56 protein-coding genes and 2 tRNA genes (2 of these 58 cut by a window edge) are annotated in these 57,671 nt (G+C 33.4%); 29 read left to right on the top strand and 29 right to left on the bottom strand.

Annotated elements, in window-relative coordinates; all coding sequences use genetic code 11:
- The 4 genes from O9307_RS00710 to O9307_RS00695 form a co-directional block, all read left to right on the top strand.
- Window positions 1-763, top strand: partial view of a DUF808 domain-containing protein gene (locus tag O9307_RS00710; protein ID WP_298294209.1) — the 3' portion only. Its footprint begins 110 nt before the window's first position; 763 of the gene's 873 nt are visible here — the last part of the coding sequence; its start codon lies off the left edge, out of view; its stop codon occupies window positions 761-763.
- Between the two features lie 93 nt (window positions 764-856).
- Window positions 857-1,276, top strand: a complete 420-nt coding sequence (locus tag O9307_RS00705) for a DUF1801 domain-containing protein (RefSeq protein WP_298294206.1) — start codon at window positions 857-859, stop codon at window positions 1,274-1,276.
- 25 nt (window positions 1,277-1,301) lie between these two features.
- Window positions 1,302-1,670 (top strand): glyoxalase, encoded by a 369-nt coding sequence (locus tag O9307_RS00700; protein WP_298294203.1) that lies wholly within the window; start codon window positions 1,302-1,304, stop codon window positions 1,668-1,670.
- A 129-nt stretch (window positions 1,671-1,799) separates the two neighbouring features.
- Complete coding sequence (locus O9307_RS00695) at window positions 1,800-2,687, top strand: carbon-nitrogen hydrolase (protein WP_298294200.1); 888 nt, start codon at window positions 1,800-1,802, stop codon at window positions 2,685-2,687.
- Window positions 2,688-2,779: 92 nt separating this feature from the next.
- On the opposite strand, the gene O9307_RS00690 is transcribed toward O9307_RS00695, so the two are convergent.
- The gene (locus O9307_RS00690; RefSeq protein WP_298294197.1) at window positions 2,780-4,306 is read right to left on the bottom strand and encodes a choice-of-anchor I family protein; all 1,527 of its coding nucleotides are present in this window, start codon (window positions 4,304-4,306) and stop codon (window positions 2,780-2,782) included.
- A 185-nt stretch (window positions 4,307-4,491) separates the two neighbouring features.
- Here O9307_RS00690 and O9307_RS00685 point away from each other — a divergent pair, with 185 nt between their 5' ends.
- Entirely contained in the window at window positions 4,492-5,532 is a 1,041-nt protein-coding gene (locus O9307_RS00685) for an agmatine deiminase family protein (RefSeq protein ID WP_298294194.1), read from the top strand.
- Window positions 5,533-5,814: 282 nt separating this feature from the next.
- Here the strand turns inward: O9307_RS00685 and O9307_RS00680 are convergent, their stop codons facing one another.
- Complete coding sequence (locus O9307_RS00680; RefSeq protein ID WP_298294191.1) at window positions 5,815-8,076, bottom strand: M1 family metallopeptidase; 2,262 nt, start codon at window positions 8,074-8,076, stop codon at window positions 5,815-5,817.
- 161 nt (window positions 8,077-8,237) lie between these two features.
- Between O9307_RS00680 and O9307_RS00675 the strand changes: the two genes are divergently transcribed.
- The 5 genes from O9307_RS00675 (at window position 8,238) to O9307_RS00655 (ending at window position 13,101) form a co-directional block, all read left to right on the top strand.
- The gene (locus tag O9307_RS00675) at window positions 8,238-9,092 is read left to right on the top strand and encodes an aldose 1-epimerase family protein (protein WP_298294188.1); all 855 of its coding nucleotides are present in this window, start codon (window positions 8,238-8,240) and stop codon (window positions 9,090-9,092) included.
- 10 nt (window positions 9,093-9,102) lie between these two features.
- Window positions 9,103-9,654 (top strand): GNAT family N-acetyltransferase, encoded by a 552-nt coding sequence (locus tag O9307_RS00670; RefSeq protein WP_298294185.1) that lies wholly within the window; start codon window positions 9,103-9,105, stop codon window positions 9,652-9,654.
- A 93-nt stretch (window positions 9,655-9,747) separates the two neighbouring features.
- A complete protein-coding gene (locus tag O9307_RS00665; protein ID WP_298294182.1) occupies window positions 9,748-10,176 on the top strand; it encodes a hypothetical protein in 429 nt (142 codons plus the stop codon).
- Between the two features lie 46 nt (window positions 10,177-10,222).
- Window positions 10,223-12,421, top strand: coding sequence for a TonB-dependent receptor (locus O9307_RS00660; protein ID WP_298294178.1), 2,199 nt, complete (start codon window positions 10,223-10,225; stop codon window positions 12,419-12,421).
- A 122-nt stretch (window positions 12,422-12,543) separates the two neighbouring features.
- On the top strand, window positions 12,544-13,101 hold the full coding sequence (locus O9307_RS00655) for a DUF3575 domain-containing protein (RefSeq protein ID WP_298294175.1): 558 nt from the start codon (window positions 12,544-12,546) through the stop codon (window positions 13,099-13,101).
- Here O9307_RS00655 and O9307_RS00650 read toward each other — a convergent pair.
- Window positions 13,098-13,322, bottom strand: a complete 225-nt coding sequence (locus O9307_RS00650) for a VF530 family protein (RefSeq protein ID WP_298294170.1) — start codon at window positions 13,320-13,322, stop codon at window positions 13,098-13,100. The two genes, O9307_RS00655 and O9307_RS00650, sit on opposite strands and share 4 nt — an antisense overlap.
- 70 nt (window positions 13,323-13,392) lie before the next feature.
- Here O9307_RS00650 and smpB point away from each other — a divergent pair, with 70 nt between their 5' ends.
- Both smpB and O9307_RS00640 read left to right on the top strand, forming a co-directional pair.
- Entirely contained in the window at window positions 13,393-13,845 is a 453-nt protein-coding gene (smpB, locus tag O9307_RS00645) for an SsrA-binding protein SmpB (protein ID WP_298294167.1), read from the top strand.
- Window positions 13,846-13,925: 80 nt separating this feature from the next.
- The gene (locus tag O9307_RS00640; protein ID WP_298294164.1) at window positions 13,926-14,564 is read left to right on the top strand and encodes a hypothetical protein; all 639 of its coding nucleotides are present in this window, start codon (window positions 13,926-13,928) and stop codon (window positions 14,562-14,564) included.
- A gap of 51 nt (window positions 14,565-14,615) precedes the next feature.
- Here O9307_RS00640 and O9307_RS00635 read toward each other — a convergent pair whose 3' ends face one another.
- Complete coding sequence (locus O9307_RS00635; protein ID WP_298294161.1) at window positions 14,616-15,257, bottom strand: protein-L-isoaspartate(D-aspartate) O-methyltransferase; 642 nt, start codon at window positions 15,255-15,257, stop codon at window positions 14,616-14,618.
- A gap of 167 nt (window positions 15,258-15,424) precedes the next feature.
- Between O9307_RS00635 and O9307_RS00630 the strand changes: the two genes are divergently transcribed.
- Together O9307_RS00630 and O9307_RS00625 are read left to right on the top strand one after the other, a co-directional pair.
- Window positions 15,425-16,390, top strand: a complete 966-nt coding sequence (locus O9307_RS00630; RefSeq protein ID WP_298294158.1) for a Gfo/Idh/MocA family oxidoreductase — start codon at window positions 15,425-15,427, stop codon at window positions 16,388-16,390.
- Between the two features lie 79 nt (window positions 16,391-16,469).
- The gene (locus O9307_RS00625) at window positions 16,470-17,357 is read left to right on the top strand and encodes a 3-hydroxybutyryl-CoA dehydrogenase (protein WP_298294155.1); all 888 of its coding nucleotides are present in this window, start codon (window positions 16,470-16,472) and stop codon (window positions 17,355-17,357) included.
- A gap of 73 nt (window positions 17,358-17,430) precedes the next feature.
- Here O9307_RS00625 and gpmI read toward each other — a convergent pair whose 3' ends face one another.
- From gpmI to O9307_RS00610, 3 genes are all read right to left on the bottom strand, one after another.
- Window positions 17,431-18,948 carry a 2,3-bisphosphoglycerate-independent phosphoglycerate mutase gene (gene gpmI, locus O9307_RS00620; RefSeq protein ID WP_298294152.1) on the bottom strand — a complete coding sequence of 506 codons (1,518 nt, stop codon included), beginning with the start codon at window positions 18,946-18,948 and terminating at the stop codon, window positions 17,431-17,433.
- A gap of 120 nt (window positions 18,949-19,068) precedes the next feature.
- Window positions 19,069-21,495 carry a DUF5916 domain-containing protein gene (locus O9307_RS00615; RefSeq protein WP_298294147.1) on the bottom strand — a complete coding sequence of 809 codons (2,427 nt, stop codon included), beginning with the start codon at window positions 21,493-21,495 and terminating at the stop codon, window positions 19,069-19,071.
- Window positions 21,496-21,670: 175 nt separating this feature from the next.
- Window positions 21,671-24,064 (bottom strand): DUF5916 domain-containing protein, encoded by a 2,394-nt coding sequence (locus O9307_RS00610; RefSeq protein ID WP_298294145.1) that lies wholly within the window; start codon window positions 24,062-24,064, stop codon window positions 21,671-21,673.
- A 199-nt stretch (window positions 24,065-24,263) separates the two neighbouring features.
- Between O9307_RS00610 and O9307_RS00605 the strand changes: the two genes are divergently transcribed.
- Complete coding sequence (locus O9307_RS00605) at window positions 24,264-24,995, top strand: murein L,D-transpeptidase catalytic domain family protein (protein ID WP_298294142.1); 732 nt, start codon at window positions 24,264-24,266, stop codon at window positions 24,993-24,995.
- Here the strand turns inward: O9307_RS00605 and O9307_RS00600 are convergent.
- On the bottom strand, window positions 24,984-26,570 hold the full coding sequence (locus O9307_RS00600) for a L,D-transpeptidase family protein (protein ID WP_298294139.1): 1,587 nt from the start codon (window positions 26,568-26,570) through the stop codon (window positions 24,984-24,986). The genes O9307_RS00605 and O9307_RS00600 overlap by 12 nt on opposite strands.
- A 1-nt stretch (window position 26,571) precedes the next feature.
- Entirely contained in the window at window positions 26,572-27,009 is a 438-nt protein-coding gene (locus tag O9307_RS00595; RefSeq protein WP_298294136.1) for a GNAT family N-acetyltransferase, read from the bottom strand.
- A 137-nt stretch (window positions 27,010-27,146) separates the two neighbouring features.
- Between O9307_RS00595 and O9307_RS00590 the strand changes: the two genes are divergently transcribed.
- Both O9307_RS00590 and O9307_RS00585 read left to right on the top strand, forming a co-directional pair.
- Window positions 27,147-27,219 (top strand) — tRNA-Gly (locus tag O9307_RS00590).
- A gap of 95 nt (window positions 27,220-27,314) precedes the next feature.
- Window positions 27,315-27,387, top strand: a tRNA-Gly gene (locus O9307_RS00585).
- A gap of 35 nt (window positions 27,388-27,422) precedes the next feature.
- Here the strand turns inward: O9307_RS00585 and pepE are convergent.
- Complete coding sequence (pepE, locus tag O9307_RS00580) at window positions 27,423-28,130, bottom strand: dipeptidase PepE (protein WP_298294469.1); 708 nt, start codon at window positions 28,128-28,130, stop codon at window positions 27,423-27,425.
- A gap of 137 nt (window positions 28,131-28,267) precedes the next feature.
- Here pepE and O9307_RS00575 point away from each other — a divergent pair, with 137 nt between their 5' ends.
- From O9307_RS00575 to O9307_RS00535, 9 genes are all read left to right on the top strand, one after another.
- Window positions 28,268-29,014 (top strand): carboxypeptidase-like regulatory domain-containing protein, encoded by a 747-nt coding sequence (locus tag O9307_RS00575; RefSeq protein WP_298294133.1) that lies wholly within the window; start codon window positions 28,268-28,270, stop codon window positions 29,012-29,014.
- Window positions 29,015-29,024: 10 nt separating this feature from the next.
- Entirely contained in the window at window positions 29,025-29,729 is a 705-nt protein-coding gene (locus O9307_RS00570) for a hypothetical protein (RefSeq protein ID WP_298294130.1), read from the top strand.
- Window positions 29,716-30,444 carry a hypothetical protein gene (locus tag O9307_RS00565; protein WP_298294127.1) on the top strand — a complete coding sequence of 243 codons (729 nt, stop codon included), beginning with the start codon at window positions 29,716-29,718 and terminating at the stop codon, window positions 30,442-30,444. Before O9307_RS00570 ends, O9307_RS00565 begins: the two co-directional genes overlap by 14 nt.
- A 256-nt stretch (window positions 30,445-30,700) precedes the next feature.
- Window positions 30,701-31,204, top strand: coding sequence for a DUF6702 family protein (locus O9307_RS00560; protein ID WP_298294125.1), 504 nt, complete (start codon window positions 30,701-30,703; stop codon window positions 31,202-31,204).
- A 61-nt stretch (window positions 31,205-31,265) separates the two neighbouring features.
- Entirely contained in the window at window positions 31,266-33,509 is a 2,244-nt protein-coding gene (locus tag O9307_RS00555) for a M1 family metallopeptidase (RefSeq protein ID WP_298294122.1), read from the top strand.
- A gap of 232 nt (window positions 33,510-33,741) precedes the next feature.
- Window positions 33,742-34,401: a YggS family pyridoxal phosphate-dependent enzyme gene (locus O9307_RS00550; protein ID WP_298294119.1), complete on the top strand. Its 660-nt coding sequence runs from the start codon at window positions 33,742-33,744 to the stop codon at window positions 34,399-34,401.
- 73 nt (window positions 34,402-34,474) lie between these two features.
- Window positions 34,475-35,836 carry an exonuclease domain-containing protein gene (locus tag O9307_RS00545; protein ID WP_298294116.1) on the top strand — a complete coding sequence of 454 codons (1,362 nt, stop codon included), beginning with the start codon at window positions 34,475-34,477 and terminating at the stop codon, window positions 35,834-35,836.
- Between the two features lie 151 nt (window positions 35,837-35,987).
- Complete coding sequence (gene miaA / locus O9307_RS00540) at window positions 35,988-36,908, top strand: tRNA (adenosine(37)-N6)-dimethylallyltransferase MiaA (protein ID WP_298294113.1); 921 nt, start codon at window positions 35,988-35,990, stop codon at window positions 36,906-36,908.
- A gap of 177 nt (window positions 36,909-37,085) precedes the next feature.
- Window positions 37,086-37,826, top strand: coding sequence for an acyl-ACP thioesterase domain-containing protein (locus O9307_RS00535; protein ID WP_298294110.1), 741 nt, complete (start codon window positions 37,086-37,088; stop codon window positions 37,824-37,826).
- A 36-nt stretch (window positions 37,827-37,862) separates the two neighbouring features.
- On the opposite strand, the gene O9307_RS00530 is transcribed toward O9307_RS00535, so the two are convergent.
- The 13 genes from O9307_RS00530 to O9307_RS00470 form a co-directional block, all read right to left on the bottom strand.
- Window positions 37,863-38,579: a response regulator transcription factor gene (locus O9307_RS00530; protein ID WP_298294107.1), complete on the bottom strand. Its 717-nt coding sequence runs from the start codon at window positions 38,577-38,579 to the stop codon at window positions 37,863-37,865.
- Between the two features lie 3 nt (window positions 38,580-38,582).
- The gene (locus O9307_RS00525; protein ID WP_298294104.1) at window positions 38,583-40,166 is read right to left on the bottom strand and encodes a HAMP domain-containing sensor histidine kinase; all 1,584 of its coding nucleotides are present in this window, start codon (window positions 40,164-40,166) and stop codon (window positions 38,583-38,585) included.
- 79 nt (window positions 40,167-40,245) lie between these two features.
- Window positions 40,246-40,821: a dephospho-CoA kinase gene (gene coaE / locus O9307_RS00520; protein WP_298294101.1), complete on the bottom strand. Its 576-nt coding sequence runs from the start codon at window positions 40,819-40,821 to the stop codon at window positions 40,246-40,248.
- Window positions 40,821-41,825, bottom strand: a complete 1,005-nt coding sequence (locus tag O9307_RS00515) for a glycosyltransferase (protein WP_298294098.1) — start codon at window positions 41,823-41,825, stop codon at window positions 40,821-40,823. Before O9307_RS00515 ends, coaE begins: the two co-directional genes overlap by 1 nt.
- Before the next feature lie 58 nt (window positions 41,826-41,883).
- A complete protein-coding gene (locus O9307_RS00510) occupies window positions 41,884-42,690 on the bottom strand; it encodes an SDR family oxidoreductase (RefSeq protein WP_298294095.1) in 807 nt (268 codons plus the stop codon).
- Between the two features lie 88 nt (window positions 42,691-42,778).
- The gene (fabV, locus tag O9307_RS00505; RefSeq protein ID WP_298294091.1) at window positions 42,779-43,969 is read right to left on the bottom strand and encodes an enoyl-ACP reductase FabV; all 1,191 of its coding nucleotides are present in this window, start codon (window positions 43,967-43,969) and stop codon (window positions 42,779-42,781) included.
- A 98-nt stretch (window positions 43,970-44,067) separates the two neighbouring features.
- Window positions 44,068-45,720, bottom strand: coding sequence for a DNA repair protein RecN (gene recN, locus O9307_RS00500; RefSeq protein WP_298294088.1), 1,653 nt, complete (start codon window positions 45,718-45,720; stop codon window positions 44,068-44,070).
- Between the two features lie 65 nt (window positions 45,721-45,785).
- Window positions 45,786-46,676: a DUF4835 family protein gene (locus O9307_RS00495; protein ID WP_298294085.1), complete on the bottom strand. Its 891-nt coding sequence runs from the start codon at window positions 46,674-46,676 to the stop codon at window positions 45,786-45,788.
- Between the two features lie 71 nt (window positions 46,677-46,747).
- Complete coding sequence (gene coaBC / locus O9307_RS00490; protein WP_298294082.1) at window positions 46,748-47,983, bottom strand: bifunctional phosphopantothenoylcysteine decarboxylase/phosphopantothenate--cysteine ligase CoaBC; 1,236 nt, start codon at window positions 47,981-47,983, stop codon at window positions 46,748-46,750.
- A gap of 8 nt (window positions 47,984-47,991) precedes the next feature.
- Window positions 47,992-48,309 carry a DNA-directed RNA polymerase subunit omega gene (locus O9307_RS00485; RefSeq protein ID WP_026709525.1) on the bottom strand — a complete coding sequence of 106 codons (318 nt, stop codon included), beginning with the start codon at window positions 48,307-48,309 and terminating at the stop codon, window positions 47,992-47,994.
- A gap of 8 nt (window positions 48,310-48,317) precedes the next feature.
- A complete protein-coding gene (gene bamD, locus O9307_RS00480) occupies window positions 48,318-49,112 on the bottom strand; it encodes an outer membrane protein assembly factor BamD (RefSeq protein ID WP_298294079.1) in 795 nt (264 codons plus the stop codon).
- Window positions 49,113-49,254: 142 nt separating this feature from the next.
- On the bottom strand, window positions 49,255-50,130 hold the full coding sequence (gene dapA / locus O9307_RS00475; protein WP_298294077.1) for a 4-hydroxy-tetrahydrodipicolinate synthase: 876 nt from the start codon (window positions 50,128-50,130) through the stop codon (window positions 49,255-49,257).
- 7 nt (window positions 50,131-50,137) lie between these two features.
- Window positions 50,138-50,656, bottom strand: a complete 519-nt coding sequence (locus O9307_RS00470) for a hypothetical protein (protein WP_298294074.1) — start codon at window positions 50,654-50,656, stop codon at window positions 50,138-50,140.
- A 47-nt stretch (window positions 50,657-50,703) separates the two neighbouring features.
- Between O9307_RS00470 and O9307_RS00465 the strand changes: the two genes are divergently transcribed.
- Both O9307_RS00465 and O9307_RS00460 read left to right on the top strand, forming a co-directional pair.
- On the top strand, window positions 50,704-51,483 hold the full coding sequence (locus tag O9307_RS00465; protein ID WP_298294071.1) for a 5'-nucleotidase: 780 nt from the start codon (window positions 50,704-50,706) through the stop codon (window positions 51,481-51,483).
- Window positions 51,484-51,540: 57 nt separating this feature from the next.
- The gene (locus O9307_RS00460) at window positions 51,541-52,458 is read left to right on the top strand and encodes a metallophosphatase (RefSeq protein ID WP_298294068.1); all 918 of its coding nucleotides are present in this window, start codon (window positions 51,541-51,543) and stop codon (window positions 52,456-52,458) included.
- A 199-nt stretch (window positions 52,459-52,657) separates the two neighbouring features.
- Here the strand turns inward: O9307_RS00460 and ligA are convergent, their stop codons facing one another.
- The 5 genes from ligA to rpsF all read right to left on the bottom strand — a co-directional run bounded on the left by ligA (window position 52,658) and on the right by rpsF (window position 56,458).
- Window positions 52,658-54,658 carry an NAD-dependent DNA ligase LigA gene (gene ligA, locus O9307_RS00455; protein ID WP_298294066.1) on the bottom strand — a complete coding sequence of 667 codons (2,001 nt, stop codon included), beginning with the start codon at window positions 54,656-54,658 and terminating at the stop codon, window positions 52,658-52,660.
- A gap of 72 nt (window positions 54,659-54,730) precedes the next feature.
- Complete coding sequence (locus O9307_RS00450; protein WP_298294063.1) at window positions 54,731-55,204, bottom strand: DUF6495 family protein; 474 nt, start codon at window positions 55,202-55,204, stop codon at window positions 54,731-54,733.
- 101 nt (window positions 55,205-55,305) lie between these two features.
- Complete coding sequence (rplI, locus tag O9307_RS00445; protein WP_298294060.1) at window positions 55,306-55,749, bottom strand: 50S ribosomal protein L9; 444 nt, start codon at window positions 55,747-55,749, stop codon at window positions 55,306-55,308.
- Between the two features lie 65 nt (window positions 55,750-55,814).
- Entirely contained in the window at window positions 55,815-56,111 is a 297-nt protein-coding gene (gene rpsR / locus O9307_RS00440; RefSeq protein WP_024982097.1) for a 30S ribosomal protein S18, read from the bottom strand.
- A 5-nt stretch (window positions 56,112-56,116) separates the two neighbouring features.
- The gene (gene rpsF / locus O9307_RS00435; protein WP_024982098.1) at window positions 56,117-56,458 is read right to left on the bottom strand and encodes a 30S ribosomal protein S6; all 342 of its coding nucleotides are present in this window, start codon (window positions 56,456-56,458) and stop codon (window positions 56,117-56,119) included.
- 168 nt (window positions 56,459-56,626) lie between these two features.
- Between rpsF and O9307_RS00430 the strand changes: the two genes are divergently transcribed.
- Window positions 56,627-57,322, top strand: coding sequence for a LytTR family DNA-binding domain-containing protein (locus O9307_RS00430; RefSeq protein WP_298294051.1), 696 nt, complete (start codon window positions 56,627-56,629; stop codon window positions 57,320-57,322).
- Window positions 57,323-57,332: 10 nt separating this feature from the next.
- Here O9307_RS00430 and priA read toward each other — a convergent pair whose 3' ends face one another.
- Window positions 57,333-57,671, bottom strand: the final stretch of a protein-coding gene (priA, locus tag O9307_RS00425; RefSeq protein WP_298294048.1) for a primosomal protein N'. Its footprint extends 2,112 nt past the window's final position; the window shows 339 of its 2,451 coding nt (coding positions 2,113-2,451); the start codon falls outside the window, past its right edge; its stop codon occupies window positions 57,333-57,335.

The following is a 57,671-nucleotide window of genomic DNA, read 5'->3' as shown; positions in this document are numbered from 1 at the left end:
CCTAGCTGTTAATGCCGAAAAAGCTTCAGGATTTGTTTCTTCAAGAGAACTTCCAGTATTGTGGGCCATCACTAAAGGTTCTTTTTTGAACAAACTAATCATTCTTCCAATAGCTTTTGTACTTAGTGCTTTTTCTCCTATAGCCATTAAAGTAATTTTAGTTTTGGGAGGGCTTTATTTAGCTTATGAAGGTGCTGAAAAAATTTATGAATATTTCTTTCCGCATCATCATCACGAAGCTGAGATTTCATTAACCCAATCTTTTACCGAAGAAGAGATTCTTGCACAGGAAAAAGGAAAAATAAAAGCCGCTATTGTTACAGATTTTATCCTCTCTGTTGAGATTGTAATCATTGCCTTAGGAACCGTTTTAGAGAAATCAGTCCCCACTCAAATTGCCGTAGTTTCTATAGTTGCCATTATTGCTACTATTGGTGTATACGGTATTGTAGCTTTAATTGTTCGTATGGATGATATGGGATTCAAACTAATGCAACTAAGCAGTAAAGAAAATGGTTTTTTAACCAAAATTGGAAACTTTTTGGTTAACGCTTTACCTAAAGTCATTAAAAGTTTAGCCGTAATCGGAACTATTGCTTTAATTATGGTAGCTGGTGGAATTTTTGCCCACCAAATCGACTATTTACATCACGTGCTACCACGAGTTCCTAGCTTCATCAAAGAGCCTTTATTTGGCTTAGTGTTTGGTGGAATTACACTACTTATCGTAACCATCATAAAGAAAATTTTGGGTAAAAAATAAATAACACTCCTATTTTCAATTAATTACAAGTTAGCTTTTGTTTAATTTACAAAATAAAAGCTAACTTTATTTTTTATATTAATTTTAAAGAAGATGGCACAAAAAACTACCGAAACAGATCAAAATGTAGCTGATTTTATTGAAAAATTTGCCGATTCAGAACAAAAGAAAAAAGACAGCCAAAAATTAGTTAAAATTATGCAGGCTGTTTCTGGTTGCGAAGCTACAATGTGGAGAGCATCAATTATTGGCTTTGGCAAATATCACTACAAATACGAAAGTGGACACGAGAGAACTGCGCCTCTGTTGGGTTTTTCTCCAAGAAAATCTGCAATTTCGCTGTATGTTTTTACTGGACTCGAAGAGCACGAACCCCTTTTAACAAGTTTAGGTAAATTCAAAAGAGGTAAAGCTTGTTTGTATGTTAATAAACTCAACGATATTGATTTGGATCAATTACAAGTAATTATGAAAGCCAATATTGAATATTTACAAAAAAGATTTAATTCTTAACGATCAATTCATTACACCCAAACAAATGCAATTCCAAACCAAATCCATCCGTCCCTTTATAGGCTCAAAAAACTACACAGAATCGAGACAATTTTATAAAGAGCTAGGTTTTAATGAAAGTATTCTTTCTACCAATATGAGTTATTTCAGTACTGCTAATTTTGGCTTCTATCTACAAGATGCTTATGTAAAAGACTGGATTGAGAATACAATGGTTTTTATGGAAGTTGAAGATGTAGAAGAATTATGGGAATCATTGAAAGCTTTGCGTTTAAATGAAAAGTATCCTTCTGTAAAATTAGTTCCTATTCGCTATCTCGATTGGGGAAAGGAATGTTTTTTACACGATCCTTCTGGTATTCTTTGGCATTTTGGAGCATTTAATCCTCAATAAAAAAAGAATTCTATTTACAATTGAACTTCAACAACACCAATCATAGCTTGATTACAAACCAAACTTTCATTTTACCTCATTAGAACTCTTTAGAAAAAATAACTACTTTTGCACTCTAAATTTTAAGTTATGCCTAATAAAAAATACAAAATAGCGGTTATTCAATTAAACCTCAACGATGTTGCTGAAAACAACTTAAAAAAATGTTTACACTGGGTTCGAGAGGCAGCAAAACAAGGCGCAGAAGTCATTTCGTTACCAGAATTATATAGCAGTCATTATTTTTGTCAAAGTGAAGACGTGGATAATTTTGCCTTAGCAGAACCATTGTACAGTACTTCATTTACTGCTTTTTCGGCATTAGCCAAAGAATTAGGCGTGGTAATCATTGTTCCTTTCTTCGAAAAGAGAATGGCAGGAATTTACCACAACAGTGCTTACATCATTGATACCGATGGAACCGAAGCTGGACTGTATCGCAAAATGCACATTCCAGACGATCCTCATTTCTATGAAAAATTCTACTTTACGCCTGGCGACATTGGTTTCAAAGCTTTCCCAACTCAAAAAGGAAAAATTGGAACCTTAATTTGCTGGGATCAATGGTATCCAGAAGGCGCACGACTAACTGCTTTGCAAGGAGCTGAAGTGTTGTTTTACCCAACCGCAATTGGATGGCATCCTTTAGAAAAAGAACAATATGGTGAAAACCAACACGGCGCTTGGATGAATGTGATGAAAGGTCACGCGGTAGCCAATGGCGTGTATGTAGCCGCAGCCAACCGTATTGGTTTGGAACAATACATCGAAGGAACAGCTGGAATTGAATTCTGGGGTTCGTCATTTATTGCAGGACCACAAGGCGAAATTTTAGCACAAGCTTCACACGATAAAGAAGAAATACTAATCGCTGAAGTTGATTTGGATTTACAAGAAAACGTACGTCAGAATTGGCCGTTTTTTAGAGACAGACGAATCGATGCTTTTGGGGACATTACCAAAAGAGCAATAGACTAACTTCAAAAAAGTCGCTAAAAAATTAAGCGTCTGAAATTCTAAGAATATTTTAAACTTAGAATCTCAGACGCTTTTCTATTGAAAACCTTGAGTTAATTCAATTCAGGCTGGAAAATCTTAACACTTCCATCCCCTTCACTACTTACGATAACCATACTTTTCTTGTTTGGACTTTTAGTTGCTGGAATAAAAGTAAGTCCTTCAGGTGCATCACCCGTTTTGATGGCTTGTAAAAACTTGGGAGCGGTTGGAGAAGTTACATCATAAATCATCAAAGCATCGGCTCTTTCTAGACCCACAAAAAGAATTTGCTTATTTCCCATTTTGGTTACATAAACCGCCTCCGGTTCTACTCCTTTATCATCACTTCTATTATCATCATAAAGTCCCAATTCGTGTGCTTTTTTATCCAATTCATTTTTACTATCAAAAACTAAAGCACCTGTGTTGCCATTCCAAATCGAAAATGAACGAGCACCAAAACTTACCAATTCATCAAAATCGCCATCACCATCAGTATCTCCCATTTTAGAATTGATATTCAAACGTCCCAAAACACCATCCGCTTTCATAGCAGCAGCCGTTGGAAAAACCGTTGGATCCAAAACCACAGAAGAATGATTGATTCTACGAACATCTACAAAAGCACTGTATTCACGAGCGTCCCCTTCATTGGCTGTAACCAAATAAGGAATGGAATTACTCTCAAAATTGGCAATCGCATCTGGTTGAAACATCCCTTTCACCTTCCAAGTGGCAAAAGCAATAGCGCCATCTTTATCGCTTACATCTATAGCATTATCTGCCAAAGAATAGTCTTTATATCCTAATGGAAAAAGTTGCACATTCTTTTTACCTACCAAATCAATTTTAGCGATTCCATTATTTTCTTGCAAAGTAACCCAAGCCGTTTTTGAATCCGAAGAAATCGTAACATATTCTGGTTCAATATCGTTAGCAAAATTATTGGAAACACTTGCTATACGAAATCCTTTGGTTTTTAAATCAGATAATTGTGTGCTGAATTGAGCAAAATTTAAAGTAGTCACAGCATAATTCGCAGCAACATCAATAATCGAAACAGAACCTTCTGGATCCAATGAATACGTATCATTAGGTTCTCCTTCATTAGCAGTAACAATAAAATTTCCGTCTGGCGAAAAAGTAATCATATCCGGCAAAGCTCCTACTGTGATTTCTTTAATCAAAGCATAAGTCGAAGTATTAAAAACAACCACTTTTCCTGCCTCTTGTTTATTTGATTTAGATTCTAAAGCTACAGCTAGTTTTCCCCCATAAACCGCAACGCTATTAGCAGCACCATTGTAGGTAGCCATATCAATACTTGTTAGGACAACAGGTTTTGTAGGATCGCTTAAATCAATTACATCAATTTTGTTGGTTGAACTGTTGTTTACCGTAAATAGCCTTTTGGTAGTTTCATCATAAGCGCTAATTTCTGCAGCGCCAGTTCCACCAATTGTTATAGTACCTACTTCTTTAAACGAAGCTGGGTTTTCATTATATCCTAATTCTGAGCTAGGATTTTCGTCATTGTCATTTTCACAACCCACTAATAAAAATAAGGCTGCAAATACTGCTAGAGTTTTCTTAATCATTGTTTTAAATTTAGTTTTTTCAAAAATAGCGCGACCTAAAGGCTCAAGTATTACCTAAATATTATATAATCTTTAACATAAAAAACAAACACTGCAAACCAAGCTTTATAAAATGTATGAACTTCAATTCTATTTTAATTCTTGGGAATGTTTATCTTTGCCCGAAGTAAAATTGGCATCTATTTATGACTACAACCTCAAGAAGATTTCCCGCAGAATGGGAAAAACAACAAGGAATCCTATTATGTTTTCCGCATAACGGAAAAGACTGGCCTGGAAAATACGAAGCGGTACAATGGGCTTTCGTAGAATTCATCAAAAAAGTAGCCACCTACGAAACTGTTTTTTTGGTAGTTGCCGATGAAAAACAACAAGAGAAAGTCACTGAATTGCTAACAATGGCTACAGTAAATTTAGACCAGATATCCTTCATCATTCATAAAACCAATAGAAGTTGGATGCGTGATTCTGGTCCAATCATTGTGAAGAATGGTAATCAAAGTGAAGCCTTGAATTTCAATTTTAACGGTTGGGCAAAATACAAAAACATCAATTTAGACAAACACGTACCGAGTAAAGTTGCTGAACATTTACAACTTCCCTTAACTCAAGTTACCTACAAAGGAAAACCAGTAATTGTAGAAGGTGGTGCAATTGATGTTAACGGACGTGGTACCTTGTTAACTTCAGAAGAATGCTTAATGCATCCTACGATTCAGGTGCGTAATGAAGGCTTTACAAAAGAAGATTATGAAGCCGTTTTTAAAGAGTACTTAGGCATTACCAATGTCATTTGGCTTGGAGATGGTATCGAAGGTGATGATACTCACGGACACATAGATGATTTATGCCGATTTGTAAACGAGGACACTATTGTCACCATTATAGAGACTAATCCAGAAGACAGCAATTACAAACCTTTGCAAGACAACTTAAAACGTTTGCAAAATGCGAAACTAGAAAACGGTCAAGCACCTGTAATTGTTACTTTACCTATGCCTAAACGCATTGATTTTGATGGATTACGTTTGCCAGCGAGTTATGCTAATTTTTTAATTTTAAATAACTGTGTTTTGGTACCTACTTTCAATGATGCAAATGACAGAGTAGCTTTGAATATTCTTTCAGAATGTTTCCCTGATAGAGAAATTATTGGCATTAGTGCTATTGATTTTATCTGGGGATTAGGGACTTTGCATTGTTTGAGTCAACAAATTCCAGAGTAAATACAAATCAAAAAACACCCGTTGGGTGAAATTCAAATAAAATAAAAACTTAACCACATAGAGCCATAGATTAATAGCAACTCTACATAGAAAAAATAGAAATAGCACTATTTCTCACAATAGATGACCTATATGGATAGTAAAACGTCTATTCGTTTCTTTTAAAAACTATAAACTCTATGATTCTATGTGGTAAAAAATAATTTCACCCAACGGGTTAAAAAACATAAAAAAACGACTGTTAGATTGCTCTAACAGTCGTTTTCATTTAATGGTAATTGATTATTTTTCTTTCGTAAAAGGAATCACTTGTCCATTTCCTGTAATCACCATATCAAATCCTGTTTTTGCATCATTGAACTTGAATTTTAATCCAGCCACAGGAGCTTCAAACGTATTGGCTTCACCAGTTACCGGAGTCGCTGTAAAAGAAGGATACCCTGATATTTCAACATTCAAAGCACTATTCTTTTCTGTCAAAGTTATTTTCAAAGGAGCATTGGCTGTAGCATAAACCCCTAAATAATCGTCAAGAATCACATCTTTTTCTAATTTACCAGTAGCAGCAGTCCAAGTATTATTAGCAGTATTTGAATCTGGGAAAACGTGATCTGGATCAATTACAACACTGTCTATTTCTTCGGTAGAATTGTGTTTGAATGACCAATCCTTGTTACGTTGCCAAATTTCAACTGGTAATTTCACTCGGCTTACTTTACCACTTTTGGTTTTAATATCAACAACTATCGGCATCGCCATTTTTTCGAAATTCTCAATAGAAATAATGATTCCTTTTTTAGGATCATTTTTCACATATTTTACTGAATTTACACCTTGATCAAAACGCCAGTTGTATTGGAACCAACCTCTCCAAAACCAACTCAAATCTTCGCCAGCAACATTCTCCATTGTTCTAAAAAAATCATCAGGAGTAGGATGTTTGAAAGCCCATCTTTCCACATAGGTTTTAAAAGCCGTATCAAAACGCTCTGGCCCTAAAACTTGCTCTCTCAAAATCACTAAACCATTACTTGGTTTAAAATAACATAACACCCCAATATTTTTCTCTTTCATATTGTCTGGAGAACTCATAATGGTCTCTAGTTTAGGGCTAGTCAACATTTCGCTAATTTGGTGCAAATCTGATGGCCCATCTTTGTATTCTCCTTTGTTAAAATCAACACCACTTAAGGAATTGATAAAAGTATTAAAACCTTCGTCCATCCAAGCGAATAAACGTTCATTAGACCCAACAATCATTGGAAACCAAATATGTCCAAACTCGTGGTCTGTCACTCCCCATAAATCTTTTCCTTTGGACTCCCATCCACAAAAAACAATCCCTGGATATTCCATTCCACCTTCATTTCCTGCAACATTGGTCGCTACTGGATAAGGATATTCTAACCAACGTTTAGAATAATTTTCGATAGAACCTTTTACGTATTCGGTAGAACGTCCCCAAGCCTCGTTGCCTGCAGATTCTACTGGATAAGCAGATAACGCCAATGCTTTTTTTCCACTAGGCAAATTCATTCTCGCACCATCTAAGATAAACGCAGGAGAAGAAGCCCAAGAAACATCGCGGGAATTTTTAATTTGATAATGCCAAGTTTTAGTAGCTGATGCATTGTTTTTTGCGGTTGCATTTACTTCATCCGCAGAACGAATCACAACAGTTTTATCGCTAACCAAAGCTGCTTTATATTGTTTGAATTGCTCAGCAGTATACACTTCAGCTGGATTCAACAACTCACCTGAACACACCACCATATGATTGGCTGGCGCAGTAATTTTTATATCAAAATTACCATACTCCAAGTAAAATTCTGAAGCCCCTAAATAAGGATTCGTATTCCATCCGCGTACATCATCATAAACACACATACGAGGATACCATTGTGCCATTGTGAAGATTTTTCCGTTTTTGGTTTCCAAAACGCCCATACGGTCAGAACCTTCGTTAGGTGCAATAAAAGAAAACTCGATTTTCAATTTCACACTTCCTCCTTTGGCGGCAATAGCTTCAGGAAGGAAAACTTGCATACGAGTATCCGTAACTACAAATTTTACATCAGTTGCTATTTTGGCTTTTCCTGAAATAGCTTTAACCGATTGGATTTTAAATCCCGCATCAAAAATTTGTCCTTGACCTCCATTTCTACTTCCTGTCAAAGGAACTAAAGCCGTTCCTCTAGAATCTTGTTTGAACAAATTCTGCTCTAAATTCAACCAAAGAAAGCTTAATTTATCTGGGCTGTTATTAGTATAAGTGATTTCATCTGTACCTATAACTTCATTAGTGGCATCATTTAATTTAGCCGTTAACTGATAATCCGCACGGTTTTGCCAGTAAGCAGGTCCAGGTTCACCACTTGCTGAACGTGTAGAAGTTCCATTTTTGGTATAAAAATGCGGTGCAAACGCATCGTGATAATCGTACTTAGAAACTAGTTCTTTTTTTTCAGCTGGAGCAGGTTGCTGACCAAAAACGGAGAGTGCTCCGAAAAAAATGCCCAAGCAAGAAAGCCACTTTGTTTTCATAATATCTATAATTTGTGTTAGTGTAAGCACAAATTAAATGAAAAAATAATTATTTATAACATTAACCATAAACAAATTAAGATAATTCCTAAGGTTTATCCGTTTTAACTTCCTTGTTTTAGGGAATATCAATATATTTACGACTCATTAAAATAAATATCATGACGACAATTACCATAAAAAATGATCAAATAACGGCACAATTTAAAACACTTGGAGCCGAATTATTTTCTTTAAGAGACATAAACAACAAGGAATTCATTTGGGAAGGCAATCCTAACTTTTGGGGAAAACATTCCCCTATTTTGTTCCCCATAGTAGGTGCTTTAAAAAACAATACTTTTGAATACAATGGAACCGCATATACGCTACCGCGTCATGGTTTTGCACGTGAAATGATTTTTGAAGTAATTGATAAAAAAGAAGACAGTGTTACGTTTTCGTTACAATCCAACGAAGAAACCTTACAAAAATATCCTTTCTCGTTTGAACTTCAATTGAGTTACACTCTAATTGATACAACACTGCAACTAGGCTACAAAGTCCTTAACATGTCCGAAACTATACTTCCATTCTCGATTGGAGGACATCCAGCTTTTGCTATGCCAAAAGCATTCGATAATTACCAATTACAATTTGATGGATTAGAATCCTTAACCATTAACTTATTAGAAGATGACATGATTTCAGATACAACCAAAACTATCGAAATTCCTAATCAAAAATTGAATTTGGAGTATAAATTATTTGAAAATGATGCTTTGGTGTTTAAAAAAATACCTTCAAAATTGGTAACAATTTTAGAAGAAAACCAACCCATACTCAAAGTAGATTATACAGATTTTCCAGATCTTGGTGTTTGGACACTTGTAAATGCACCTTTTATATGTATTGAACCTTGGTTTGGTTATTCTGACACCCCAAATAATTCTGGTAAAATACTAGAAAAAGAAGGGATTCTGTTGGTCGAGCCAAATTCTTTTTTTCAAACCAATTATACAATAACGTTGCTTTAAATTTAGAAAAATGCTAACCATCAACTTCTCACCTTTTCCAATTTTAGAAACAGAAAGACTCATCCTAAGAAGAGTACTACCTTCTGATGTTAAAGAAATGTTCGAATTGCGTTCCAATCCCGAAACCATGAAATACATCCCAAGACCTTTGTTAACGACTCACGAAGAAGCCTTAGCTCATATTCAAATGATGGAAGACAAAATTGAAACCAATGAAGGAATCAATTGGGCTATCACTATAAAAGGAGACGATACGATGTTAGGAGTTATTGGACATTATCGCATCAAACCCGAACATTATAGAGCCGAAGTTGGCTATATGATTTTACCTGAATATCACGGAAAAGGAATTACAACAGAAGCTGTACAATGCGTTGTAGCTTATGGCTTCAATACGATGCAATTGCATTCTATCGAAGGAGTAATCGACCCTGAAAATGGAGCATCTGAAAAAGTTTTGCAAAAATGTGGTTTCGTTAAAGAGGCACATTTTAAAGAAAACGAATACTTTGACGGTAAATTTATAGATGCTGTAGTATATTCGAAACTCAACCCAATTTAGCCTTTAATGATACCCAAAAAGAAACATAAAAAGATTCTCAGTACATACGCAATGGTCGTAATGTACTGCTTGGGTCTTTTTTTTTCTTTTACAATGCTGATTTTACAAGAATGGCAACATATTCATTACCAAAATCAGCTTAACCAAACTGACAAATTTCAATTGCTTCGTTTTACGATAAAAGAATGGGATGCAAAAGAAAATAAAAGAGAGTTTCAGATTAATGAAGTGTACTACGATGTGCAATCCATCAGCTACAAAGAAAATGGGGTTGTTGCCAAAGTAGTAAAAGACGAACTGGAAAACGAAATCCGAGTTTTGCTTACACAAACTTTTCAAAAACAAAAATCTATTCCTGCACACAAGAAAAAAGGACATTTTTTATCCGTACACGAACCTACTTCAACCCAATGGAAAATCGAAAATAGTCCCGAATTTTTCATAACTAAAAATTCGATAAACAATAAAAAAAAGATCTGTAATTGGCTTTTAAGTCAAAAACTATTTCGTCCACCCTGCTAGTTTAATTTTAAAATAGATTTTTTTATAAAATTAAACCAAAGCAACTATGAAGAAAACAATTACTTTGTTGACTTGTCTATGCTCTTTTATGGGCTTTTCACAAGCAACAAAAGACAGCGTGAATGCTGTTGAATTAAACGAACTAGTGGTTAGTGCAAGACGTTTTGCACAACCTAAAAAGAAAATGACACAGCAAATAGAAACGCTGTCCAAAAAACAAATCGAGTTTCAAAATTTTCAAACCAGCGCCGATGCACTTGCAAATTCTGGAACATTGGCGGTTCAAAAATCACAGCAAGGTGGCGGTAGCCCAATCATTAGAGGTTTTGAATCCAGTAGAATTCTGTTACTTGTAGACGGAATCCGAATGAACAACCTTATTTATCGTGCTGGTCATTTGCAAAATATAATCACCGTTGACAAAAATATGCTCGAAAACATTGATGTGCTCTTTGGCCCTTCTTCTACCGTCTATGGAAGTGATGCCATGGGTGGAGCGATTTTTCTTCAAACTAAAAACGCACGTTTACTTGACGAAAATGACAATAAAAAGTTTTCAGGAAACATAATTTCTTCCTACAGCACTGTAAACGAAGGCAAATCAGGGCATTTTGATTTTAATTATGCTGGCAATCGATGGGCAAGTCTAACCTCTTTTTCTTATAATGAATTTGGAGATTTAAGAATGGGGAAAAACAAAAATGGTAACAATGCTTTCTTTGGAGAACGCCCCTTTTATGTAGAAACTAAAAACGGAGTAGACACTCAAGTGGCTAACCCAAATAAGTACATTCAGAAATTCTCTGGCTATACGCAATATGATTTTATGCAAAAAGTAGTTTTTAAGCAAAACGAATCTACAAAACATCAATTGAATATTCAATATTCCACTACTTCTGATATTCCAAGATACGACCGTTTGACGGACACGAATGCAGCAGGGAAATTAAGGTCGGCAGTTTGGAATTACGGTCCACAAGACAGATTTTTATCAGCCTATAAACTAGTAAAAAAAGACATTTTTGGCTCCACAACCTTGAATTTGAACGCTAGTTATCAAAAAGTAGAAGAAAGCAGGATTACCAGAAGTTTTGGTAGTGCCAATCAAACTTCAAGAATAGAAAAAGTAAACGTGTATGCCTTGACTTCTGATTTTAAAACTAAAATTGGCAATGGAGATTTGGTATACGGTGCCGACTTTTACTATGATGATTTACAATCAAAAGGAATTCGAAAAAACATCTTAACTGGCGCCGAATCCGTCACAGATTCCCGTTATCCTGATGAAAAAAACAATACACTTAGAGCCGAAGCATTTGCTTATTTCAATAACGACATTACTGATTTGACAACATTCAATACTAGTTTTAGAGGTGGTTTTACTCAATTGAATAGTGAAACTGATACTAATTTTTTCAAACTTCCTTACACCACTGTTAAACAAGAAAATTTCACCTACAGCGGTGCCATTGGAATTGCTCATAACCCTAGTAAGAATGTGAAATTAGTGTTCAATTTAGCCTCAGCTTTTCGAGTACCGAATATTGATGACTTGGCTAAAATTTTCGAATCCGTTCCTGGAAGAGTTATTGTTCCCAATCAAAATATAAAACCAGAACAATCTGTAACTGCTGATATGGGCATCACCTTCTGGGAAGGCAAACAGTTTCAACTAGAAAACACCTTCTTTTATACTCGATTGTATGATGCTATCGTGACCTCACCTTTTGAACTCAATGGACAAAATAGCTTGGTCTATGAAGGACAGTTAAGCCAGATTTACGCGAATCAAAATCAAGGAAAAGGCGAAATTGTGGGGCTTTCCACTTCACTCAAATGGTATTTGTTTCCAAAATTGCTTTTGTATGGTAACTTCAATTACACCAACGGAAGAGTTGAAAATAACTCAGGAAGATTTCCTCTAGATCATATTGCTCCAACCTATGGAAAAGCAGGCTTGAGTTATGAAACTAATAAATTTATGATTGATGCTTATGTTTTATACAATGGCAAAAAAAGATTGAGCGATTATTCACCAAGTGGAGAAGATAATTTACAATATGCGCCTGCCAACGGAATGCCTGCTTGGGAAACCTATAATTTAAAAGGAGCTTATAAAATAGTAAACAATCTTACTGTTTTTTCAGGCATAGAAAACCTATTGGATACACAATACAGAACCTTTGCTTCTGGAATAAACGCGGGAGGACGAAACTTTTACCTAGGCGGAAAATATACGTTTTAACCTTTTGAAATACCAAGTGTTGCTTTAATTATGTAGAAAAATCAACACTTGGTAATTTATATTCTATAATCTACTCAGAATTTTCACAAAAATAGATTTACATTTGCCGGAAATTAAAAAACATGAAAAAAACAATTGTATTTCTTTTATTATTAGTAGTCACTACTAGTTTTGGCCAAACCTATATCAAATTCAATGGCGCATCAGCATTAGTTGGCGTCCCTAATATTGGAGTTGAAACAAGTATTGGAAAAAAGTTAACATTCAGCTTTGATGTAATGGCTTCGTTCTGGGAATCGTTTGATGGTCATCATCCGATGCAATTTTATACCTTTACGCCAGAAGTACGCTACCATTTTAAAGAGAAATATAACGGTTGGTACGTTGGAGGTCATACAGGTCCTGATATTTTCAAAATTCAGAAATGGAATTATTGGAATACCAATCTATATGAAGATGGTTTCGGATATCGAATAGGGGTTACAGTCGGTTACAATTTCAAAATTACTGAAAAAATTAACTTAGATGCTTTTGTTGGCGGTGGATGGCATCAAGGTTTTTACAAAGGTTTTTACAATGATGGAACCCCAGGCCGCTATGACAAAGCCGAAAATTGGAACAAAAGTGGAGAATGGTTGCCCTATCGAGGAGGCGTCATGATTAGCTATAAATTAAACTAAAATTTAGTTAGCGAACGTAAGTATAATTCTTCAACTTGTTTTCGAGCCCAATCTGTTTTTCGTAAAAAAGTCAAACTAGATTTCACACTTGGATTCGCGGTAAAGCACTTTATTTTTATTAATTCGCCCAAAGTATCAAATCCATAATAGGCTACTAACTGCTCAACTATTTCTTTAAGCGTGATTCCATGCAACGGATCATTCGATTTTTTATTTTCCATTCTGCAAATTTATAGCATTTTTCAGAAAACAATTGTGCTTTCATTAATTTGTACCTAAATTTGTCAACCTATGCAAAAAACAGTTAACATACTCAATAAAAGAGCACGATTTGATTATGAAATAATCGAAACTTATACTGCTGGAATTGTATTAGCAGGAACCGAAATAAAATCCATTCGATTAGGAAAAGCTAATATTACAGAAAGCTTTTGTGAATTCAACAACAATGAATTGTTTGCAATTAATACTTACATTGAAGAATATGCGTTTGGTAACCAATTCAATCACAAAGCAAGAAGCGAACGTAAATTATTATTGAACAAAAGAGAATTAAAAACGTTAGCTAGAAGTGTACAAGCTAAAGGACTTACTATTGTTCCTTTGAAATTGTTTACTAATGAAAAAGGTATGGCAAAACTGCAAATTGGACTTTGCAGAGGAAAGAAAAACTATGACAAGAGAGAATCTCTCAAAGAACAAGACACCAAACGTGATTTGGATCGTATAAAGAAAGTATTTTAGTTTATTTAAAAGACAAATTCTTTACCTATATTATTATTAATGCTATTTTTGCCAAATAAACCTCTATAAAATAACTGATTATGAAATTTATTTTAACATCTTGTATTTGCTTTTTACTTCTTAGTTGTGGCTCTAATACAACCATTGTAAACAGTTGGAATGACCCTGAAACCACAATTTCTCAAGAACATTTCAAAAAAGTATTAGTTGTAGCTTTAGTCAAAGATGAAGCGACTCGTAGAACAACCGAAAATAGAATTGCTTCAATTAATCCTGTTTTTAAAACTTCTTATCAATATTTAAATGGTATGAATTTACAATTAACCAACGAACAAAAGGTGAAAATCCTAAAGGATGAAAATTTTGACGGAGTTTTAACTATGCGTTTAGTGAGTACTGAAAAAGAAACAAATTATGTACCTGGCACTAACACTTCCATTTATTACGGAGGTTTTGACGGGATGTACACTGGAATATACGGCTATGGTTTTGGTAACTGGTACGGAATGTATTCACCAAATTTCTACACGCCTGGCTACTATCAAGAAACCACTTACTATATGGTAGAGACTAACATTTTTTCATTGACCAAAAACAAGTTAATTTGGACAGGAACAACCAAATCATCTTATATATCAGACATCGGATTAACTGTGGATGAAATCATGAAAACACTTTATAAACAAATGATTAAAGACGGTTCTGTTAGCCAAAAATAAATCAAATGATTATAAATAGGCTGTCCAATTTCGGACAGCCTATTTTCTTTTTTAGTTCTTATCTTCTAACAATGGAACAAATCGAAATTCACCAAATTCGTGCTTTTCAAATTGTGTCGCATTTTTTCGAATTAACAATGTCATTATTTGAACCTCTTCACCTAAAGGAATGACTAATCTACCTCCTATCTTCAACTGAGCCATTAAAGGTTTTGGAATTATAGGTGCACCTGCAGTAACAATAATACTATCAAATGGTGCATGTAAAGGCAATCCTTTATAACCATCTCCAAAAGACAAATGCTTAGGTCTTATCCCTAATTTTGGAAACAATACTGAAGTTTTTTTAAACAATTCATTCTGACGTTCTACACTGTATACTTTTGCTCCCATTGTACACAAAACAGCCGTTTGATATCCTGAACCTGTACCAATTTCTAACACTTTATCGTCTTTTTTAACCTCCAATAATTGGGATTGAAAAGCGACAGTGTAGGGTTGTGAAATCGTCTGACCAGCTCCTATAGGAAAAGCCTTATCTTGATAGGCATAATCCTCAAAACTAGAATTCAAAAAAAGGTGTCGTGGTATCTTACTTATCGCATCTAATACGTTCTTATCAGTGATTCCTTTTTGTTGCAAAAGGCTTACTAATTGATTGCGAAGTCCTTGATGTTTGGCAGTATCTTTCAAATCTAAAACTAATTATTTTGGTAAAAATAAACTAAAAAATCAAATTCCAAATGAAAAAGAAAACCAAATGAAAATTAGCTTTTATCAAAGAAAAAGAGGCTATAATTTGGAATTGTAAAAATTGGATTTTCTCATTAAATTGCTATTTTTGTAGAAAGAACATTCTTATGCTAAAAATTGGAGTATTAGGTGCTGGCCATCTAGGAAAAATACATTTGCGTTTGTTGCAACAATCAGAAAAATACGAGTTGGTTGGTTTTTATGATGAAAATCAAGAAAATGGTCAAAAAATCGAAAAAGAATTTGGTTACAAACAATTCAAAACTATCGCTACTCTAATCCATGCTGTTGATGTCATTGATATTGTTACACCAACGCTTTCTCATTTTAAATGTGCCAAAGTTGCTATCAAGTCTGGAAAGCACGTCTTTATAGAAAAACCTATCTCTAATACTGTTGATGAAGCGCTTGAAATTATCGCTTTAGCCAATGAAAACAATGTCAAAGGACAAGTAGGTCACGTAGAACGATTCAATCCTGCATTTATCGCTACCAAAAACATGATTGAAAACCCTATGTTTATTGAAGCCCATCGACTAGCAGAATTTAATCCTAGAGGAACAGATGTTCCTGTTGTACTCGATTTAATGATACACGATATCGATGCTATTTTAAGTGTGGTGCAATCCAAAGTAAAAAATGTAAGCGCTAGTGGTGTATCTGTTATTAGCGAAACTCCAGATATTGCCAATGCAAGAATTGAATTTGAAAACGGTTGTGTAGCTAATTTAACAGCTAGCCGAATTTCAATGAAAAACATGCGTAAATCAAGATTTTTTCAAAAAGACGCGTATATCTCTGTTGACTTTTTAGAAAAAAGATGCGAAGTAGTAAAAATGAAAGATGCTCCAGAAGTTCCTGGTGATTTCGATATGATTTTACAAAATGCAGAAGGTGTAAAAAAACAAATCTATTTTTCTAATCCAGAGGTAGAACAAAACAATGCTATCTTAGACGAATTAAATTCTTTCGCTGACGCAATTAACAACAATACTACCCCAGTTGTCACCTTAGAACAAGCAACAGAAGCGCTTAGAGTAGCGTATCAAATTATTGATTGTTTTAAAAAATAACCCTATATATAAAATTAAAAAAAATAAAGCTTAAAGTTATTTGCTATAACTTTGAGCTTTTATATTTAAACAAAATCTTATGAAAACAATAGCTGTTATAGGTTCAGGTACTATGGGCAACGGAATCGCCCACACCTTTGCACAAAGCGGATTTACAGTAAAATTAATTGATGTTTCTGAAAAGGCATTAGATAAAGGAATGGCAACCATCGCTGCCAATTTGGACCGAATGGTAAGCAAAGGCACCATTACAGAAGAAGACAAAGCCAAAACCATTACCAATATCATTACGTATACGGATATCAAAGACGGAGTAGTTGGTGTAGATTTAGTGGTAGAAGCCGCTACAGAAAACGTAGATTTAAAACTGAATATCTTCAAACAATTGAATGAAGTTTGTTCTCACAACACCATTTTAGCGACCAATACCTCATCAATTTCAATCACACAAATTGGAGCTGTGGTAAGTCATCCAGAACGTGTTATCGGTATGCATTTTATGAATCCGGTGCCTATTATGAAATTAGTTGAAATCATTAGAGGATACAACACTTCTGATGAGGTTACCGAAATTATCATGAAATTATCTGAAAAACTAGGAAAAGTACCTGTTGAGGTAAACGATTATCCTGGTTTCGTGGCGAACCGAATTTTGATGCCTATGCTAAATGAAGCCATTGAAACTTTGTATAATAAAGTAGCAGGAGTTTACGAAATAGACACGGTAATGAAACTTGGTATGGGACATCCAATGGGACCATTACAATTGGCTGATTTTATTGGCTTGGATGTGTGTTTAGCCATTTTAAATGTAATGTATGAAGGATTCAAAAATCCAAAGTACGCTCCTTGCCCATTATTGGTAAATATGGTACGTGCTGGAAAATTAGGAGTAAAATCAGGAGAAGGATTCTATGACTACAGTGAGAGCAAAAAAGCTGAAAAAATTTCAAAAATGTTTTTGTAATTTTTTATTCCCTAAAAATAACAAACCCCAAAATCAAATGATTTTGGGGTTTATTTTTATATAAGATTTTAGACTACAATAACGAATGACTTGTCATCACAGTAGGTTTTTCAATTCCCATCAATTCTAAAATTGTTGGAGCAATATCACCTAACACACCATCATTAATTTTTTTCAATTCTTTGTCCACTAAAATAATTGGCACTGGATTCGTAGTGTGCGCTGTATTTGGACTACCATCAGGATTAATCATCGTTTCGCAATTTCCGTGATCCGCAATTACGATAGTGGTGTAATCATTTGCCAAAGCTGCTTCGATTACTTCTTTCACACAAGCATCTACTGCTTCACAAGCTTGAATAGCAGCACTCATTACTCCTGTATGACCAACCATATCACCATTTGCGAAATTCAAACAAACAAAATCAACTTCACCTTTATTCAATTCAGGAACCAATGCATCTTTCAATTCATATGCGCTCATTTCAGGTTTCAAATCATAAGTGGCTACTTTTGGAGAATTCCTCAAGATACGAGTTTCGCCCTCAAATGGAGTTTCTCTACCACCAGAGAAAAAGAACGTTACGTGTGGATACTTTTCTGTTTCTGCAATACGAATTTGTTTTTTATTCGCTTTTTCTAAAACTTCACCAAGTGTCTCAGTAATATTATCTTTATTATAGACCACTTTTACATTTTCGTAAGTTTCATCATAATTCGTCAATGTAACATAATACAAAGGCAGTTTATGCATGTTTTGCTCATGAAAATCTTTTTGAGAAAGAGCTTCTGTTAACTCTCGGCCTCTATCCGTTCTGAAGTTAAAAAAGATCACCACGTCATCAGCCTGAATAGTTGCCAAAGGTTGATTAGTAGCATCAACCACTACTAAAGGATCAATAAACTCATCGGTTACATTATTATCATAACTCTCTCCTATAGATGCAACGGGATTCTGAGTATGTTTTCCCGTTCCATTAACTACTAAATCATAGGCTAATTTTACGCGTTCCCATCTTTTATCACGATCCATAGCATAATATCTACCAACAACAGATGCTAATTTAGCAGTAGTGGGTGCTATGAAATTTTCTAAATCTTGGATGTATTGTTTTCCTGATTTTGGATCCACATCACGACCATCGGTAAAGGCGTGAACAAATACATTTTCTAAACCATATTCTTGAGAAGCCGTAATCAAACCGCGTAAATGCGAAGTATGTGAATGCACTCCTCCATCAGAAACCAGGCCTAAAAAGTGTACTATTTTGTTGTTTTCTTTGGCATAAGTAAAAGCATCAATTAGAACAGGCTCTTTTGCTAAAGTATTATTGGCTACAGCCAAATTAATTTTAGCCAAATCTTGATACACGATTCTTCCCGCACCAAGGTTCATATGACCTACCTCACTATTACCCATCTGACCTTCTGGTAAACCAACGTTTAAACCATCAGTTCTTAACTGTGCACTTGGATAGTTGTCGTACAGACTATTTATAAAAGGAACATTTGCATTGTCTATTGCAGATACTTTAGGATCAGGAGATTTTCCCCATCCATCAAGAATCATAAGTATAACTTTCTTATTCATGATAATTTTTTTATCAAAGATAAAGAATTATTAGAAGCCGAAAAAGGTTTCAAAATTCTCCAAAAAAACTCAATCGTTATAGGGGATAAAAAATCACAAATAAATAGCTAAATATTGGATTTAGCTTTTTACAAATTGATTTTTGATTTCGTTGTAATCAATGAAATAACGAACACTAACTGAGAATGTATGTTGCAACTTTTCATTGGTTAAAAGTCGACTGATGTTATCACCATATTCTTTATTAATTTCACGTTCAAAATTTGAAGAGCTATTACGGTATAGAATTGAAACTTGACTTCCAGGAGCAAACCACCATGAATAAGAAAAGTCCATATTCCAGGAATAAAAACTAGAATTTTTGTTTTTGTTATAACCCAAATAATCTACTAAACGTCCTTTATCTGTTAAAGAAAGAATGTTTTTATTTTCGGCATACGACCAATATTGACGAAGCGATAAGTTAAAATTCATCTGACTGTTAATAGAATATTTCCCAGAGACAACATGAGCATAAGTGACAACATCTCGATTAGCAAACAAAATAGTGTTATTTCCAGCTGGGTCAAAAGTAGTGGCTAAATTATCAATATATCCTTTGTTATTGTGACTTTTGGAATAACTAAAATCATATACCATGGCCAATTCATCTGTAAAACGGTATCTTGGACTAAGTGTAATCCCTATGTAATCTCTTCCTGGCTCATCTGAACGAAAATATTCAGGATTAATATCAAAAGCAAACTTATAATTATAATTGCGAGAATAATACGCCCAAAAGCCATAAGATTTTGGTATAACTACATATCGCCCCGATTGACGTGGTTCATAATAATCAAAATTTTCTAATGGATTAAGAACTATCCCAAAACCATACGAATTATTTTTTTTTGTTTCAATATTAGTATTGATATTTAAATTGTTAGCTTGTACTTTTCCTGTTTCTTTATTGAACTGAAAAAAACTATTATAATTTACTCGAAAGCCATTGAAACGTTTGGTAGGATTCAAAATTCGATAATTAGCATTTCCATAAAAACTATAATAATTAGTTTGAAAATTAATACCTAAATCATTATTATCAAAATCTTTAGTATACATATCCGCTCCTAAACTGTAACGATAATTTCCAGACGTTTCAGCAAAATTGAGTTGAGTAGCGATTCCTTTTTTAATTATATCTTCATTTACATAACTATACTTAAAATCACCGGATAAGTTGTAAGTATTGGCTTTGGTGTTTAAATCCCAAACTAAGGCAGAAACGTTGCCATCTCTAAAACTGCCATTTCTAGTTACATTAGTATTGACAAAAGCAATTGAAGAATTTTTTCTAAAGCGTTGGTCAAAAACCAAAACATTATAATTCGCTAAAGGCTCAACTACTTCTTTACGAGAATTTCCCGTAACAGTATTTGTAATGGTAGCTGTCGTTTTTTCGGTAACCGCGTTTAAAACCCCAATACCAAGACCATTTTTGGTTCTTCCAGAAACTTTTAAAGCATTAATCAAATTAACGCTAGCTGGATTATCAGTAATTACTTCATTTGTTCCGGTGGTAGGATAATTAGTAGGTGCGCCACCAATTCGTCGAGAATACAACAAATTTCCTTTGCTAAACAAGTCGGTTCCTTCTGTAAAAAAAGGTCTATTTTCGTTGAATTGTTGTTCAAATGGGCCTAAATTCAAAATCTGATCATCGTATTTAGTTTGACCAAAATCAGGGATCAAAATGGCATCAAGCGTAAATGCATCATTAATTCCATATTTTACATCCAAACCACCTTTTAAAGTTCCAGTCGTTTTTTGTTGGTCATTGGCATTCAAATAAAAAGAAGAATAAGGCAATAAAAAAAGTCTTGTGGGTGTTTTTATATTTTCTATACCAGACAATATTCCATTTTGCTGTGTAAAGGTTCCTAACTTAGAATCAATGAAGTTCCAAGAATACTTTTGACGGTCTCTTCGTATTTCTCTAAAAAAGTTAACACCCCAAGTTTGCACTTTTTCTGGCGAAAAACGTAATGCTGCATAAGGAATTCTCATTTCAACTACCCAACCAAAATCAGTAATCACTGCTTTACTATCCCAAACTGCATCCCATGAATAATCCTCTCCATTGGAATCTGTTGCCAAACAATCGGCTTGTCCGTCGGCAGCATTGACAAAGAATTGAAAATTTTGTTGCCCGTCATTGTAACCATTAATGAAAATTCCAAAAAAGTCAGCCGTACCAAAATCATCTCTTTTTGAAATTTCCTTTAAAATCTTATTGGGCTCATTATCATACATCTTTGCCGCAATGTAAATAGCCGTATTATCATAAAGTACTTTTATTTCAGTTCTTCTTTCGAGTAGTGCAGGCTTTCCATTATCGGGTTGAAACATCACAAAATCAGTAGCAGAAGCAACTTGTTCCCAAGATTGCTCATTTATTTTACCATCAATTACTATGGAAGTTGTGATAAACTTTGTTTCGAGGTTTTTCTTTTGGCTGTAGCCAAAAAAAGTAAATAAAAGTCCACTGATAAGAAGAAAAAATCTCATAGAATCTGCTTGATTGATGATGAATGCGTTTGAATTTCATTAATAGACTGCCTACTAAAACATTTGTTACAGTTTAACTAACAAAAAATCATCCCTACTTCAAAATCGAATACAAATTCATCTTTCTACAACTTTACAATTATTAAAGGCATTTTTCAGAAGCAAAAAAAATATTTTAAAATTTATTTTTAATCGAATTATAATCAATAAAATAGCGAACGCTAATTGAAATATTAGAAGTTAAATTATTATTCCAAACATTTTTGAAGTTAGTAGAAAAATCCTTTTCAATACTATCTGTTCTTTCAAGGGCAAAATTGCGATACAAAAACGACAATTGACTTCCAGGCGCAAACCACCAGCTATAGGATAAATCAAAATTCCAAGAAGTGAAATTCCGGTTTTTATTTTCATTATATGTTGTATTCGTAATTAACTTTCCATCATTTTGTAAAGTCAAAAATTCATGATTTCTAGCATAAGACCAATAATACCGAGCCGTCAAGTTTATGGTCATCTTTTCATTTAGAGCATATTTTCCAGTAAAATCATGTTGAAAATATTCTCTATCACGCTCCGCAAAAATAATTCCATCTGAAGTAGAATCAACCCACCCCCTATCATTCTTTTTATTCAAATAATCCACCGCATAAGCCAAAGAGAATCTATCATTAAAGCGGTATTTTGGACTAGCAAAAAAACCGTAATTGTACCTTCCTTGTTCATCATATTTCGCTCCAGATACGGTTAAATCAAAAGTAAATGGATGATTTCTATTCATTTCTATTCCAAAATAAGACGATACTCTTTTGGGAATAAAAACATAGCGATTGTATTCTCTTGGCTCATAAAAATCATAAGTTTCTAATGGATTGGCAATAAATGCAAACTCAAAGTAATCATTATTTAAATTAGTTCCTTTCAATACGGTTTTATACCAAGCTTCTTGGAGCTTTCCGGAAGTGTTTTGGATTTCCGCATTAACCTCCTGTTCCACTTTAAAAGTATTGAAAATTTTGGTTGGATTGACAATTCTATAACTTCCATTTGCTAAAAAACCGTGGTAATTGGTATAAAAAATAATACCCAAATCATTGATGTCATAATTTTCAGAAATGTATTTACCTGAAAACAAATAGCGGTATTTCCCACTAGTTTTAGCAAAATTTATTGCGGTTTTATAACCGTTATAATCCTGAACATCATTGATAGTACTGTACTTAAAATCTCCATATAAATTATACGTATTTGCTTTGGTACTTAAATCGAATAAAAGCCCAGAAACATTGGCATCTCTAAAACCACCATTTCGTGTAGTATTCGTATTGATAAAAGTAACAGAAGAGTTTTGATTAAAACGTTGGTCAAAAACCAAAACATTATAATTGGTAAGAGGTTCTATTACTTCTTTTCTTTCAGAATTGCTGATTGTATCTCTTATGGTAGCAAATGTTTTTTCGGTAACCGCATTCAAAAAACCAATACCCAATCCTTTTTGGGTTCTACCCGAAACTTTTACAGCATTAATTAAGTCAACTGAATTAGGATAATTGGTAATTTCTTCATCTGTATTAAGATTGACCTCGGTTGTAGGAGCCAGTCCAATTCTTCTGGAATAAAACAAATTTCCTTTTGTAAATAAATCAGTTCCTTCGGTAAAAAAAGGGCGATTTTCTTGAAATTGTTGTTCAAAAGGTTCAAGAATCAGAATGGCATTATCAAATTTGGTTTGACCAAAATCCGGAACTAAAATAGCGTCTAAAGTAAAGGAATCATTAATACCATATTTCAAATCCAAACCCGCTTTAAAAGTCATTTCAGAACCAATGTCATTTTTCTGATTATATATAGAAGAATAAGGAATCAAAAAAAGTCGCGTTGGCGTATCAATATTAGAAATCCCTTCTAATATTCCAGCTTGAGGAATCACTGCTCCAATTTTGGTGTCTACTAAATTCCAAGTGTATTTTTGAACATCCCTTTTGATTTCTCGCATGAAATTAATTCCCCAAGTTTGCTTTTCTTGATTTGAAAAACGCAAGGCAGCATAGGGTATTTTCATTTCAACAGTCCAACCAAAATCCGTCAGAACGACTTTACTATCCCAAATCGCATCCCAGGAAAAATCTTCAAAATCTTCGGTGGCTAAGCAATCCATTTGCACTCCGGCAGCACTTACAAAAAAACGAAAATCTTGTTGTCCGTCGTTAAATCCATTAATAAATACCGAAAAATGATCCGAAACCCCAAAAACATCACGATTAGTAATTTCTCTTTGGATCTTAGTTGGCTCATTATCATACATTGTGGCTGCTATGTAGATAGCATTATTATCATATATAATTTTTATTTCTGTTTTTTTGTCTGAACTGATGGGTTTACCATTATCGGGCTCAAACATAACAAAATCATTAGCGATTGCGGCGGTTGCCCATGCAGATTCATTAAATTTACCATCAATATTGATGCTTTCTGTAGTATATTTCGTTATCAAAACTTTTTTTTGGGACCATAAATTATGGTTAAAAAACAACGCCAAAACAATAATAAAAAGGTACTTTTTTTTCATTTGGGGGACTTTATTGTAGTAAATGTATGGAATTTAACAAATAAAAAAAGAAAAGAATGTGTTTTTTCTTAAATCTCAATAATATAATTTAATCGATGAAGTGTTAAATTTCATCGATTAAACACACTTTTTTTATTGATGAATATGTTTTTATTGTATATTAGCCGTCCCCAAACCTGTATTAACAAATAGATAATCAATGATTTACAACCTATCCCTCATTATAACCTTTTTCTTTTTGAGCTTCTTTTCAAGTAATAACTCCTCTTTTATTGAAAGTAAAAAGCATAAAAATAAATTTGAACATATAGCTAAACTAACAGCTATTTCTGATGTAATGATAACTTCTGTTTACCAAAACTTAAATGCAAATCAATTTGTCATGCCGCATTATGAAAGTTTTGCAGCCGCATTAAAAGGATACTATAAATTGAAAGAACAAGGAATGGCCAAAAAAGAAATTCTTACTTTGATTGATTTTAGTTTGTCATCAAACACGAGAAGACTTTGGGTTATAAACTTGGCAACAAATACTATTTTATTCCATTCTTTAGTTGCTCACGGAAGAAATACAGGTGAGGAATTTGCGACAAATTTTTCCAACAAACCTTCCTCGTTTCAAAGTAGTTTAGGATTTTATATTACGGGCGAGGTATACACAGGAAAGCATGGATTGTCACTAAAACTAGATGGTTTAGAAAAAGGAGTGAATTGTAACGCCCGTTCTAGAGCAGTAGTAATTCATGGTGCAGATTATGTTTCTGATTCCTTCATCAAAGAGCACAAAAGATTAGGAAGAAGTCAAGGCTGCCCAGCTTTACCAAATGAATTAACCTTGCCTATAATCAACGTAATAAAAAATCAATCGGTTTTATTTATTTATCATCCTTCAAGAAAATCAGTAGAGGAAATAGAAAAATTAACTTCTTAATTTTTCATACAAAGCCAAATCATAATCATAAACATCTTTTCTAAATTGAAGCTCTCCTTTCTGGCTCCATGCAGTCCAATACCAAATATAAAGGTTGTATTTTTTTTTGATTTTGATATAATGCGTTTTTCTAGTACCCAAAACTGAATCTATTTTTTCTTTAGACCAATTTTCGGAATGATTCAAAAAATACCCAGCCAATACTAAAGGTTTTTCCACTCGAATGCATCCAGAACTTAACGAACGATTAGTTAATCCAAATAAATTTCGATGATTCGTATCATGCAAGTATATACTATGATGATTGGGAAACAAAATCTTCATTTCACCAAGCGTATTATTTGGCCCTGGTTCTTGCACATAACGATAATTATGAGGTTTGGATGAGTTCCAATTTTCAGGTGCAACTACATTATTATGACTATCATAAATCGAAATATTTTTATTAGAAAGATAATTTCTGTTCTTTTTCATAGCTGGCATCACATCTTCTTTCAATATAGTTGGCGGTATCGTCCACGTCGGATTTAACACCACTGTTCGTAAATAGGAAGTAAGAACTGGTGTTTTTCTTTTATTAGTTCCAACTACCACTTTTTGAGTAATAGTAGCATCTTGATTCTCTACTACAACTAATTTATAATCAGGGATATTTACAATAATATAATCTTCTTCTGACAAAATTTCAAACCACCTCCAGCGTTCTAGATTGGCAATAATTTGCTTTTTTCTATTGGCTTTAGAAAAATTGAACGCTTCAATTGTTCCAGCACCAATTATCCCATCTGGAGCCAATCCATGTCTTTCTTGAAAGCGTTTTACAGCAACAACTGTCTTTGCATCATAAATAGCCGTTAAACTGTCAGATCCACTAAAATCTTTCCAATACTTCAATCGTTTTTTTATATCGATTACTCTAGCATTTGTATCATTGGCCACTATTTTTTCGGTAAAAACCATTGGCGTAAAATCAACATCAGAATATCCTTCAAGTAGCTGTAAAGCTTCTTTCAATTGATTATAAACTAAAGCATTTGGCTTAGATTCATGTATTATTTCGGATAATTTATTTTTGGTAAATGCCGCTGCAAGAACACTATTACAATCAAATTCATTTTTTTTTAAATCCCAATTAGTATAAAGTTCATTGGGGTTTAATTTGCCTGTTTTTAAATGAGTCAAAAACTGTTGCGTATTTAACGTCAACAATATATCATAATTAACTAAATCTTTTTCCTCAAGGAATGCATGCTTTTTTTCAAGAGAATCCAAGGATAGAATATGATAATCTTCTGGAAACAATCCTTCTTTATCAGATTCTTTAATTGCCTTCAAAATTAGCTTACGATTTGAAGCAGATTGCCAAACCGTTTTAAAGCCAGATGCTCTATAAAACTCCAATAATCTTTTATTTTCATAAGACAAAACTAATGCACTATCAAATTCAATAGCATTAGATTCCACCTGAATTTTGGGGATAGGTTTGTTTGTTATCAAAAGCGCCGAATCATCGCTTGTTTTCTTTTGACAACTCAAAACAAACCATATGAAAAGAAAAAAGTAATAGTGTTTCATATTAAATGGATTTGTGCATAATAACGTGCAGACCAACATCGGGAATATCAAAAAGAGCACCTTCAAGGTTATATCCTAAACTTCTATAAAACCCAATGGCACTTTCTCTTGCATTGAACCAAATTAACTCAACCTTATTTTCTTGCAAATACGATTCACATGATTGTAATAAGATTTTACCCAAACCTATATTTTGATACTGATCTAAAATTGCCATCCCTCTTAGTTGAAGTTGCTTTTCTTGTTGAAAAAAAATATTTTTTTGAGTAAAAAAAGAAGCAACACCTAATAGCTTGCCCTTTTCAAATAACCCAAAATGAAGAGTATCTTCATTCTTGTCACCCTCAAAATAACAACTTGAAAGTGGTTTTCCAGATCTAAGAATGCAATGTCTAACCGGAAAAGTAGTCTCTGCTTCAATATTTTTTATCGTGTACATTATCCTTTTTAAAAAAATCAAAAGTATAACAAATTAGTTTTAAATCAATTATAAAATCAATCCTTTTTCTACCCCATTTTTTGCTAAAAAAATTTGCAAATAACTGAAATGTTTACCTATATTTGCACCACAATAATGCGAAAGTAGCTCAGTTGGTAGAGCTCCAGCCTTCCAAGCTGGTTGTCGCGAGTTCGAGCCTCGTCTTTCGCTCTAAGTAAATTAAATTTTACAATGTTCTTAATTAAGTTTAAAATTTTAATTTGCAAATAAGGATAAAATTTATTTATCTTTGCTTCAAAATTAATGCGAAAGTAGCTCAGTTGGTAGAGCTCCAGCCTTCCAAGCTGGTTGTCGCGAGTTCGAGCCTCGTCTTTCGCTCTTTAAAAAAGCCGAAACTTATGTTTCGGCTTTTTTTATTTTAATCCACTCAAATCTGAACCCGTTTCTAATTCTTTTGGTTCTTGATTTTGCAAAAACAGTCGAGCCTTTAAATCTCCTTTTAAAATAACAGTTTCTCCTTTCACTTCAAGCCAACTCCCCTCTCTTAAACCTAAAACTGGAATTGCATTAAAGGCATGAAATTCTTTAATTCTAGTTTCACGTGTTTCTCCCATGTGCTTAGAATCTGGAATTGGATCCAAATAATGTGGATTTAAATTAAAAGGAATTATTCCTAAAGTCTGAAAACTGGGTGGATAAACTATTGGCATATCATTCGTAGTTTGCATACTAAGCCCACAAATATTACTTCCAGCACTGGTTCCCAAATATGGGGTTTCATTCTTTACCGTTTCCGCCAACACCTGCATTAACTCATTTTTGTACAATTGCGTCACTAAAAGAAACGTATTTCCTCCTCCAGTAAAAATCCCTTTTGCCTCTTGAATCGCTTTTTTAGGATCCTCAAATTCATGAATTCCTCTTACTTGAATATCAATTTTAGCAAATGCTTGAGCCACTTTAAGAGTATATTCATCATGCGTTATACCGCTTGGGCGTGCATAAGGAATAAACAAAATGCTTTCACATGTCGCAAAATGGTGCTTCAAATCGGCCAATAAATACTCTAAATACGCCCCATCATGTAAAGTAGACGTACTAGCAATAATACATTTTCTCATTTTCATTTTTTTATGGGCTAAAGGTATAAAAACCAATTTTTAATTAACAAATTTTTACCATCCCCTTAATAATTATTTGGCAAGCTATTGAAATACTTTTACCACAATTCAATTTAAAAGTAGGAATGAAAATTTGGTTGACTTTATTTTTTCAATTAGCTATTCTAAACATTGCCAAGGGGCAGCAGCAAAAGGAAATAATGATATCAGGAACTGTGATTTTAAATAATAAAGGAATTGAAGGTGTTTTAATCAAAAATGAAAGTTCAAATAAAACAACAAATTCTGATGCTGATGGGCATTTTACCATCAAATGTCAATTGGGAGATATTTTGCATTTTTCATCAATAAATGTAGAAACAAAAAGAAAAAAAATTACTAAAACCGAGTATCAAAGCACTACGCTATCGGTAACGCTAAGCTCAAAAACAATAGATTTAAACGAAGTGATTATCAATACCAATACAATTACAGCTGAAAAAATAGGGATAATTCCAGAAAATCAAAAAAAATACACTCCAGCTGAAAGACGCTTAAAAACCGCAGGAGACTTTAAACCCACACATCTTTTGAGTCTCTTAGGTGGCTCTTCACCCTTGGACCCAATTATAAATAAAATATCAGGAAGAACAAAAAGACTAAAGAAAGAACTAGAAATTGAGAAAAAAGAACGTTTATTAGAACGGCTAAAAACACTTTATAAAGATGATTTTTATGTGATGAATTTAAAAATCCCAAAAACGTATATAAATTCGTTTAGATATTTTTGTATAGAAAATCAATATTTAGTTTCTTATCTAACATCTGGAAATAAACAATTATTAGAATTATCAATGAGTGAATTAGCAATTACCTTTAACAACAATATGTCTAGTGAAGAATAATTTTACTTTTTTGATACTATCACTCTTTTGGGTACCATTCCTTTTCGGTCAATCACTTTCCGAAAGAACAATTCAAGGTAGAATTTCAGTCGAATCTAATTTTATTGATGGCGTAAACATCAGAAACGAAACTACTCGCCAAGCCACTACAAGCAGAATTGAAGGCTATTTCAGAATTCCAGCCAATGAAGGCGATATCATTGTTTTTAGTGCCGTCAATCTTGAAACTCTAACTAAGATTGTCACCAAAACTGACCTTTCGAATAAAGAGCTAAAAATTGAAATGACATTAAAAAGTATCGTTTTAAAAAATGTAATTATCAATAGTCAACCCGAAATTTCAGCTGAAAAATTAGGAATACCCGCAGCAACCAAACATTTTACACCTGCTGAAAGAAAACTCCAAACCGCTACTCGAGGCAGTTTAGATGGAATTTTCAATGCTTTATCTGGAAGAACCGAAATGCTCAAAAAAGAAATTCTAGTAGAAAGAAAAGAAAAACTTTTAGAAAAACTAGAATACCTTTTTGAAGAGGAATTTTACACCCAAAAACTCAAAATTCCCAAAGATTACATCAAAGGATTTCAGTATTTCTGTATAGAAGATCAAGGTTTTATCAACTCCATTAAGGCCAAAAACAAAACAATGAGTGAGTTTTTGATTATCAAACTAGCCGAACGCTACAACCAAATCATTTCAGATGAAAATAAATAAAACGAAAACGCTGTTTTTTTTCTTAGCCACACAATGCATTTTTGGTCAGGCAAAAGAGGAAAAGGTAATCCAAGGAAAAATCATGGCTCATTCAGGTATTTTTACTGAAATTGAAGTGGTCAACTTAAATTCTGAAAAAAGCGTAAAAGTAGATGAAAATGGAATATTCAAAATTGAAGCAAAAGTTGGTGATGCATTATTTTTTGTTTCCAAAAGTTTTGAAGCCTTTCGAAAAACAATTCAATCCAATGATTTTTGTGAAGACTTTATCAGCATAGAAATGATTCCAAGAGGCATTGAACTAGACGAAGTAATTATCAATCAATATGCCAATATCAATGCTCGAGATCTTGGAATTATTCCCAAAAATCAAAAATCGTATACTGTAGCTGAAAGAAGATTAAAAGCCAACTCAGGCGGCATAGGAGGATTAATCAATATGCTTTCTGGCAGGAAAGAAATGCTCAAAAAAGAACTAGAAGTAGAGAAAAAAGAAACCAATCTAGCCAAGTTAAGACGCTTATTTACTAGTGATTTTTACACAAAATCATTTCATATTGCAGCTGACAAAATCAATACCTTTCAATATTATTGCATTGAAAACAAAAGCTTTGCCAAGTTAATAGAAACCAATAACAAAGCCCAAATGCTTGTGGCTATGCTTCAATTAGCCTCGACTTTTAATGAACTCAATAGCAATGAAGGAAAATTATAAGCTCATCACGATCAATATTTTTCGTTTATAAATCAATTTTTTGTAAGATAAAAAATTACTTATAGAAACAAAGTGGCCAATCGATTTGTAACTGACTTTATTTCTAAACTTTAGCAATCAAAGAAAAATTGATCGTATTTGTACTTTAAAAAAGACAAATCCTCCATTAATATTAAAAGCAAAACGTTTTATTTTGGATAAATGAATTTTTGAATAGCAAGAACAAAGAATTTAAAAGTTTAACTACTTTTGGAAAATGAAAAAAACTGTTTTACTCTTCGGACTATTCTTCTTAACCATTAGCCTTTCGTCCTTTGAAATGCATAAATTTTATGTGGCTATTTTTCAAGCTCAATTTGTACCTGAAAAGAAAAGGATACAAATCACTTCAAGAATTTTCTTAGATGATTTAAACAAAGCGTTAGAAAAAAAGTATCATAAAAAAACTTCAATTGGAATTGGTTCTGAGAAACCTGAAGAGCTGGTTTTGCTAAAAAAATACTTTTCAGAAAATTTAATTCTAAAAGTAAATGGACAATCCCAAACTTTAAATTACATATCAAGTGAAGTCGAAGAAGATGTTCTGGTTACTTACTTGACAATTAAAGAAATCGCAAAAATTCAAAACCTAAACATTCAGAATTCTTTATTGATGGATTGGAACTCAGACCAGCAAAACATTATGCATTTTACAGCAAATGGCACAAAAAATAGCCTAAACTTTAGCGATTCATCAAAGATACAAATGTTAAAGTACTAATAAAAAGAAAGTAGTTCCGTTAAAATTGCTATTTTCACGGACTTAAATTTCTATTTTATTTATGAAAAAAGCTACCCTACTCCTACTCTTTCCGGCAATGCTATTTGCCCAAGAAAAAACCACCCCAACACCACCAAAACAACAAGGTAAATACGATACCAATAAGTTCAGCCAAATGTATGATTTGTTGGCTACACCTAATATGTTTCGTACTGCTGCAGGAGCCCCAGGCCCAGCCTATTACCAACAACAAGCTGATTATAAAATAGACATCGAATTAGATGATAAAAATTCAAGATTAAGTGGTGCAGAAACCATTACTTATTACAATAATTCTCCAGACAAACTAGAATACCTTTGGTTACAAATGGACCAAAATCAAGCCGCAAAAAACTCTCAATCACCACTTGCTGAGAGTGAACGAATTGAGGCAACTATGGCGCCAAGTAAATTTGCTAATGAATATTTAAAACAAGGTTTAGATAGAGGATTTAAGCTAGAGTATGTAAAAGATGCGAAAGGAAACCCAATGACTTATACCGTAAATCAAACAATGATGCGTATTGATTTACCAACACCAATGAAACCAGGAGAAAAAATCACTTTTTCTGTAAAATGGTGGTACAACATCAACAATTACCAACAAGACGGAGGTCGTTCAGGCTATGAATTCTTCGAAAAAGACGGCAATAAATTGTATGTAATTGCTCAATTTTATCCAAGAATGGCGGTTTACAATGACGTTGAAGGGTGGCAAAACCAACAATTTTGGGGAAGCGGAGAATTTGCATTGCCATTTGGAAATTTTGACGTAAACATTACTGTTCCCGCTGATCACGTGATGGAAGCAACAGGTGAATTATTGAACCCGGCAGAAGTTTTTACAGCAGAGCAAATGAAACGTTACGAGCTAGCTAAAAAGAGTTTTGACAATCCAGTAGTAATCGTTACGCAAGCAGAAGCTGAAGCTGCTGAAAAAGGGTTCTCAACCAAAAAGAAAACTTGGAAATTTAGCGCCAAAAACGTAAGAGATTTTGGAATTGCCACTTCTAGAAAATTCATTTTTGATGCAATGGCAGTAAAACTTAGTGAAAAAACTGTAATGGCTACTTCTGTATATCCAAAAGAAGCCAATCCATTATGGGGAGAGACTTCAACTAGAACCGTTGCTCATACTTTAAAAAGTTATTCATCACACACTTTTGATTATCCTTATCCAAAAGCAGTATCTGTTTCTGCAGAAGACCAAGGAATGGAATACCCAATGATTTGTTGGAATTTTGGTCGTCCAGACGCAAATGGAGTAACGAGTCCACAAGTAAAGAATGGAATGATTGGTGTAATCGTTCACGAGGTAGGACACAACTTCTTCCCAATGATTGTTAATTCTGACGAACGTCAGTGGACATGGATGGATGAAGGATTGAACTCTTTTATGGAATATATGGCGGAGCAAGAATTAGGTACTAATTTCCCATCTAGAAGAGGGCCAGCAAAAAATATTGTTCCTTATATGAGTGGAGACCAAAAATTCTTAGAGCCAATTATGAGTAACTCTGAAAGTATTATTCAATTTGGAAATAATGCTTACGGAAAACCAGCAACGGCATTGAATATTTTGAGAGAAACAGTTATGGGTCGCGAATTATTTGACCACGCATTCAAAACTTACGCTAACCGTTGGAAATTTAAACATCCAACTCCAGAAGACTTTTTCAGAACGATGGAAGATGCTTCTGCATTTGACTTAGACTGGTTTTGGAGAGGTTGGTTTTACTCAACTGACTTTGTTGACATAGGAATAAATGAAGTAAAGCAATATTATGTAACCGATACTCCTACTACCGAATTAAAAAATGCAAAAGTTCGTAGAGGTCGTTTTGGTGAAGAAAAAGGACCTTTTGTTTACTTAGTTGAAGGAACTAACTCTGAATTAAAAGAAACTGATAAGAAAGCATTGAAGGTTGAAGAATTCAAGTTACTAGCTGACTATGTAAACGAAAAACTAACTGCAGAAGAAAAAGCAAGTTTAAATGCTCCTAAATTCTTTTATGAAGTAGAATTCAACAAGCCAGGTGGGTTGATTATGCCAATTTTAGTAGAATTAACTTATGAAGATGGTACAACTGAAAACTTTAAATATCCAGCACAAATTTGGAGAAAAAACAATGACACTGCCAAAAAAGTATACGCTACTTCAAAAGCAATTAAAAAAATACAAATCGACCCAAAATTAGAAACTGCTGACATAGATGTTACTAACAACAGCTGGCCAAAAGCAGAAGTGAAATCAAAATTCGATTAAATAATCATAACAATTGATACCAAGCAAGCCCGAGTCTATCGGGCTTGTTTTATTTTACTTAAAAACTTCAAGTCATAAATAGTACTTGGCATAATCGTTAAATAAACAATAAATTTTACTCTTCCATAAAAGAAGAATAGTCCCAATGAATGAAAACAAGTATTAATTTAATAAGTTTGCTTTGTGTTCCTAAATTCAAAAAACTTTCTAAAAAAGAATTAATACAAACGCAATGGCAATAGCTGAAAATTTACTAAAAATAAAAAACTCCCTTCCTGAAAACGTTACGCTTGTTGCCGTTTCAAAAACAAAACCCGTAACCGATTTAATGGAAGCCTACACAGCGGGGCAACGCATTTTTGGAGAAAATAAAATCCAAGAAATGGTCGACAAATGGGAACAAATGCCCAAGGATATTGAATGGCATATGATTGGGCACGTTCAAACCAATAAAGTAAAATATATGGCTCCATTTGTACAATTGATTCACGGAGTCGACAGTCTAAAACTATTAGAAGAAATCAATAAACAAGCTCAAAAAAACAACCGAGTTATTGATTGTTTATTACAAATGTATATCGCCGAAGAAGAATCAAAATTTGGTCTAGATGAAGTAGAATTACATAATTTGCTCAACTCTTCCACTTTTAATCAGATGAAGAATATTAGAATAGTTGGATTAATGGGAATGGCAACTTTTACAGATAATCAAAACCAAATCAAAAAAGAGTTTACACATTTGAAAGCTATTTTTGATACCCTACAAAAACTAAAAACCGAAAACTGTGAACTGAAAACTATTTCTATGGGAATGTCGGGCGATTATCCATTAGCTATAGCATGCGGCAGCACTATGGTTAGAATTGGAAGCAGTATCTTTGGCGGAAGATAAATATATACCGTCCCTAATTAAGGATTTAAGATTTATAAACTGATTACTATAAACTGAAAACTGAACACTGAATTTGTACGCAATACTTGACATAGAAACCACTGGAGGACAATTTAACGAAGAAGGAATCACCGAGATTGCTATTTATAAATTTGACGGTCACGAAATCGTAGACCAATTTATAAGTCTTGTCAATCCCGAAATTCCAATTCAACCGTTTGTGGTTAAGCTTACGGGCATCAATAATGCTATGCTGCGCTCTGCACCTAAGTTTTTTGAAGTAGCCAAACGCATCATCGAAATTACATCCGACTGTGTCTTGGTTGCCCACAATGCCAGTTTTGACTATAGAATCTTAAGAACAGAATTTCGCAGACTAGGGTATGATTTCAATCTAAAAACCCTGTGTACCGTAGAATTGTCTCAAAAACTATTACCAGAACAACCTTCACACAGTTTAGGGAAATTAGTCCGAGCATTGGGAATTCCAATGTCGGATAGACATCGTGCAAGTGGAGACGCTATGGCAACCGTAAAACTTTTTAAGTTATTACTCGAAAAAGATGTCGAAAAAACAATCATAAAAGAGCTAATCAAAACCGAAATCGAAAAAGGAATCGCTCCAAAACTCTTGGATATTGTACAAAGTATGCCTTCTAGAACCGGAATTTATTACATCCATAACGACAAAGGCAACCTAATTTATATTGGCAAAAGCCGAAACATAAAAAAAAGAATCAACCAACATTTTACTGGCAAATCCAATAAGTGTAAAAAAATTCAAACCGAAGTTTTTGCCGTAACTTATGAAGAAACTGGAAGCGAATTGATTGCGTTGCTCAAAGAAAGTGAAGAAATAAAAATCAATAAACCAATACTAAACCGTGCCCAACGCAAAAGTATTTTTCAATTGGCGCTTTATACCGAGAAGGACAAAAATGGCTATTTGAACCTAAAAATTCAAAAATACGATGGAAGAAAAAAAGAAATCACTTCATTTTCTTCTTTGCAGGAAGCCAAAAACACCTTGTTCAAGATTACAACTAAATATCATTTGTGTCAAAAATTGACAGGCTTGTATCAATCCAAAAAAGAATGTTTTCAATACGGAATAAAAGAATGTGACGGAGCTTGCATAGGAGAAATCACCCCAGAAGATTACAATCAAAGGGTACATCAATTCCTCAAAGAAAATGATTTTGAGACGCAAAATATGATTGTAATAGACAAAGGTCGCAACATCAGCGAGCGTTCCGCAGTGCTTATTGAAAACGGAATTTACAAAGGATATGCTTTTTATGATTTAAATTATCAGATTACAAATCCAGAAATATTAAAAAATATTTTAGTGCCTATGCAAAACAATCGAGATGCTAAAAATATAATCCAAAGTCAAATTCGAAAAAGTAAAACACTAAAGATTATCCACTTTTAATAAAGAGCTATTCCTGCTGTACATTGCAACTCCTCGCGATTAGAGTAGTTTTTCTAAGGCATAAAAGGAGCTTCCGTTGGTCGCTCTTTTCTACCAAGAAAAACAAACTCCAATCCCTCCGGGGTTTTCATTCCCATCAGGGCTAAAAAAAATGAAACATTTAATCACCATCATAGGACCCACAGCTATTGGCAAAACCGCTTTGAGTATTCAACTTGCGCAGCACTATAATTGCGAAATTATTTCGTGCGACAGCAGACAATTTTTCAAAGAAATGACCATAGGAACAGCCGTGCCTAGCAACGAAGAATTAAAAGCTGCCAAACATCATTTTATAAAAAACAAATCCATTTTTGAGAATTATACCGTTGGAGATTACGAAAAAGAAGCTCTTTCTAAAATCAACGAATTGTTTCAAACCAATGATTATGTGGTATTAATTGGAGGCTCTGGCTTATATGTAGATGCTGTTTTAAAAGGTTTTGATGCTTTTCCAGACATAGACCCAAACGTAAGAACGGCTATTCAATCTCATTATGAAACTGGTGGAATAAGCTATTTACAAAAGCAACTTAAGGCTTTAGACCCTATTTATTATGAAAAAATAAGCAATGAAAACCCTCAAACACTACTCAATCCACAACGTATGATGCGCTTTGTAGAAGTTTGTGTAGGCACGGAAAAGCCTTATTCTTCATTTTTAAATCAACAAAAAAACAATAGAAATTTTAACCCAATTCTAATAGGTCTCGAGGCAGAAAGAGCAATCATCTACGACAGAATCAATCTAAGAGTCGATATAATGATGCAACAGGGCTTAGTAGAAGAAGCACTGAATTTATATCCTCACAAATCGTTAAACGCCTTGCAAACTGTAGGATATCGAGAACTGTTCAGTCATTTTGATGGCGAATGGGATTTACCTTTTGCTATCGAAGAAATAAAAAAGAACACCCGACGTTTTTCAAAAAGACAACTGACTTGGTTCAAAAGAAACGAAAACACACAATGGTTTGATTATTTATCAAATAGACAAGAAATTATAAACTATATAGATTCAAAAACAACATAACACAAAAAATCCCTAATGTTGGCTCTTTAGCCCCGACAGAAAGGATAAACCTTGACCGCCGGGGTTCGGTGGGCAAGTTTAGGAATGATGGCGGGAATGTTGTTGCCTGAAAATACCAGATGATTCGCTACTAAATTTTACAAACACTCTTTATTTACATCTTAATCCCTTTTTTAAATGCCTATATCTCCTAATTTCACTTCGATTTTATCAAAAAACTGGGAAATCAATTTTACGCAATGTGCGCCCAATGGATATTTAAAATATACCGAATTGTGTAATTTGCTCCAATTAACCGCTGCAGCCCACTCAGAACTTGGAGGCATTAGTTTTGCCGATATGCAAGAATTTCATCAAGCTTGGGTTTTGAGCAGAATGCGTGTAGAAATCGAGGCTTTACCGAAATGGGGTGACACGGTTACGGTGACCACTTGGATTAATTCTTTGGAAAACTCACGTTCGGTAAGAGCTTTGGAAGTGCATGTAAATGGAAAGAAAATAGTGGGTTCAGAGACCTTTTGGGCGGTTTTTAATACCCTAAAACGTCGTCCTGAGGCATTGGGCTTACCTTATGAACATTTTGAATTGTATCCTGATAGAAAGGCTACTAGAAATGCATTCTCTAAAATAGACATACATCACGAAAAAGAGATTTTGTTTGCGAAAACGGTTTGTCTCTCGGATTTAGACATCGTGAATCATGCTAATAATGTCAAATATCTAGAATGGTGTTTGGATTTGGTTGAGCCAAAATTGTTGCTAAAACAAAAAGTGGCTAGTTTTGAAATGAATTTTTTAAAAGAATTATCACTAAATGATACTGTTCAAATTCATGAAAATTTAAAAGAGGAAGCTACTATTTTCTCTATTACTAAGGAAAACAAAACCTGTTTTGCCTTGCAATTGCATTTTAAATAAAAAAGCTTCGAAAATTTCGAAGCTTTTTTTTGTTTACTATGCTGTAGTATTGTTTTTTACTACTAGTCTAAATCCTTCACCATGTATGTTTAAAATTTCAACATCTTCGTCCGGTTTTAGGTATTTTCTCAATTTTGCGATGTAAACATCCATACTTCTTGAAGTAAAATAGTTGTCATCTCTCCAAATTTTAGTCAACGCTAATTCTCTTGGCATTAAGTCATTTTCGTGAAGAATAAGCATTTTAAGCAATTCGTTTTCTTTTGGAGATAATTTGATTGGCTCTTCATTTTGGAAAGTCAAAAATCTCAATTTTGAATTCAAATGAAATTTTCCAATATTGAATTCGAACTGCACTTGATCGGTTTTCACTTCAGAAGATTTTCTTTGAATGATGGCTTTTATTTTCATCAACAACACTTCAGAATCAAAAGGTTTGTTTAGGTAATCATCCGCACCTGCTTTGTAGCCTTTCATTACATCTTCTTTCATCGTTTTTGCAGTTAAGAAAATAATTGGCACTTCACTGTTTTTCTCACGTATTTCTTTGGCAAGCGTGTATCCATCTTTGTAGGGCATCATCACATCTAAGATACAAAGATCATAATTGTCTTTCTTAAATTTTTCAAAACCTTCCATTCCGTTTTTTGCTAAAACAACTTCAAAGTCATTTAGCATTAAATAATCTTTTAAAACCGCTCCAAAATTCAAATCGTCTTCTACTAGTAGAATTTTTTTATTTACATTTTCCATTTGCTAATTTATTAGTGGTATTTTTATGATAAAGGTACTTCCTTTACCCTTTTCGCTTTCTACATAAACCTGACCATTATGGTCTTCAACTATTTGTTTTACATAAGCTAAACCTAGACCATGTCCTTTAACATTATGTAAATCACCTGTATGTTCTCTATAAAACTTTTCAAACACTCTTTTTTGAGCTACTTTACTCATTCCTAAGCCGTTATCTTTTACTTTTATCAAAAGCATATCTTTGATATTTTCAGTAAAAATTTCAATTTTAGGAATACCTGGCGTGTATTTTATAGCATTTTCTAAAATGTTCACAATAACATTTGTAAAATGAAAATCATTCAATAAAACCGTGGTTCTTGTGGCTGCAAAATGTAAATCTATAGTTCCTTCTCTATCTTCCAGAATCAAGTTTACATGTTCGATTGCATCTTCTATAACCTCTTGAGCGTCGATAGGTTCTTTAATAATGTCTAGCTCTTTCTTTTCTAATTTTGAAATCCTAAGTACATTCTCAACTTGGGCATGCATTCTTTTATTTTCCTCCCGAATCATTTGGAGATATTTAAAGACTTTTTCTTTATCATCAATTATCTTAGGATTCCGTATCGCATCTAAAGCTAAATTTATAGTAGCAATAGGTGTTTTAAACTCATGAGTCATGTTGTTAATAAAATCCGTTTTAATCTCAGAAATTTGACGTTGTCTAATTAACTGATTCAAAGCAGAGGTATAAGCAATTAGAATAATCAACGTAAAAATGATCGACAAAACCGTGATACTAACTAATTGAGACAGTAAAAATTTCTTTTTATTTGGAAAAGTTACTAAAAGCTTGTACTTCTCTGCGCCTTCATTGTCTGTAAAAATTGGTGTTGAATAAGTGGCGTCTTTATCGTAACTAAAATTTTCAGAACGTATTTTGGTAGCCAAACCATTGCTATAAACGCCAAACTCAAAATGCGTATCGACACCATTCTCATCTAATTCTTTCTTAATCAACTTAGTAAGCACATCATTAGATACTCTTTCTTGAATTGGCATAGCCGAAGCAATATCTTTATATGAAATCTCGAACTGAGCATTATCAAGAATATCTAAATTTCCTGATTTTTCAATTTTAACATCTGGAATTAAACTTTTCTGATACCCCGAATTATCAATACTATTATTATTATAAACCTCAGTAGTTCTCTTTGAATTAAAATTCTTAAACTTTAAATCGTCTTTTTTTCTATTAGAGAACGATGGATTTATTTTATAATCTTCTGAGATAATGCTATTGGAATAAACAATAGTTTTATTGGTTTTCTTATTTTTTTGAACCAAGGTGAATTCCATAATATCTTCTCTTTGTGGAATTCGACCAGTACTATCTTTTAATTTATTATATCTATCATAGAAATTATAAGCTTCTTGCTTTTCTAATTTTTCAGCAACGTTTCCAATAACTTGTTTTACATGAAATTTGAATTGTTCATCATTATTGTTAAAAGAGGAGTTAAACCAATAAACCTGCACAAGAATTATCCCGATAAGGGATAGACTCATTAACAGTACCAACAATCTAAAAAACATTCTATTCATGCCACAAAATTAACATTTTAACAATATAATAAATAATGTATTAACCAAATATTAACATTATATCCTTAAATTGTTTTTTCTACAAAATTTTAAGAATTTTAACAATTTGTGCCTTAGTTTTATCAAAATCAATGTTTTCGATCACAAAATCACTTTTATTAATACGTTTAGCGTCTGTCCATTGCGAATTAATTCGTTGAAGCACTTGCTCTTTTGAAGTCGCATCACGACCAATCACACGTTCAATCCTAATGGATTCTGGAGCAGTAACCGTGATAACTTTGTCACATTTTTTATCTCCCCCACTCTCAAACAGTATCGCAGCTTCATAAATAACAAAAGAAGATTTAGAGTGATTTGATAACCAAGTTTTGAAATGTTGAGCCACAGCAGGATGAACAATTGCATTAAGTACCTGCAATTTTTCTTGATCTGAAAATACTATTGCTGCTAATTTTTGTCGAATTAAAGTTTTGTCCTCAAAAACAGTATCTCCAAATGATTTTCTAATTTCTGCAAGGATTGTTTCAGTTTGCATGACTTCTTTGGCTGCATCATCAGCAATATAAACGGGCACGCCTAATTCTTTAAAATAATTAGCTACTGTAGTTTTTCCGCTACCAATACCTCCTGTTAAACCGATAATTTTAGTCATTATACTTTAAAAAATAATTCAGGAAAGGCTTCTTGTGGTTTTTGCTTCAAAATAATAACTTTAATGAAGGATGCTAAAAAACCTGTTCCGTATCCCCAAAATTGTTTCCAGACCGCCACCATAGAAAGATAACCAATTTTTAAATTCTTATTTTGAATAGAAGAAGTTATAAAGATTATAATAAAATATAGGAAATACAGCTGCAATAAGAAATCAAAATTTTGGCTAAACAAATACATAAATACAGAGAAGCCCAATCCTAAAATAAAAAAACTCGGAAAAAAGAAAGTCAGTTTATTGTATTTGGGATACCAACTGTTCAAAATAGGTCTTGCTTTTCCAAACTTATTGACTTGAATGGAAAATTTGTCCCAGTCAATGCGTCGTTTGTGGTACACATAAGCATTTGGAATTAATTTGGTTTCAAAACCTAATTCCCATAAACGAATGGATAAATCTGGATCTTCACCAGGATGTATGTTGCCGAATCCTTTTGAAATTTCGAAAGCTTTACGTGATAAACCCATATTAAAGCTTCGAGGTTGGAATTTTCCAATTTTCTCTGAGCCACCGCGAATTCCACCTGTTGTTAAGAAAGAAGTCATTGCAAAATTAATGGCCTTTTGAATATCTGAAAAACTATCTAGTGCTTTATCTGGTCCACCAAAACAATCCACATAAGCTGTATTAAGTGATGCTTCAACTTCTTTCAAATAATTAGCCGGAATAATACAATCCGAATCGAAAATAATAAAATAATTTCCTCTTGCTTTTTCCATACCAAAATTTCTTGAATCTCCTGGGCCAGAATTAGGTTTAAAATAATAAGAGATATTCAATTTATCGGCATACTTTTCTAGTACTTCTTGGCATTTGATTGTAGATCCATCTTCAACAATAACTATTTCGTATACATCATGATACTGCATTTGTGACAAACTCATTAAAAGTTCATCTACTTCATCCGGTCGGTTATATACTGGAATTATTAAAGAAAAAAACATAGAAAAAAAGTGGTGTTAAAATTAATGCTGTTTCAAATTTTAGTTGCAAAGATACTATTTATTCAAACATTTCCATTATTTCCTGACTCACTCCTACATTAGAAAAACCACCATCGTGCATTAAATTTTGCAAAGTAACTTTTCGAGTCAAATCTGAAAACAGAGTAACCGTATAATTGGCACAATCTAATGCCGATGCATTTCCTAAAGGTGACATCTTTTCAGCATAAGTAATAAAACCTTTAAAGCCTTTTACCCCATGACCCGCTTTGGTAGCCGTTGGAGATTGCGAAACAGTATTTACCCGAACTTTTGATTTTTTTCCAAAAAAGTAACCAAAACTTCTAGCAATAGACTCTAAAAAAGCTTTATTATCAGCCATATCATTATAATCTGGAAAAACCCGTTGCGCAGCCATATAGGACAATGCTACGATACTCCCCCATTCATTCATAGCCTCTTTATGATATAAAACTTGAAGCACTTTATGAAAAGAAACCGCCGAAACATTCCAACCTTTTTCGGTAAAATCATAATTTTGATTGGTGTAATGATTGCCTTTACGCACATTTACCGACATCCCGATGGAATGCAATACAAAATCTATTTTCCCTCCAAGAATTATCATGGCTTGATCCACTAAATTTTCTAAATCAGAAACCGAGGTTGCATCAGCAGGAATTACCGTAGCGCCAGTTTTCAAAGCTAGGTCATCAATATTTCCCAATCGAATGGAGGCAGGAGCATTAGTCAATACAAAAATACCTCCTTCTTCATGAACACGTTCAGCTGTCTTCCAAGCAATAGAATTCTCATCTAAAGCTCCAAAAATAATCCCTCTTTTTCCTTTTAATAAATTATACATGACATTAATTTTATATATAAAAAAACACCTTATTTTATATTTTATTAAAAATAAAACAAAAATAAGGTGTTTGCAATTTTTATTTGTATTACGCTATACTTGGCACATTCACCAACTCGTTTGCATCCGCTTGATAATCCACACCATCAAATTCAAAACCAAAAAGATTATAAAAATCATGACGGTATCCTGCAAGATCACCAATTTCGGCTAGATTTTCGGTAGTAGCCTCAGGCCACAACTTAGCTACTAGTTCCTGAACATCTTCTCTCATTTCCCAATCATCGATACGAATACGTCCTTTTTCATCGGTAGCAATCCCTTCATTAGTATATAAGCGTTCGCTATACAAACGCTGAATTTGCTCAATACAACCTTCATGAATTCCTTTTTCTTTCATGATTTTGTACAATAATGAAATATATAACGGAATTACGGGAATAGCTGAGCTTGCTTGAGTTACCAATGCTTTATTTACAGACACAAACGCTTTTCCTTTAACATCTTTCAAACTTCCTGTAATTGTAAATGCTGTAGCCTCTAGATGATCTTTTGCACGACCTATGGTTCCTTTTCTATAAACCGCTTCTGTCAATGAAGGACCGATATAAGAATAAGCAACAGTCATAGCTCCTTCTGCTAATAAATTTTCTGCTTTTAAAGCCTCAATCCACATCGACCAATCTTCACCTCCCATAACAGCAACAGTATTTTCAATATCATCGCCTTCACAAGGTTGAATCGAAATTTCAGATACTTTACCAGAATGAAAATCAACAGTTTTATTAGAGTAAACCCCTCCAATTGGTTTTAAAGTAGAACGATGCAACACTCCAGTAACTGGATGTTGACGAACTGGAGAAGCTAAGCTATACACTACCAAATCAACTTGACCTAAATCTTTTTTGATTAACTCTAATGTTTGTTGTTTTACTTCATTAGAAAAAGCATCACCATTAATACTTTTGGCATACAAACCTGCTTTATGTGCTTCTTTTTCAAAAGCGGCAGAATTGTACCAACCTGGTGAAGCAGTTTTACCTTCAGCAGCAGGTTTTTCGAAGAAAACACCAATTGTTGCAGCATTCGATCCGAAAGCACTAGTAATTCTTGAAGCTAAACCAAAACCAGTAGAAGCACCAATAACTAGTACTTTTTTAGCACCTTCAATTGTGCCTTTAGATTTGATGTATTCGATTTGATTTTTTACATTTTGCTCGCATCCATCAGGGTGAGATGTCAAACAAATAAATCCTCTCATTCTAGGTTCTATAATCATAGTATTGAAATTTATTTTTTATAAAAATAAAAAAAGTGATTAGTGTTTTTTTTTTGAGTATTGGTCTATTTTTGAGTGAACAAATATAGCCCATTTTTTTAGTTCAGCAAGGCTTTGGCGTGATTTAAGGCAGATTCTGAAACTACAGTTCCAGACAACATTTGCGCAATTTCAAGTACTCGTTCGTCTTCAGTCAGCAACTTCAATTCAGAGTTAGTCACCTCACCTACTGTAGTTTTAGCTACCTTGAAATGTGAATCTCCTTTGGCAGCAATTTGTGGTAAATGAGTAATCGCAAAAACTTGCATATTGGCACTCATTTGTTTCATAATCTCACCCATACGAATAGCAATTTCGCCAGAAACACCCGTGTCTATTTCATCAAAAATCAACGTAGGCAATTTAGAATATTGTGCCAAAATAGCTTTTACAGCCAGCATAATTCTTGACATTTCTCCACCAGAAGCTACTTTCCTAAGCAATCCAAAATCTCCTCCTTTGTTCGCTGAAAATAAAAATTGCAACTCCTCCTTGCCGTTTGAAAAATAATTCGCTACTAATTTTAAATCGATTTTAAAGCGCACATTAGGCATTCCTAATTTTTCTAAAATCTGAATCATTTTTTCAGTCAAAACAGGAATTGCTTTTAGCCTTTTCTCATGAATTAATTGAGCCAAAGTATCTAATTCTTCTTCATTTTTAGTGATAAGTTCATGCAGCTTTTCAATTTCAGATTCGAGGTTGCTAATTGATACTAAAGACTGATCTAACTCATTTTGAATCACCAATAATTCTGCAACCGTTTTAACCTGATGCTTTTTTTGTAAGGTATAAATCAACTGCAACTTTTGGTTCGTATATTCTAATTTTTCCGGATCATTTAGTAATTGTTCTGCTTGTTGGTTTAACTCCAAGCTAATATCGTCAAACTCAATAATCACACTATTAATTCTCTCAAGCAATTCCTGATACTTAGAACCAAAGGGAGCGATTCGTTGCAACGCGTTTTTAATTTCTTTCAAATGATGCAAAGCACCAATCTCTTCTTCATTAGCTATCAGCAAGCTTTTATCAATAGCCTCTTTTATTGTCTCAACATTGTTTAAGCGCTCAAAATCGGCTTCTAATTGTTCTTGTTCACCATCAACCAATTTAGAAGACAACAATTCTTCTAATAAAAAAGAATGATATTCTTGTTCTTTAAGAGATTCAGCTTGTTTTTTTTGTAATGTAACCAATTGCGCTTTTTGGGCTTTAAATTTTTTCAAAACCTCTTGGTAAGTCGCAAGCTCATTCTTATTATCAGCAATAGCATCAATAATTTTGAACTGCACTTCTTCTTCAGATAACTCTTGTGTTTGTTGCTGTGAATGAATATCTATTAAAAACAAGCTCAATTCCTGCAATTCTTGAAGATTCACAGGGCTGTCATTAATAAAAGCTCTCGATTTTCCTGATGGTAATATTTCTCTGCGAATAATGGTTTCTGCTTCGTAATCTAAATCATTGGCCTCAAAAAAAGGCAATAAATTATACTTCGAAATTTCGAAATGAGCCTCAATAACACATTTTTCATCCGTATTTTTTAAAGAAGACAAATCGGCTCTTTTTCCTAAAACAAGTCCAAGCGCTCCAAGAATTATAGACTTACCAGCTCCAGTTTCACCCGTAATGATAGATAAACCTTTTGTAAAATCAATAGTTAGTTGATCTATTAAAGCAAAATTTTTGATAGAAAGTGACGTAATCATTAAAATGTATTTTTAAATAAAGCTATTAAATAAAGCCGCCAATATAAGGCAAAAAAGAGGATTTATCAGTATTTAATTTGACTCCATTTACTTGCATTCATTGGAGAGATTTTGTTTAATGTTTCTACTAAATCTGAAATAGTAATACTAGGACCTCCAGAAAAGATTGAAACTATTTCATCGGCTTTGGCATCAAAAAACACACGAGTTAAAAAGGCATTAGGTCGGGTTTGATTTATCTTTGATAAATTTAGAATAGCCGCTTTTATTTTTTCTTTAGCTGATTTCAAATCACTACTCATCAAATCCAGTCCTTGGTGGTAATCTGTCAAAGCTTGACGATACGGAGCAAAAGTTGGAGACAATAAGTCATTAGTTAAGAAAAAGCGATTTTGTATACCGTCAGATTGACTCCAGCCCTTATAACCACCTTGTTGGGCTACATTTAAGATATTCTGAGCCGTTTCTAGATGAGCATTTCCACCAAAAGATTGAAAAGTATCCATATTTAAGCCCAAAATAACATAACTGTAATAGGCAATAACAGAAACTAAATTGGATTCAAAAACTGAAGGATTAAAGATTAAATTTTCGAATTCAACATATTTAAAATTAAAATCTTTATCATTGAAATTAAAAACAGGAGAACTGTAAGTAGAATTATAAATTAATCTTGAAGATTGTACCTGAATAGTACCCGAAAACTGATCTGTGTTCACTGCCGAAAGGGTTATAAACATAGAGCATTTTATTTTCTCGTTTTGCTTTAGTGCTTGCCCTGTCCAATCTGTCTTGTTTACGAATTCATTTAAGGCTAATTCTAAATTCTTAATCAATTGTTGATTGGTATTTGCAACCTTTTGAGCATTAACAACTACCGAGCAATTTAATTGTTGAGCATACAAAAAGGTATTGTTAATCAAAATAAAGAAAAAGGCTCCTATAAATCTATACATATGCAAAAGTATTGTTTGATTAGAAACGACTAATAAATTGAAAAAGTATGCAATTTAAAAGAACTTTGGATTTAAATAAAATAAGCACACACTTTATCCATAATATCAATAGCAACCGCAGATTTTGATTTCAAATCCATTGGTTCCACCGTAAAATTCTTGTCAATAAAGGTAATCTTATTCGTGGATTTACCAAAACCTGCTCCTTCATCTTGCAAAGAATTCAAAACGATTAAATCTAAGTTCTTTTTTTTAATTTTAATTGTAGCGTTTTCAATTTCATTTTCAGTTTCTAAAGCAAACCCTATCAAAAATTGATGCTCCTTAGCAGCTCCTAATGAAGCTAAAATATCTTGAGTCTTCTCTAATTCTATTACAAAATTATCTGCTGTCTTTTTAATTTTTTGCTCAGCAACTATTTTGGGTCTATAATCAGCAACAGCAGCAGCAGCAATAGCTACATCGACTTGATCGTATAACTCATGGCATTTAGTATACATTTCTTTCGCAGAAACTACAGGAAAAACAGTAATCGAAGAATAATATGGTTTACAATGCGTTGGCCCTGAAACAAGATAAACCTTGGCGCCTAATTCGGCTGCTCTGTTGGCAATATCAAAACCCATTTTTCCGGAAGAATGATTCCCTATAAAACGAACTGGGTCGATAGCCTCATAGGTTGGCCCAGCTGTAATCAAAATTGACTTACCATGCAAAGGCAATTGCTTTTCTATATCGGTTTCAATAAAAGCTATTATGTTTTCTGGCTCAGCCATTCGTCCCTCACCTGAAAGCCCACTTGCTAATTCACCAGTTTCAGCTGGTATCATTACATTGCCAAACTCTTGTAATTTTTGAAAACTATTTACAGTTGAAGGATGCTTATACATGTCCAAATCCATGGCAGGAGCAAAATAAACAGGACATTTAGCAGAAAGATAAACTGCCAATAATAAATTATCACAAACGCCATTAGCCATTTTAGACATGGTATGGGCTGTAGCAGGAGCAATAAGCATAATATCAGCCCATAGTCCTAACTCAACATGATTATTCCACATTTCTTTTGCGTCGTCTTGAGATACGATTGCATCCGAAGTTTCTTTGTCAAAAAAAGTTGAATAAACAGGATTTTTAGATAATACGGACAATGTTAACGGAGTTACAAAATCCTTAGAAGCAGGTGTCATAATCACTTGGACCTGTGCACCTGCTTTGATAAAAAGTCGTACTAACGAAGCGGTTTTATAGGCAGCAATTCCACCAGAAATCCCTAGTAAAACCTTTTTGCCTTTTAAAACAGACATCAATACTATTATTTGTTAGAATCTCTGTGATAGATTTTTCCATCTAACCACTCTTGTACTGCTAATGCATGTGGTTTTGGTAATTTTTCGTAAAATTTAGAAACTTCAATTTGTTCCTTATTTTCAAAAACTTCTTCAAGACTATCATTATATGTAGCAAATTCTTCCAATTTTTCAGTCAATTCTTTTTTAATTTCAGAATTGATTTGATTTGCTCTTTTAGCCATAATGGTTATTGCTTCATATACATTACCAGTTGGTTCTTCAATTACAGTTTTATTGTAGGTAATTGTATTTACTGGTGCATTCGTCTTCTTTAAATCCATGACTTTATTTATTTAGTAAATTTTTGTAAATCTTTTTCAATTCTAGCCAACATATCATCGGCTTTTTCTTTGTATTCAGTATCTGCTTTATATCGTATTAAAGCAGTATAAGCTTCTTTTGCAACATTCAAACGTTCTTGCATCTTCTCTGGAACGCTATTAATTGCCAAGTTATAGGAAGAATCTAATTTGTAATATAAAGCCTTTTCTTTCAAAGGAGTACCAGGATAATCAGCTATAAAATTATCTAAAGCAATCAAAGCAGATTTATAATCCATAATCGTATTGTAACCAATCGCATTTTCGTAGACTTTTTTCTCAATCTTTTCATTCAAAGTACGCATGGTCTTATTAGCCTCAGGCAAATATTCTGAACTTGGATAGTTATCGATAAACGCTTGTAATTTTTCAATAGCTTTAAATGTATCCGTTTGATCCAAACTATACACTGGTGAAAGCATGGAGTAACATTTAGCGCCTAAATATGCCGCTTCTTGAACTTTTTCGCTTCTTGGATAATTAGAAGCAAAACTTTCAAATTGATATCCTGCTAAATAATATTGTTTTGTTTTATAATAGGACTGAGAATACATATAAAACATTTTCTCAGCTTGTGGTTTTCCTCTGTAAGCTGGAGCTATCTGCTCAAAAAGTCGAATGGCTTTAGAATATTTCCCTGCATCGTATAGCTTTTCTGCTAATTCATACTTAACCCCAATATCTTCAGTTTTTAACGCTTTTTGATATTCCCCACAAGAACCTAAAGCAAGGGCAAGAATAAATAATGCAATAATTTTCTTCATTTATTTTTTTACTTTTATTACAATTTAGCACCAAATAGTTATAAATCAAACTCAACTTTGGGTGGCAAATTTAGTTATTAATTTAGCGAATACAAAATATATTTTTTGATTAAAAAAATACTTACTTTTTATGGGTTTCAATTTAGAAATTTTTCACAAACTTTTGAATTCTTTCAGAGAGAGATTCATCTACCGAAACTAAAGGTAAACGCACTACGTTTTCAGCAATTCCTAGAGCTTTGAAAACTTCTTTTATTCCCGCAGGATTACCTTGTTCAAAAATCATATCAATACTATCTGCAATTTTATACTGAATTTCGAAAGCGGCATCTACTTTTTTATTCAATCCAAGGCGAATCATTTCTGAAAATTCTTTTGGAAAACCTTGACCAATTACTGAAATCACTCCTGCTCCACCAGCCAAAACCATAGGCAACGCAATCATATCATCACCAGAAATAACTAAAAAATCTTTGGGTTTGTGTTGTATAATTTTCATAGCTTGAACCAAATCACCTGCCGCTTCTTTTATTCCAACAATATTTGAAAAATCTTTTGCTAAACGAATTACTGTCGATGGTAACATATTGCTAGAAGTTCTTCCTGGCACATTATATAAAACTACTGGAATTGGAGAAGCTTCTGCAACCGCTTTAAAATGTTGATAAATCCCCTCTTGAGTAGGTTTGTTGTAATAAGGTGAAACCGACAAAATGGCATCGAAAGCAGAAAAATCTCTTGTTTTCAATTCATTAACCACTTGCATCGTATTATTCCCTCCAACTCCCAAAACTAATGGTAATCTACCATTATTTACAGCAACAACGGTTTCGATAACCAATTCTTTTTCTTCCGCACTAAGGGTTGCATTTTCTGCGGTTGTCCCCATTACAACCAGATATTCTATTCCATTTTCTACTGAAAAGTTTACAATACTTTTTAACGCTTCTACATCTACTGAAAAATCTGATTTGAATGGTGTAATTAATGCAACACCGGTGCCTATTAATGCTTGCATAATGGTATTAAATTTTATTAAATAATTGTAAAACTCGAACAAATTCTTGCACGAATTCTTTGTAATTCATGGTTTGAGTATTAATCAATATATTATTCAAGCGCTTGTCTACCGAAAAAAAACCAACTTTAAAAGAGGCTTTGGATTGCAAAGTGATCCATTGCAAAAGTCCATTATTAACATCATAATAACTCAACAATACATCGAAAGGATTTTGTATAAAATCTACCACCAATGCTTCTTGAATTTGAAAACTCCAATTAATGTGTTTCCACCCAAAAACTGGATAACTACTCTCTTCTTTAACTTTGATAGGATCTCTAAAAGCGAGTATTGAAATGTTTTTTGCTAAAAAATTATGTTCAATTAGTGCTTCTTTTAATGCTAATGTTTGAAAAAAAGAACGTTCATCTACAAGAATTCCAATAGTTTGAATTTTATTATTCGATGCCACTACTCCAGCATTTGACAAACTGCTTTTTAATTTCTTTTTTAAGAAATAATCTTTAAAATAATTGAAAAACATACTACTTTTACTGGGGTTCAAAATTAATTAATAAAGTCGCATTACAAATGGTAAATCTAAAAAAGTATTATGGTGTTTTAAAACTTTTTGTTATATTCTTAACATTTTTTTTAATTCTTTCCTGTGCATCCAGTTCCTACAAGGTTACTAAAATAGAAGGAAAACGTATTCCAGTAACAAAAGCATACAATACAAACCCTGAAATAGACAATTATATTGCGCCTTACAGAGAGAATATAGATAAAGATTTAAATACCGTTTTAGCCTATTGTCCCGAAACTTTGGACAAAAGCACTGGAAAATGGCAATCTACACTTGGAAATTTAATGGCTGATGCCTGTGTTGCTCGTGGCAATACTATTTTGTATGCTCGCGAAAAAAAGAAAATTGATATTTGTATTTTAAATCATGGTGGTATTCGTGCTGCCTTACCAAAAGGAGACGTAACACCTCGTACCGCATTTCAAATCATGCCATTCGAGAATAGTTTGGTAGTAATTGCCATGAACGGCGAGACGGTTATGGACATGATTCGTTATTTTATCAAAACACAAAAGGCGCAACCATTATCTGGTTTGACTTTTACAATTGACAAAAACAACCAACCCAAAGACATCAAAATACAAGGAAATCCAATAGAAATATCGAAAATATATTTTGTAGGTACCAATGATTACTTGGCCAACGGTGGAGACGACATGACTTTTTTCCAAAAAGGAATCCAAACGTATGACTTGAATTATAAATTACGTAACGTACTTATAGATTATTTCAAAGAAATTAAAACTATACCCGTTTTAAAAGAGACACGAATTACCGTAGAATAACTTCAAAAAAAAATCAATAAAAAAATAAAGCTTCACAAAGCTGTAAAAAACATAAAAATGAAAAGAAGAGATTTTATTCAAAAAACAGCTGCGAGTTCTGCATTATTAGCATTACCAAGCTTACCATTGATGAGTTTTACAAAGCCTGAAATAAAGAAAATAACCATTCTACATACTAATGACGTTCATAGCCACATCGATCCATTTCCTGCGGATGACCCCAGAAATGCAAATATGGGTGGCGTATCCAGAAGAGCTGCTTTAATCGAATCAATACGAAAAGAAAACCCAAACGTTTTACTATTAGATGCTGGAGATGTGTTCCAAGGAACTCCTTATTTTAATTACTATGGAGGAGAATTAGAGTTAAAATTAATGAGTATGATGAAATATGATCTCGCTACATTAGGCAATCATGATTTTGACAATGGTATCGAGGGCTTTTATTCCCAATTGCCTCATGCCAATTTTGATTTCGTTTCAGCCAATTATGATTTCAAAAACACTGCGTTAGATACTCACATTAAACCCTACAAAATCTTTCACAAAGACGGAATCAAAATTGGTGTTTTCGGATTAGGAATAGAATTACAAGGCTTGGTTGATAAAAAAAACTACAAAGAAACCGTTTACCTAGATCCGATAGAAATTGCTCAAGACATGACTCGAATCCTAAAAAAAGACGAAAAATGCGACTTGGTTATTTGTCTATCACACTTAGGGTATCAATATAAAAACAGTGACGAAAACAAAATATCCGATTTAAAATTGGCGCAAAAAACACAAGACATCGATTTGATTATTGGAGGACACACACATACTTTTTTAGATAAGCCGACCGTTGTAAAAAATGCAGCAAACCAAGAAGTACTTGTCAATCAAGTAGGTTGTTACGGAATTCATCTTGGAAGAATTGATTTCTATTTTGACAATAACAAGCAAAATATCGCCAAAGGAAAGGCAATCATAGTCTAAAACTTTCCAAACCAAAATACGAAAACACCTTTTAAATCAATAAAAGGTGTTTTTTTATCAGGAGCAGACGCAATCTGCATTTCAACAACAGTTGTCCCGCTCTTCGCTATAATCTTTGCTGCCGAAACCCGGCAACAAAGGATTTCCACTACGATCGGGGCTAAAGAACAAGGTTAGGCTTTCATTAGAACCTATCCAACTATGCTTCAAGCATTTCGATAAAATCCTTTTCGGAAACAATAGTAATTCCCAATTTGGTTGCTTTTTCTAATTTTGAAGGCCCCATATTATCTCCCGCCACCACAAAATCCGTTTTAGACGAGATAGAATTTCCTACTTTTCCTCCATTATCTTCAATAGCTCTCTTTAAATCATCTCTAGAGAATTGCTCAAAAACTCCTGAAACTACAAAGGTCTTTCCTGAAAATTTAGTTGTAGCATTTGGATTTACTTTTTCAACAATTTCCAATTGAACTCCTTTTGATCGTAAACGCTCGATAATTTCTATATTTTCTTCATTCGCAAAAAATTCGATTACACTTTTGGCAATACGTTCTCCAATCTCATCCACCAAAATCAAATCTTCAAGCGTAGCCTTTTCTAAAGCAGTGATGGTTTTATAATGCTTTGCCAATTTTTTAGCCACCGTTTCACCAACAAAGCGAATACCCAGGGCAAACAAAACACTTTCAAAAGGAATTTCTTTTGATTTAGCGACACCATTAACTAAATTCTCTGCAGATTTCTGAGCCATTCGTTCCAACGGTAACACTTGCTCCACAGTCAAATCATACAAATCGGCATAGTTATGTACCAAACCGTTATTGTACAACAAAGCTACTGTTTCACCTCCTAAACCTTCAATATCCATTGCCTTACGAGAAATAAAATGCTGAATTCTACCTATGATTTGAGGGGGACAACCATAAAAATTAGGGCAATAATGATTGGCTTCACCTTCAGAACGAACCAAAACCGTTTGGCATTCAGGGCATTTTGTAATATAATGCGTTACTTCAGAATGTTCAGGACGCTTTTCGAAGTCAACAGTAATGATTTTTGGAATTATCTCTCCACCTTTTTCTACAAAAACCGTGTCTCCAATACGGATATCCAATTTTTCTATCTGATCGGCGTTATGCAAGGAAGCGCGTTTGACTACAGTTCCTGCCAATTGTACAGGCTCTAAATTCGCAACTGGTGTAATGGCACCTGTACGCCCTACCTGATACGAAATAGAATTTAATCGAGTACTAACTTGTTCTGATTTAAATTTATAAGCTATGGCCCAACGAGGAGATTTTGCAGTATACCCTAACTCCTCTTGATACGACAAAGCATTTACTTTGATTACTACACCATCTGTTTCGTAAGGAAGCTCGTGACGATGCACATCCCAATAGGCAATAAACTCAAAAACTTCGTCTAGGTTTTTGGCCAATTTTGCTTCTTTTGGCGCTTTAAATCCCCAGTCTCTGGCCGCTTGCAGTCCTTCAAACTGTGATTGAAATGGCAAATTGTTTCCAACCAAAGAGTACAATAAACAATCCAATGGTCGCTTAGCTACTTCTGAACTATCTTGCAATTTTAAACTTCCTGAAGCTGTATTTCTAGGATTAGCATAAGGAGTCTCGCCAATTTCAATCAATTCCTGGTTCATTTTTTCAAAACCAGCGAAAGGCAAGATGATTTCACCGCGAATAGCAAAGTGAGCAGGATAATTCCCTTTCAATTGCAAAGGAATTGATTTGATAGTTTTGATATTATTCGTCACATCATCACCCTGAACACCATCACCACGAGTGACAGCGCGAGCCAATTGACCATTTTCATAGGTGATGCTAATGGAAGCGCCATCGTATTTTAATTCACAAGTATAGTCAACAGGAACATTACCCAACACCTTTTGAATTCGGGTTTCCCAGTCCACTACATCTTCTTTGGAATACGAATTATCCAAAGAATACATTCGGTAATCGTGCACCACCGTTTGGAAGTTTTTAGTAATTGCCCCACCTACTCTTTGAGTTGGAGAATTGGGATCAAAAAATTCGGGATGTGCTGCTTCTAAAGTTTGCAGTTCTTTTAATTTTTGGTCAAATTCGAAATCCGAAATTTGAGGTTGATCCAACACATAATAATTATAATTGTGTTGGTCTAATTCGGAACGCAACTGCTGAATCGTATCTTGAATATTCATGAAATAAAAATGGCTATTTTAGTTTTTCAAATAAGGTACTAAAATAGCCAATTTATACTTTATAAAATAGTTTTACGATTCTATAATTGAATTAATTTGATTAAACAAATGACCATCACTAAGAAAAGCCCCTTGTTGAATCAATTGAAACAAGGAATAATTTCGTTCCTCAGTAAATACTTTTTTACCCACTTTCATTTCAATTGTTTCTGTAAACATGTTGTCAGAAAGCCATTGTAACCCTTCTTTGGTCAAAAAGTCAACTTCTGACACTAGAGATTTCAATACTATTGATTTTACTTCCGTATCAAAGCATTGAAATAGAAAAATATGATTCTTTGAAAAATGTTCCAAAAACTGAGCTTTCGCAAGCACGCCTTCCCAGATTAAATCTGAAAAAACATCCAATTCTTGTTCAGCTACTTCTGGTTTTTCTTTTTTAATGGTATCCCATTCCGCTTTATCAATAGATTGAGTTGCCAAAAAAGTAGTAAATTCTTGATGCAATTCTTCCAATTGTTCCTTTGTAAGTCTTGTATATTTCATTTTATAAAATTTAAACAAAAAAGTCTGTAGTTTTTGGATAAAAAAAATCCCGATTTCGTTGCTTCAACGTATCGGGATTTAAAGTATTTTGGAGATTAAAATTATGCTTTCTCAGCAACAATTTCGTATGCTACTTCAACAATTACGTCTCTGTGTAAACGGATAGATGCACTGTATTTTCCGATACGTTTTACGATACCGCTAGTGATGAATTTACGATCAATTTCTTGACCTGCGTTAGCTAAAGCAGCAGCAATGTCAATATTTGTGATAGAACCGAATAATTTCTCACCACCTGCTTTTGCAGCGATTTTAATTTCTAATGCTTTTAATGCTTCAGCAGTAGCTTTAGCATCAGCAACGATTTTAGCTTCTTTATGAGCTCTTTGTTTTAGGTTTTCAGCCAATACTTTCTTTGCAGAAGCAGTTGCTAAATGAGCAAAACCTTGAGGAATTAAATAGTTACGACCATAACCATTTTTTACAGTTACGATATCATCTTTAAAGCCTAAGTTTTGAACGTCTTGTCTTAAAATAAGTTCCATGTTGTTGTCCTTTATTTAGAGAAGTTAGGTTTCGTTTAGCGAAAACCAACAACTATTTTAATTAATTATTTAAGTAAATCAGCCACATATGGCATTAAAGCTAAGTGACGAGCTCTTTTCACAGCTACAGACACTTTTCTTTGGTATTTTAAAGAAGTACCAGTTAAACGACGAGGTAAAATTTTACCTTGTTCATTTACAAATTTCAATAAGAAATCAGCATCTTTATAATCGATATATTTGATTCCTGATTTTTTGAAACGACAATACTTTTTAGTTTTGTTGATTTCGATGTTTAAAGGAGTAAGATATCTGATATCTCCGTCTTTTTTTCCTGAAGCAGATTGTTGTAATGTTGCCATGATGATTAAGCTTTAGTAGATTTAAGTTTTGCTCTTCTTCTTTCAGCCCAAGAGATAGCGTGTTTGTCTAAAGTTACAGTTAAAAAACGCATTACACGTTCGTCACGTCTAAACTCAGTTTCAAATGGCAAAAGAACTTCACCAGCTACTTTGTACTCGAACAAATGGTAAAAACCACTTTTTTTGTTTTGAATTTCGTAGGCCATTTTTTTAAGACCCCAATCTTCTTTCGATACCATTTCAGCTCCTCTACTAGTAAGAAATTCTTCAAATTTGCTTACTGTTTCCTTTACCTGAACCTCAGATAAAACGGGATTTAAAATGAAAACAGTTTCATAATGATTCATAAATAATATATTTATTTGTTAAATTGGGTGCAAAAGTAAACTTTTTATTTGATTCCGCAAACCATTTTTTTTAATTAATCGATAAAGTGCAAAATTTATTACAACAAATTTGTTTTGCGTAATAAAAAAAAATATATTTACCTAACCAAATTTTTAAATAGCCTAATTATGAAACTAAACTGTGTTGTTGTTGATGATAGTTCCATCCAACGAATGATCATAGCTAAATTAGTTAATAATCATCAACATTTACATTTGATTGGCGATTTTTCAAATGCTATTGAAGCCAAAAACTGTATATCTATACATACCGTAGATTTGATTTTTCTAGACATTGAAATGCCTGTAATCAATGGATTTGATTTTTTGGATGGATTAAAAATCAAACCACAGATTATCTTCATCACATCAAAAGCAGAGTACGCAATGAAAGCTTTTGATTATGATGCAACCGACTATTTACAGAAACCCATAGCCCTAGAACGTTTTAACGCCTCAGTAAAGAGAGCTATTGACTTGCATTTACTAAGAAATGAAAACAAAGAAGAAGAAGGCGAACACATTTTTATCAAGAGTAATTTAAAAAAACTAAAAGTTTTTACTTCCAAAATTAAATGGATAGAAGCTTATGGAGATTACGTAAGAGTGGTTACTGAAGAAGATAGCAATTTAGTACTTTCAACTATGAAATCTTTTGAAAATGATTTAAGCAAAGATAAATTTATACGTGTTCATAAATCGTATATTGTGAATATTGACAAAATCGATCGTTTCAACAGTAAATTTGCTGAAATTGGTGTAACAAAAATTCCATTAAGCAGAAACAAAAAAGAGGATCTCGTGAAAGCATTGTCAATGTCATAAAACTTTTTCGCTAATAAAAGTCAACATTAACTCCGACTTTAATAGCTCTATATTGAGCAACGGCTTCAAAACTATTCAGTATTTTTTGAATAGTTTTTTTTGTACTACCAATAGGTTTATCTTGAGGAATTTTAATCATGATAGTCCTGATATATTCATTTCTGATCCTATTAATAGCAGGTTCCTCAGGCCCCAAAACCGGCATAACCAAGGATTGGCTCATTACTTGATACAACCACATTGCTCCTTCTTTGAGTTTATCAAAATCTCGATGTTTTAAGGTAACCTTTATCAATCTATAATAAGGAGGATATTTATAAATCTGTCTATCGTATAATTGTTCTTTATA

The sequence above is a fragment of the Flavobacterium sp. genome (genome assembly GCF_027531905.1).
Taxonomy (GTDB): Bacteria; Bacteroidota; Bacteroidia; order Flavobacteriales; family Flavobacteriaceae; genus Flavobacterium.
Note: the sequence above shows the minus strand (reverse complement) of the source record. Positions and strands in the feature narration are given on the sequence as shown.

What these genes read in the sequence shown, in the direction of transcription:
- O9307_RS00700 (WP_298294203.1), top strand. Translation starts at nt 1,302, where the DNA reads ATGCAATTCCAAACCAAATCCATCCGTCCCTTTATAGGCTCAAAAAAC.
- O9307_RS00685 (WP_298294194.1), top strand. Translation starts at nt 4,492, where the DNA reads ATGACTACAACCTCAAGAAGATTTCCCGCAGAATGGGAAAAACAACAA.
- O9307_RS00560 (WP_298294125.1), top strand. Translation starts at nt 30,701, where the DNA reads ATGAAAAAAACTGTTTTACTCTTCGGACTATTCTTCTTAACCATTAGC.
- O9307_RS00515 (WP_298294098.1), bottom strand. Translation starts at nt 41,825, where the DNA reads ATGTTTTTTTCTTTAATAATTCCAGTATATAACCGACCGGATGAAGTA.
- O9307_RS00510 (WP_298294095.1), bottom strand. Translation starts at nt 42,690, where the DNA reads ATGTATAATTTATTAAAAGGAAAAAGAGGGATTATTTTTGGAGCTTTA.
- pepE (WP_298294469.1), bottom strand. Translation starts at nt 28,130, where the DNA reads ATGAGAAAATGTATTATTGCTAGTACGTCTACTTTACATGATGGGGCG.
- O9307_RS00450 (WP_298294063.1), bottom strand. Translation starts at nt 55,204, where the DNA reads ATGAAATATACAAGACTTACAAAGGAACAATTGGAAGAATTGCATCAA.
- dapA (WP_298294077.1), bottom strand. Translation starts at nt 50,130, where the DNA reads ATGCAAGCATTAATAGGCACCGGTGTTGCATTAATTACACCATTCAAA.
- O9307_RS00640 (WP_298294164.1), top strand. Translation starts at nt 13,926, where the DNA reads ATGAAATTTATTTTAACATCTTGTATTTGCTTTTTACTTCTTAGTTGT.
- O9307_RS00600 (WP_298294139.1), bottom strand. Translation starts at nt 26,570, where the DNA reads ATGAAACACTATTACTTTTTTCTTTTCATATGGTTTGTTTTGAGTTGT.
- coaE (WP_298294101.1), bottom strand. Translation starts at nt 40,821, where the DNA reads ATGACTAAAATTATCGGTTTAACAGGAGGTATTGGTAGCGGAAAAACT.
- O9307_RS00675 (WP_298294188.1), top strand. Translation starts at nt 8,238, where the DNA reads ATGACGACAATTACCATAAAAAATGATCAAATAACGGCACAATTTAAA.
- O9307_RS00525 (WP_298294104.1), bottom strand. Translation starts at nt 40,166, where the DNA reads ATGAATAGAATGTTTTTTAGATTGTTGGTACTGTTAATGAGTCTATCC.
- O9307_RS00460 (WP_298294068.1), top strand. Translation starts at nt 51,541, where the DNA reads ATGAAAAGAAGAGATTTTATTCAAAAAACAGCTGCGAGTTCTGCATTA.
- rplI (WP_298294060.1), bottom strand. Translation starts at nt 55,749, where the DNA reads ATGGAACTTATTTTAAGACAAGACGTTCAAAACTTAGGCTTTAAAGAT.
- O9307_RS00625 (WP_298294155.1), top strand. Translation starts at nt 16,470, where the DNA reads ATGAAAACAATAGCTGTTATAGGTTCAGGTACTATGGGCAACGGAATC.
- O9307_RS00695 (WP_298294200.1), top strand. Translation starts at nt 1,800, where the DNA reads ATGCCTAATAAAAAATACAAAATAGCGGTTATTCAATTAAACCTCAAC.
- O9307_RS00495 (WP_298294085.1), bottom strand. Translation starts at nt 46,676, where the DNA reads ATGTATAGATTTATAGGAGCCTTTTTCTTTATTTTGATTAACAATACC.
- O9307_RS00655 (WP_298294175.1), top strand. Translation starts at nt 12,544, where the DNA reads ATGAAAAAAACAATTGTATTTCTTTTATTATTAGTAGTCACTACTAGT.
- O9307_RS00680 (WP_298294191.1), bottom strand. Translation starts at nt 8,076, where the DNA reads ATGAAAACAAAGTGGCTTTCTTGCTTGGGCATTTTTTTCGGAGCACTC.
- O9307_RS00535 (WP_298294110.1), top strand. Translation starts at nt 37,086, where the DNA reads ATGCCTATATCTCCTAATTTCACTTCGATTTTATCAAAAAACTGGGAA.
- recN (WP_298294088.1), bottom strand. Translation starts at nt 45,720, where the DNA reads ATGATTACGTCACTTTCTATCAAAAATTTTGCTTTAATAGATCAACTA.
- gpmI (WP_298294152.1), bottom strand. Translation starts at nt 18,948, where the DNA reads ATGAATAAGAAAGTTATACTTATGATTCTTGATGGATGGGGAAAATCT.
- O9307_RS00595 (WP_298294136.1), bottom strand. Translation starts at nt 27,009, where the DNA reads ATGTACACGATAAAAAATATTGAAGCAGAGACTACTTTTCCGGTTAGA.
- bamD (WP_298294079.1), bottom strand. Translation starts at nt 49,112, where the DNA reads ATGAAGAAAATTATTGCATTATTTATTCTTGCCCTTGCTTTAGGTTCT.
- O9307_RS00550 (WP_298294119.1), top strand. Translation starts at nt 33,742, where the DNA reads ATGGCAATAGCTGAAAATTTACTAAAAATAAAAAACTCCCTTCCTGAA.
- rpsR (WP_024982097.1), bottom strand. Translation starts at nt 56,111, where the DNA reads ATGGCAACATTACAACAATCTGCTTCAGGAAAAAAAGACGGAGATATC.
- O9307_RS00610 (WP_298294145.1), bottom strand. Translation starts at nt 24,064, where the DNA reads ATGAAAAAAAAGTACCTTTTTATTATTGTTTTGGCGTTGTTTTTTAAC.
- O9307_RS00430 (WP_298294051.1), top strand. Translation starts at nt 56,627, where the DNA reads ATGAAACTAAACTGTGTTGTTGTTGATGATAGTTCCATCCAACGAATG.
- O9307_RS00465 (WP_298294071.1), top strand. Translation starts at nt 50,704, where the DNA reads ATGGTAAATCTAAAAAAGTATTATGGTGTTTTAAAACTTTTTGTTATA.
- O9307_RS00665 (WP_298294182.1), top strand. Translation starts at nt 9,748, where the DNA reads ATGCTGATTTTACAAGAATGGCAACATATTCATTACCAAAATCAGCTT.
- O9307_RS00485 (WP_026709525.1), bottom strand. Translation starts at nt 48,309, where the DNA reads ATGGATTTAAAGAAGACGAATGCACCAGTAAATACAATTACCTACAAT.
- O9307_RS00530 (WP_298294107.1), bottom strand. Translation starts at nt 38,579, where the DNA reads ATGGAAAATGTAAATAAAAAAATTCTACTAGTAGAAGACGATTTGAAT.
- O9307_RS00555 (WP_298294122.1), top strand. Translation starts at nt 31,266, where the DNA reads ATGAAAAAAGCTACCCTACTCCTACTCTTTCCGGCAATGCTATTTGCC.
- ligA (WP_298294066.1), bottom strand. Translation starts at nt 54,658, where the DNA reads ATGAATATTCAAGATACGATTCAGCAGTTGCGTTCCGAATTAGACCAA.
- O9307_RS00670 (WP_298294185.1), top strand. Translation starts at nt 9,103, where the DNA reads ATGCTAACCATCAACTTCTCACCTTTTCCAATTTTAGAAACAGAAAGA.
- O9307_RS00650 (WP_298294170.1), bottom strand. Translation starts at nt 13,322, where the DNA reads ATGGAAAATAAAAAATCGAATGATCCGTTGCATGGAATCACGCTTAAA.
- rpsF (WP_024982098.1), bottom strand. Translation starts at nt 56,458, where the DNA reads ATGAATCATTATGAAACTGTTTTCATTTTAAATCCCGTTTTATCTGAG.
- fabV (WP_298294091.1), bottom strand. Translation starts at nt 43,969, where the DNA reads ATGATTATAGAACCTAGAATGAGAGGATTTATTTGTTTGACATCTCAC.
- O9307_RS00605 (WP_298294142.1), top strand. Translation starts at nt 24,264, where the DNA reads ATGATTTACAACCTATCCCTCATTATAACCTTTTTCTTTTTGAGCTTC.
- miaA (WP_298294113.1), top strand. Translation starts at nt 35,988, where the DNA reads ATGAAACATTTAATCACCATCATAGGACCCACAGCTATTGGCAAAACC.
- O9307_RS00615 (WP_298294147.1), bottom strand. Translation starts at nt 21,495, where the DNA reads ATGAGATTTTTTCTTCTTATCAGTGGACTTTTATTTACTTTTTTTGGC.
- smpB (WP_298294167.1), top strand. Translation starts at nt 13,393, where the DNA reads ATGCAAAAAACAGTTAACATACTCAATAAAAGAGCACGATTTGATTAT.
- O9307_RS00660 (WP_298294178.1), top strand. Translation starts at nt 10,223, where the DNA reads ATGAAGAAAACAATTACTTTGTTGACTTGTCTATGCTCTTTTATGGGC.
- O9307_RS00470 (WP_298294074.1), bottom strand. Translation starts at nt 50,656, where the DNA reads ATGTTTTTCAATTATTTTAAAGATTATTTCTTAAAAAAGAAATTAAAA.
- O9307_RS00705 (WP_298294206.1), top strand. Translation starts at nt 857, where the DNA reads ATGGCACAAAAAACTACCGAAACAGATCAAAATGTAGCTGATTTTATT.
- O9307_RS00690 (WP_298294197.1), bottom strand. Translation starts at nt 4,306, where the DNA reads ATGATTAAGAAAACTCTAGCAGTATTTGCAGCCTTATTTTTATTAGTG.
- O9307_RS00630 (WP_298294158.1), top strand. Translation starts at nt 15,425, where the DNA reads ATGCTAAAAATTGGAGTATTAGGTGCTGGCCATCTAGGAAAAATACAT.
- O9307_RS00565 (WP_298294127.1), top strand. Translation starts at nt 29,716, where the DNA reads ATGAAAATAAATAAAACGAAAACGCTGTTTTTTTTCTTAGCCACACAA.
- coaBC (WP_298294082.1), bottom strand. Translation starts at nt 47,983, where the DNA reads ATGTCTGTTTTAAAAGGCAAAAAGGTTTTACTAGGGATTTCTGGTGGA.